This is a genomic window from Bradyrhizobium sp. 62, from assembly GCF_023073035.1.
In the GTDB taxonomy this organism is placed as follows: Bacteria; Pseudomonadota; Alphaproteobacteria; order Rhizobiales; family Xanthobacteraceae; genus Bradyrhizobium.
In genome coordinates this window covers 386901-433623 of record NZ_JADPIT010000010.1, presented here as the reverse complement: position 1 = coordinate 433623, position 46723 = coordinate 386901, and the positions used below count along the sequence as shown (strand labels likewise).

44 protein-coding genes, 1 other RNA gene and 1 pseudogene are annotated in these 46723 nt (G+C 64.3%); 11 read left to right on the top strand and 35 right to left on the bottom strand.

Translation table 11 applies throughout. The features are described 5' to 3' along the window. Positions 1–43: 43 nt before the first annotated feature. The 11 genes and pseudogenes from IVB47_RS06225 to IVB47_RS06175 form a co-directional block, all read right to left on the bottom strand. Entirely contained in the window at positions 44–1696 is a 1653-nt protein-coding gene (locus tag IVB47_RS06225) for an NAD-dependent malic enzyme (protein WP_346730781.1), read from the bottom strand. 321 nt (positions 1697–2017) lie between these two features. Then, positions 2018–3016, bottom strand: a pseudogene (locus IVB47_RS06220) (tripartite tricarboxylate transporter substrate-binding protein). A gap of 98 nt (positions 3017–3114) precedes the next feature. Then, complete coding sequence (locus IVB47_RS06215; protein WP_247460407.1) at positions 3115–5445, bottom strand: mechanosensitive ion channel domain-containing protein; 2331 nt, start codon at positions 5443–5445, stop codon at positions 3115–3117. 976 nt (positions 5446–6421) lie between these two features. Next, positions 6422–7372: a polyphosphate kinase 2 family protein gene (locus tag IVB47_RS06210; RefSeq protein ID WP_247460406.1), complete on the bottom strand. Its 951-nt coding sequence runs from the start codon at positions 7370–7372 to the stop codon at positions 6422–6424. Continuing rightward, on the bottom strand, positions 7332–8351 hold the full coding sequence (locus IVB47_RS06205; RefSeq protein ID WP_247460405.1) for a branched-chain amino acid ABC transporter permease: 1020 nt from the start codon (positions 8349–8351) through the stop codon (positions 7332–7334). Before IVB47_RS06205 ends, IVB47_RS06210 begins: the two co-directional genes overlap by 41 nt. Then, positions 8348–9229 (bottom strand): branched-chain amino acid ABC transporter permease, encoded by an 882-nt coding sequence (locus tag IVB47_RS06200; protein ID WP_007613294.1) that lies wholly within the window; start codon positions 9227–9229, stop codon positions 8348–8350. The genes IVB47_RS06205 and IVB47_RS06200 overlap by 4 nt, the downstream gene beginning before the upstream one ends. 13 nt (positions 9230–9242) lie before the next feature. Next, positions 9243–9947: an ABC transporter ATP-binding protein gene (locus IVB47_RS06195; protein WP_027519516.1), complete on the bottom strand. Its 705-nt coding sequence runs from the start codon at positions 9945–9947 to the stop codon at positions 9243–9245. Next, positions 9947–10717, bottom strand: coding sequence for an ABC transporter ATP-binding protein (locus IVB47_RS06190; protein ID WP_027570816.1), 771 nt, complete (start codon positions 10715–10717; stop codon positions 9947–9949). Before IVB47_RS06190 ends, IVB47_RS06195 begins: the two co-directional genes overlap by 1 nt. Positions 10718–10748: 31 nt before the next feature. Next, entirely contained in the window at positions 10749–12071 is a 1323-nt protein-coding gene (locus IVB47_RS06185; protein WP_247288098.1) for an ABC transporter substrate-binding protein, read from the bottom strand. Between the two features lie 95 nt (positions 12072–12166). Beyond that, positions 12167–12871 (bottom strand): NUDIX hydrolase, encoded by a 705-nt coding sequence (locus IVB47_RS06180; RefSeq protein ID WP_247460403.1) that lies wholly within the window; start codon positions 12869–12871, stop codon positions 12167–12169. Between the two features lie 29 nt (positions 12872–12900). Next, positions 12901–13926 carry an ABC transporter substrate-binding protein gene (locus tag IVB47_RS06175; RefSeq protein ID WP_027570813.1) on the bottom strand — a complete coding sequence of 342 codons (1026 nt, stop codon included), beginning with the start codon at positions 13924–13926 and terminating at the stop codon, positions 12901–12903. A gap of 137 nt (positions 13927–14063) precedes the next feature. Here IVB47_RS06175 and IVB47_RS06170 point away from each other — a divergent pair, with 137 nt between their 5' ends. After that, a complete protein-coding gene (locus IVB47_RS06170; RefSeq protein ID WP_247288096.1) occupies positions 14064–14513 on the top strand; it encodes a cupin domain-containing protein in 450 nt (149 codons plus the stop codon). Positions 14514–14552: 39 nt separating this feature from the next. On the opposite strand, the gene IVB47_RS06165 is transcribed toward IVB47_RS06170, so the two are convergent. Together IVB47_RS06165 and IVB47_RS06160 are read right to left on the bottom strand one after the other, a co-directional pair. After that, entirely contained in the window at positions 14553–15338 is a 786-nt protein-coding gene (locus IVB47_RS06165; RefSeq protein WP_007601005.1) for an ABC transporter permease, read from the bottom strand. Continuing rightward, positions 15338–16156 (bottom strand): ABC transporter ATP-binding protein, encoded by an 819-nt coding sequence (locus IVB47_RS06160; RefSeq protein ID WP_085395022.1) that lies wholly within the window; start codon positions 16154–16156, stop codon positions 15338–15340. The genes IVB47_RS06165 and IVB47_RS06160 overlap by 1 nt, the downstream gene beginning before the upstream one ends. Positions 16157–16288: 132 nt before the next feature. On the opposite strand from IVB47_RS06160, the gene IVB47_RS06155 reads away from it, so the two are divergent. Together IVB47_RS06155 and IVB47_RS06150 are read left to right on the top strand one after the other, a co-directional pair. Further along, entirely contained in the window at positions 16289–17071 is a 783-nt protein-coding gene (locus tag IVB47_RS06155) for an ABC transporter ATP-binding protein (protein ID WP_247402031.1), read from the top strand. Continuing rightward, positions 17068–18627 (top strand): glycine betaine ABC transporter substrate-binding protein, encoded by a 1560-nt coding sequence (locus IVB47_RS06150; protein WP_247460401.1) that lies wholly within the window; start codon positions 17068–17070, stop codon positions 18625–18627. Before IVB47_RS06155 ends, IVB47_RS06150 begins: the two co-directional genes overlap by 4 nt. A 5-nt stretch (positions 18628–18632) precedes the next feature. Here IVB47_RS06150 and IVB47_RS06145 read toward each other — a convergent pair whose 3' ends face one another. From IVB47_RS06145 to miaA, 11 genes are all read right to left on the bottom strand, one after another. Then, complete coding sequence (locus tag IVB47_RS06145; RefSeq protein ID WP_247460399.1) at positions 18633–20345, bottom strand: sulfatase-like hydrolase/transferase; 1713 nt, start codon at positions 20343–20345, stop codon at positions 18633–18635. 232 nt (positions 20346–20577) lie between these two features. Continuing rightward, positions 20578–20868, bottom strand: a complete 291-nt coding sequence (locus tag IVB47_RS06140) for a DUF1330 domain-containing protein (RefSeq protein ID WP_247402024.1) — start codon at positions 20866–20868, stop codon at positions 20578–20580. Between the two features lie 62 nt (positions 20869–20930). After that, positions 20931–21782: an SDR family oxidoreductase gene (locus IVB47_RS06135; RefSeq protein ID WP_247460397.1), complete on the bottom strand. Its 852-nt coding sequence runs from the start codon at positions 21780–21782 to the stop codon at positions 20931–20933. Positions 21783–22257: 475 nt separating this feature from the next. Continuing rightward, positions 22258–23277 carry a ketol-acid reductoisomerase gene (ilvC, locus tag IVB47_RS06130; RefSeq protein WP_007600992.1) on the bottom strand — a complete coding sequence of 340 codons (1020 nt, stop codon included), beginning with the start codon at positions 23275–23277 and terminating at the stop codon, positions 22258–22260. Between the two features lie 147 nt (positions 23278–23424). After that, entirely contained in the window at positions 23425–24027 is a 603-nt protein-coding gene (locus tag IVB47_RS06125; RefSeq protein ID WP_247460395.1) for a LysE family translocator, read from the bottom strand. A 2-nt stretch (positions 24028–24029) separates the two neighbouring features. Then, positions 24030–24923 (bottom strand): EamA family transporter, encoded by an 894-nt coding sequence (locus IVB47_RS06120; protein ID WP_247460393.1) that lies wholly within the window; start codon positions 24921–24923, stop codon positions 24030–24032. A gap of 69 nt (positions 24924–24992) precedes the next feature. Then, on the bottom strand, positions 24993–25682 hold the full coding sequence (locus IVB47_RS06115) for a class I SAM-dependent methyltransferase (protein WP_346283280.1): 690 nt from the start codon (positions 25680–25682) through the stop codon (positions 24993–24995). Positions 25683–25685: 3 nt separating this feature from the next. Beyond that, positions 25686–26228, bottom strand: coding sequence for an acetolactate synthase small subunit (ilvN, locus tag IVB47_RS06110; RefSeq protein ID WP_027519532.1), 543 nt, complete (start codon positions 26226–26228; stop codon positions 25686–25688). Positions 26229–26251: 23 nt separating this feature from the next. Further along, entirely contained in the window at positions 26252–27235 is a 984-nt protein-coding gene (locus tag IVB47_RS06105; protein ID WP_247358809.1) for a threonine dehydratase, read from the bottom strand. Positions 27236–27239: 4 nt separating this feature from the next. Next, on the bottom strand, positions 27240–29015 hold the full coding sequence (locus IVB47_RS06100) for an acetolactate synthase 3 large subunit (RefSeq protein ID WP_027570800.1): 1776 nt from the start codon (positions 29013–29015) through the stop codon (positions 27240–27242). A gap of 330 nt (positions 29016–29345) precedes the next feature. Beyond that, a complete protein-coding gene (gene miaA, locus IVB47_RS06095) occupies positions 29346–30302 on the bottom strand; it encodes a tRNA (adenosine(37)-N6)-dimethylallyltransferase MiaA (RefSeq protein WP_247460391.1) in 957 nt (318 codons plus the stop codon). 11 nt (positions 30303–30313) lie between these two features. Here miaA and serB point away from each other — a divergent pair, with 11 nt between their 5' ends. Further along, positions 30314–31219, top strand: a complete 906-nt coding sequence (serB, locus tag IVB47_RS06090; RefSeq protein WP_027570798.1) for a phosphoserine phosphatase SerB — start codon at positions 30314–30316, stop codon at positions 31217–31219. Positions 31220–31345: 126 nt separating this feature from the next. Here serB and IVB47_RS06085 read toward each other — a convergent pair whose 3' ends face one another. From IVB47_RS06085 to IVB47_RS06035, 11 genes are all read right to left on the bottom strand, one after another. Next, a complete protein-coding gene (locus tag IVB47_RS06085; RefSeq protein ID WP_247460389.1) occupies positions 31346–32845 on the bottom strand; it encodes a Do family serine endopeptidase in 1500 nt (499 codons plus the stop codon). 144 nt (positions 32846–32989) lie between these two features. Further along, positions 32990–33196 carry a DUF2065 domain-containing protein gene (locus tag IVB47_RS06080; protein WP_007600979.1) on the bottom strand — a complete coding sequence of 69 codons (207 nt, stop codon included), beginning with the start codon at positions 33194–33196 and terminating at the stop codon, positions 32990–32992. 71 nt (positions 33197–33267) lie between these two features. Then, a complete protein-coding gene (locus tag IVB47_RS06075) occupies positions 33268–34164 on the bottom strand; it encodes a protease modulator HflC (RefSeq protein ID WP_018454336.1) in 897 nt (298 codons plus the stop codon). Further along, positions 34161–35297: an FtsH protease activity modulator HflK gene (gene hflK / locus IVB47_RS06070; RefSeq protein WP_247460386.1), complete on the bottom strand. Its 1137-nt coding sequence runs from the start codon at positions 35295–35297 to the stop codon at positions 34161–34163. The genes IVB47_RS06075 and hflK overlap by 4 nt, the downstream gene beginning before the upstream one ends. A 154-nt stretch (positions 35298–35451) precedes the next feature. Then, on the bottom strand, positions 35452–35961 hold the full coding sequence (locus IVB47_RS06065) for a dihydrofolate reductase (RefSeq protein WP_247358802.1): 510 nt from the start codon (positions 35959–35961) through the stop codon (positions 35452–35454). Then, the gene (locus IVB47_RS06060; RefSeq protein WP_247402011.1) at positions 35961–36446 is read right to left on the bottom strand and encodes a GNAT family N-acetyltransferase; all 486 of its coding nucleotides are present in this window, start codon (positions 36444–36446) and stop codon (positions 35961–35963) included. The genes IVB47_RS06065 and IVB47_RS06060 overlap by 1 nt, the downstream gene beginning before the upstream one ends. 5 nt (positions 36447–36451) lie before the next feature. Continuing rightward, a complete protein-coding gene (locus IVB47_RS06055; RefSeq protein WP_007613362.1) occupies positions 36452–37246 on the bottom strand; it encodes a thymidylate synthase in 795 nt (264 codons plus the stop codon). A 221-nt stretch (positions 37247–37467) separates the two neighbouring features. Beyond that, positions 37468–39033 (bottom strand): tripartite tricarboxylate transporter permease, encoded by a 1566-nt coding sequence (locus IVB47_RS06050; RefSeq protein WP_007600973.1) that lies wholly within the window; start codon positions 39031–39033, stop codon positions 37468–37470. A 7-nt stretch (positions 39034–39040) separates the two neighbouring features. Then, on the bottom strand, positions 39041–39802 hold the full coding sequence (locus tag IVB47_RS06045; protein WP_027570793.1) for a tripartite tricarboxylate transporter TctB family protein: 762 nt from the start codon (positions 39800–39802) through the stop codon (positions 39041–39043). A 95-nt stretch (positions 39803–39897) separates the two neighbouring features. After that, the gene (locus IVB47_RS06040) at positions 39898–40428 is read right to left on the bottom strand and encodes a chromate transporter (protein ID WP_027519544.1); all 531 of its coding nucleotides are present in this window, start codon (positions 40426–40428) and stop codon (positions 39898–39900) included. Continuing rightward, entirely contained in the window at positions 40425–41042 is a 618-nt protein-coding gene (locus tag IVB47_RS06035; protein ID WP_247460384.1) for a chromate transporter, read from the bottom strand. Before IVB47_RS06035 ends, IVB47_RS06040 begins: the two co-directional genes overlap by 4 nt. An 84-nt stretch (positions 41043–41126) precedes the next feature. Here IVB47_RS06035 and ssrA point away from each other — a divergent pair. The 7 genes from ssrA (at position 41127) to IVB47_RS06000 (ending at position 46709) form a co-directional block, all read left to right on the top strand. Then, positions 41127–41493: a transfer-messenger RNA gene (gene ssrA / locus IVB47_RS06030) on the top strand. Between the two features lie 114 nt (positions 41494–41607). Next, positions 41608–42126 (top strand): ClpXP protease specificity-enhancing factor SspB, encoded by a 519-nt coding sequence (locus IVB47_RS06025; protein ID WP_247460382.1) that lies wholly within the window; start codon positions 41608–41610, stop codon positions 42124–42126. Between the two features lie 87 nt (positions 42127–42213). Then, a complete protein-coding gene (gene fumC / locus IVB47_RS06020; protein ID WP_247460380.1) occupies positions 42214–43686 on the top strand; it encodes a class II fumarate hydratase in 1473 nt (490 codons plus the stop codon). A 276-nt stretch (positions 43687–43962) separates the two neighbouring features. Beyond that, positions 43963–44151, top strand: coding sequence for a DUF4169 family protein (locus IVB47_RS06015; RefSeq protein ID WP_247460378.1), 189 nt, complete (start codon positions 43963–43965; stop codon positions 44149–44151). Next, positions 44148–44402, top strand: coding sequence for a ribbon-helix-helix domain-containing protein (locus IVB47_RS06010; protein WP_007600962.1), 255 nt, complete (start codon positions 44148–44150; stop codon positions 44400–44402). The genes IVB47_RS06015 and IVB47_RS06010 overlap by 4 nt, the downstream gene beginning before the upstream one ends. 139 nt (positions 44403–44541) lie before the next feature. After that, positions 44542–44817: a FeoA family protein gene (locus IVB47_RS06005; RefSeq protein WP_007600961.1), complete on the top strand. Its 276-nt coding sequence runs from the start codon at positions 44542–44544 to the stop codon at positions 44815–44817. Positions 44818–44837: 20 nt separating this feature from the next. After that, complete coding sequence (locus IVB47_RS06000; RefSeq protein ID WP_247460377.1) at positions 44838–46709, top strand: ferrous iron transporter B; 1872 nt, start codon at positions 44838–44840, stop codon at positions 46707–46709. Positions 46710–46723: the final 14 nt, after the last annotated feature.

Here is a 46723-nt window from a genome sequence, read left to right as displayed (position 1 = left end):
TCGTCATGCCCGGGCTTGTCCCGGGCATGACGATGCGGAGGCTTCAGTACTTCGGCTCGTACATCTGGGACTGAACCAATCCCTTCACGTCGTTGGGCGCGGGTCCGTCCGCGAGTCCGCGCTGATAGGCGACATCGGCGACGGCGGCAGCGATGCGGACCGAGACCTCGCGGATGCGCGGCAGCGCCGGGTAGAGGCTGCCTTGCGCAAGATCGTCCTTGCCGACGCAATCGGCCAGCGTATGGGCGGCCGCCATGAACATCTCGTCCGTCACCAGCCGCGAGCGGCTGGCGATGACGCCGAGGCCGACGCCCGGGAAGATGTAGGAGTTGTTGCCCTGGCGCGGCACGAAGGTGCGGCCGTTCAGCTTCACAGGATCATACGGGCTGCCGCAGGCAAACAGCGCGCGGCCCCCGGTGTAGCGGTAGGCGTCCTCCGCCGAACATTCGGCCTTCGAGGTCGGGTTGGAGAGCGCGAACACGATCGGCTGTTCGTTGAGCTCGGCCATCGCCTTGAGCACCTCGGGCGTGAAGGCGCCGCCGACCGCGGCAACGCCGATGATCGCCGTCGGCTTCAGCGTCCTGATCGCGGTGAGGAAGTCGGCGATCGGCGCCTGGTCGGCATGGGCATAACGGAGCTTGTGACCGGACAGGCCTTCACGGCCGCCAACGACCAGGCCGCGGGAATCCACCAGCCAGTTGCGGCGGAGCGCTTCGGCCTCGGAGGCGCCCTCCGCCATCATGGCGGACGTCACGAGATCGGCGATGCCGGTCGCGGCCTCGCCCGCGCCGAGGAACAGGATGCGCTGATCCTTCAGCTTGCCGCCGTTGACGCGCAAGGCCGAGAACAGGCCGGCGAGCGCAACCGCGGCCGTGCCCTGGATGTCGTCGTTGAAGACGCAGGCCTCATCGCGGTATTTGTGCAGCAGCTTGAACGCCGAGTGGTTGGCGAAATCCTCGAACTGGATCAGCACTCCCGGAAAGCTCTTGCGCGCGGCGACCATGAACTCGTCGACGAAGCTGTCATAGGCCTCGCCCGTGAGCCGCCGCTCGCGCAGGCCGAGATAATACGGGTCTTTCAGGAGCTCTTCGTTGTTGGTGCCGACGTCGAGCACGATCGGCAGGCACGTTTCGGGATGCACGCCGGCGCAGGCCGAATAGAGCGAGAGTTTACCGACCGGAATGCCCATGCCGTTGGCGCCGAGATCGCCGAGGCCCAGGATGCGCTCGCCATCGGTGACGACGATCAGCTTGGCCGGATAGGGCCAGTTCTTCAGGATCTCGGCGATCTGGCCGCGATCGCGCGAGGAGATGAACATGCCGCGTGGCCGCTGGAAAATCAGGCCGTATTTCTGGCAGGCGAGCCCGACCGTCGGCGTGTAGATGATCGGCTGGATCTCGTCGATATTGTCGACGACGACGCGGAAGAACAGCGCCTCGTTGCGGTCATGCAACGCATTCAGCGCAACATATTTTTCGAGATCGGTCGGCAGCGTGCGCAGGTTGACGAGCACGCGCTCGACCTGGGTCTCCATCGTCAGCACGCAAGGCGGCAGCAGTCCGCGCAGGCCGAGCGCATCGCGCTCCTGCGCGGTGAAGGCGGTGCCCTTGTTGAGCAGGGGATCGCGCAGCAGCGCCATGCCGTGCACGGAATCGGACGATGTCGAATGGGCGCTGACCCGAGCAGGTCTATTCACGAATTCCCCCAGGGAGTTTCTTATTGAAGGGCGAGCATTGTCGGCCAGCACTCACCTGAGATCAAGGACGCAGAAAACTGCGGCAGGCATTGTGATCCCGCACCGCAGCGAGGTTTTGGTGACAGACCGCTCGTCGTGCGCACGAAAAAGGTTAACGCCGCGAGGCTCTCGCACCTCATGGTGAGGAGCGCGGAACGCGCGTCTCCGGACGATGCTTTGCATCGCCGGGCGAATCATGCAGGCCCTGCTCTCCGCGGCGCATCCTTCGAGACGCCCGCTCCGCGGGCTCCTCAGGATGAGTCAGTGGTATGGGCGACAGCGTTACTCAGCCTTGATGTCGGCGGCCTTCACGATCGGCCACCATTTCTCGGTTTCGGCCTTCTGGAAGGCTCCAAGCGCTGCGGGTGTTTGCTGATCGGGCGGAGGAATCTCCTGTCCCAATTCGCCAAACCGCTGCTTGACGGAAGCGTCGGCAAGCACGGTGACGATGGCCGCGTTGAGCTTCGTGACGATCTCCTTCGGCGTATTTCTCGGCGCCCAGATGCCGTGCCAGTAGGAGATGTAGAGACCGGGCAGCCCCGCCTCGTCGACCGTCGGGATATCGGGCGCGGAGGCGAGCCGCGTCGGCGACGTCACCGCGAACGCCTTGATCGCACCGTTCTTGTAATGCGGCAGCGAGTTCGAGGCCTAATCGAACATGATGTCGATCTGCCCGGCCACGAGGTCGATCATGGCGGGCCCCGCGCCGCGATAGGGCACGAACTGGAAGTCGGTGCCGGTTCTCTCCTTGAAGAAGACACCGGCGACGTGGGCCCCTGTGCCGGCGCCGGCGGTGCCGGCAGTCACCTTGCCCGGATTGGCCTTCAGCCACGCGATCATCTCTTTCAGAGTGTTGGCCTCGAGCGACTTCCGGCCGACGATGAGCTGCGTGCCCATCGCGATCGTCGCGACCGGTTCGAAATCGGCGATCACGTCATAGGGCAGCTTGAAAATCGCGCCGTTGAGCACATGCGTGCCCCAATGGCCGATCGTGATCGTGGTGCCATCAGGCGTTGCGCGCGCGACGCGGGCGCCGGCGATGCTGCCGGAGGCGCCCGCTACGTTTTCGACCACGATCGTCGCGTGCAATTCGGCGGCGATGCGTTCGGACAGGATGCGTGCCAGCGTGTCGGTCGGACCGCCCGCCGCGAACGGCACCACGAGGGTGATCGGCCGCGACGGAAACGGCTGCGCGCTCGCAGGAGCGGTCCACGCCGCACATCCGAACAACGCACAAACGACGATCACATGACCACGCAGTCCAGCCCACCGCCCCTGCATTCCATCCACCCTTTTTTGCTGCCCGCATGTCGTCAGCGGGCTGGGGCGAAGTGAACGCTGCCGGTTCGACCAAGGCAAGCGGTAAGTTTACCGCGCCACTATCCTGCGGCTCGACGCGGCGTCAGATGAGCGGCGTTGTCAGCCGGCGGCGCGATGTGCATCAGGATGGTCTGGGTGGCCGATGCGACCTCGATGCCGTTGTGCTGGAAGCGCTGCTTCATGCGGCGGTTGAATTCGCGTTGCACCGGCCAGCGGCCGGCCTCGGTGCAGCGGATCTGGCCGACGATCGACACCATGGCGCCGTCGACCTTGTCGATGCCCCAGAGCTCGAGATCCCCGCGGATCAGGCTGCGGAATTCCACCTCGCGGCGCATCTCGTCGACGATGTCCTTCAGGATCTGGCCGGCGCGGTCGGTATCCTCCTTGTAGGCGACGTTGACGCTGACGGACGCGTTGCCGGCGCCACGGCTGGCATTGGTGATGGTCGTGACCGCGCTGAACGGCACGATGTGCACGGCACCGTCGCCGGCCCGCAGCCTGATCGTGCGGATCGAGACGTTCTCGACCACGCCCGATAGCCCGGACACGCTGACGCTGTCGCCGACCTGGACGGTGTTCTCCAGCAGCAGGAACAGCCCGGTGATGAGGTCCTGCACCAGCTTCTGCGAGCCGAAGCCGATGGCGATGCCGACGATGCCGGCGCCCGCCAGCAGCGGCGCGACGTTGACGCCGATCTCGCTGAGCGCCGTGAGGCCGACGACGGTCGCGATCACGCACAGCAAGGCCGTGCGCAGCATCGGCTGAAAGGTCCGCAGCCGCGCGGCGCGGGCATAGTGCCCATCGCGCGACAGCGTATTGATCTGGCGGTCCAGCAGCGCGTTGCTGGCTTCCCAGATCGCAGCTGCGATGAACACGGCAAGTCCGATCGTCACCACCGCCGAGATCAGCCGGCTGCCGATCTGGCCGCCATAGAACCAGACGATGGCGTCGACGCCCCAGACTTCGAGCACGGCCACCAGGCCGATGAAGGCGATCACGCCAGATACGATCTTGCGCAGCAGCGGCAGGTAGCGGTTGGCGCGGATCTCGAGGCCCGGAAACCGCTGGAGGATTTCCGGCTTGATGCGGAAGCCGCGGTCGATCAGGCCCAGCGTCAGCATGATGGCGACACGCGTGATCAGCGCCACCGCGATGGTGCCGACGAAATATTGCAGCAGCAACGAATAGCCGTTGCGGATGTTCAGCGCCCACACCGCCCACAGCGCGAGGTCGAGGGCGATGGCAAGATAGTGCCAGCCGCCCGCGATACGGTTGCGCAGTCGCGCCGCGAGCCCCTGCCGGTCGGCCGGCGCGCGGATGGCTTCGGCGACCTGGCGGCGGCATTGCAGGATGATGACGACGATGAAGAGATGCACGACCAGCATCACCATGCGCAAGAGCGCGGCATAGCCGGCGCGATGCAGGCCGAGCAGCAGCGCCACGTTGGCAAAGGCGATGCCGGAGACGCCGACGCCGACGATACGGCGCGCCCAGATCTCGATATAAGCGGCGGTTTCGGCCTTGACCGGAAACAAGCCGAACGGTCCCGCCAGCACACAGACCACACAGATGAGCCCGCGCGAGAACGCATAGGCGTTGACGACGGCGAGGATCACGAGGCGGACGGTGGTGGGCTCGCCGATCTCGGTGCCGAGCAGCGCCGTGGCGACTCCGACAAAGACCAACACGGGTAGCAGCTCGAGCAGGAAGCGTCCCAGCACGAGCGGCAGCCGCAGCATGATTTGCCAGGCCCGCGCCAGGCTGTGGCGGCGCATTTGCAGTTCGGGCGCCGGGGTGACATCGGCGACCGATGACGGCCGATCGGCAATGGGCAACACCTGCACCGGCAGGCGCGCCGTTTGCGGCATGCGCCCTTCCAGGAACGCGACGGGGCGGCGGATCAGACGGAAGATCACCCATTCGGCGCAGAAGGCGCCGCCGAACACCAGCGCGAGCTTCCAACCGATCTCGATCAGGAGATTGTAGGCCGCGGGATCGTTCGCGGTCCGCACGATCCAGTAGTAGAACGCCGGGAAGTGCGTGAGCGTCCTGGCCGTATCGGCGACGTCTCGCGAAATTTCGCCGATCTCCTCGGACACGGTGAGCATGAGCTGCGCACCAAGGCCGTCGGCCGCGAGCGGGATCGGCGATTTTGGCTCGGGCGCGGGCTGCTGTGGACCTGACGCATTCGCGATCACGCGCAGCGTGTCGATCATCTGCGCGCGCTTCTTGTCGTCCTGCAGCGTGTCCAGCGCGCGCTTGGCCTCATCGGGCGACAACGCGGCAGCGCTATTGGCCGCCGGTGCGGGCGGCGCGGCGCGGGTGCTGGAGAGAGATGAGATCGCGATCAAGAGCGCGGCGAGAAGCGCGGAGGCAAGCTTATGCGACACGAGGGATTCCCTGGGAAAAATGAATGCGACGGCGACGTCGGGACCGTCACCGCCGAAGCACATGCATCATGTCGGATCGACGCTATTCGCCCGGGCGCTGTGTCGGAAGTTGGCCAATGAGGCGACATTCTCTTGGCATTTGCCGCGGTGCAGGAAACGGGAACCGCGGTCTCAAGGCGAGGGATGCGTATGCGGCAGCATTTCAATGCAGATGGATGCAGTTAAGCCTCATCCTGAGGAGGCCGCGAAGCGGACGTCTCGAAGGACGAGGCGCTCGCTCGGGGGCCGCCGAGACGTCATCTGCGATCGCCCCGATATGCAATAGCCCTGCGTCATTCCGGGAGTCGGCCCGGAATGACGCGATGAGGAGGAGGAGGAGGAGAGAATCAGGATGTCAAAAGCGCGGCGGCCGCGTCACGGCCATCCGACATAATTCGGTGTGATGCAATCGATGTGCTGCAGAATACAGCGCCGGGCAGGTAGGGGCTATGCCACACTGATGCAGCCCTCTAAACCTTGGCCCGGCGTGCCGTTCGCGGTTTTCTGCCGCTATGCGATAGTCCGAACGAGCTCCATCGCACTTACCGCGGCTGGATCTGCGGAGGTGGTGTCATAGACCTCCCCTTGCTCTTGATGTGGACGTTGCGCGTCGCATGTTTGCGACCGTTGCGATGGTCCTCCCGTGACGCAGGACTGTCAAGCAAGATCAATGGCGCACAAATCACATTTGAGGGTGCGTTCCATCTCACTGCGACGGATTCGCTGCAGCGAAATACGAAAAGTGGGCGAGTTACGAGACTACCCTTCCCGTCAATGTGGAGCGCTTCTGCCACTGGTGGGCGCGCGGGTCCTGAGGAATTTGGGATGATGACATCATGCCCCTGTTTTGCCCGACAGGTCAAACGATTTCGTTAAATCAGCAATGAATCCGCAAGCCTCGCGCTGACCTTCAAGTCATTGATTTCGTTATCCCCGGCTACTTGGCATGGGGTTGTTTTCGCGTTTTTTGTTTCTTGTCCGCCTTCTCCTCTTTCTCCAGCGCCTTGCGCACCTCGTCGAACTCGCCCAGCGAGGCCTTGTCGGCGCGGGGGAAGCGCAGATCGAGCTTTTCGAGCGCCGCGACGATGGCCGACCCGATCACGACGCGCGCGAACCATTTGTGGTCGGCCGGCACGACATACCACGGCGCATGAGGCGTTGCCGTGTGCCGGACGATGTCCTGATAGACCGCCTGGTAGCGCGGCCACAGCGCGCGTTCCTTGATGTCGTCCATGGAGAACTTCCACTGCTTGGACGGATCCTCCAGCCGGTCGAGGAAGCGCTTGCGCTGCTCGTCCTTGGACAGATTGAGGAAGAATTTCAGCACCACGGTGCCGTTGCGCGAGAGATAGCGCTCCCACGCAGAGATGTCCTCGAATCGCTCTTTCCAGATGTTCTTGGTGAGGAGCTTTTGCGGCAGTTTCTCCTTGGCGAGGATCTCCGGATGCACGCGCGTCACCAGGCATTCCTCGTAGTGGGAGCGGTTGAAGATGCCGATATGGCCCCGCTCCGGCAGCGCGACCGCGTGGCGCCAGAGGAAATCGTGGTCGAGTTCCTTGCTGCTCGGCGCCTTGAAGGCACTGACTGCGCAACCCTGCGGATTGATGCCCTCGAAGATCGCCTTGATCGCAGAATCCTTGCCGCCGGCGTCCATCGCCTGGAATACGATCAGCACCGACCAGCGGTCCTGCGCGTAGAGCTTCTCCTGAAACGCGATCAGCCGCTTCTTGTTGGCGTCGAGAATGTCCTGCGCCTTCTCCTTGTCGAGGTCGCCCTTCTCGTCGGTCTTGTGGTCCTTGAGATGAAACTTGCCCGAACCATCGTAGCGGAATGGCGTGATGTAGCGGTCAGGCTCCTGGGCGAGCGATTTGGACGACTTCTTGCTCATGAGCGCGGGGCACCTTGCGTTGCGGCTTCAATCGATCGAGCAAGCTACCAAGGATGCCCTTCGGAAGGAATATGATGAAAAGCACGAGCAGCACGCCGTAGACGAGATTGTCCCAGCCGACCGCCTTGGTACCGAAGCCGATGCGCAGGGTCTCGGCCAGCATAATCGTGATGACGGCGCCGAAGGTCGGGCCGAGCGAGACGAACAGGCCGCCGACGATGGCCGCGAACACCATCTGGAGCGACACCGCGATGCCGCTGACGGTGTCGGGCGTGATGAACATCTGGTACTGGCAGTAGATCGCGCCGGCGAGCGCCGTCATCAGCGCGCTGAGCAGCGTGATCTTCAGCTTCTCCGCGGTGACGTCGACGCCGGCGGCGGCCGCGGCGTCCTCGTCCTCCGAGATCGCCTCCAGCGCATAGCGGGCCATGCTGCGGTCGACCCAGTGCCAGACCACGATGCCGAACAGCCAGACCCCGAGCGCGATCAGGTACCAGGTGATCTTGTCGTCGAATTGCAGCGACCAGAGCTTGTTGCCCGCAGCCCGGTTCGGCGTGTAGCCGAGCGAGCCGCCGGTGTAGTCGCGCGTCGCCGTGATGACCTGGAGCACAATGCCGGAGAGCGCGAGCGTCACCAGCACGAAATAGTGCCCGGTGATGCGGAAGCGAAAACAGGGATAGCCGACGATCAGCGCCAGCGCGCCGGCCGCGACCATGCCGATGGGGATGCCGATCCAGGGCGACCATCCCAGGTGATTCCAGAGTAGCGCGGTGACATAGGCGCCTATTCCCATGAACCCGCCATGGCCGAGCGAGACGAGGCCGAACCGCCCCATCATCGACCAGGACGTATAGGCGAACGACCAGATCAGGATCAGCACCAGGATGTGCAGATGATAGGGATCGCGATAGACGAAAGGCAGCGCGACCAGCGCCGCCAATCCCACCGCCCAGGCAGCAAGCCGTCCCCGCCCCATCATCGGCGCCTCGCGAGCAGGCCCGCGGGCCGGATGAACATCATGACGATGAAGAAGGCGAAGGCGAGCACATAGCCCCATTCGAGATCGGAGAACAGGCCGCCGAGCGAGATGATTTCGGCGAACACGAAGGCAGCGATGAAGCCGCCGATGAAATTGCCGAGGCCCCCGAGCACGCAGATCAGGAACGTGATCGGTCCGAACGACAGGCCGACGAAGGGATGCACGTCATATTGCAGCACAAGGAGGCAGGCGGCGAGCCCGGCCAGCCCCCCGCCGATTGCCGAGGTGATGAGATAGATGCGCTTGGTATCGACGCCCATCAGCGCCATGATCTGCCGGTCCTGAGAGATCGCGCGGATCGCGGTGCCGGTGAAGGTCCGCGTCATGAACAGATAGACCGCGACCATGCCGACCAGCGCAGCTAGGAAGGACAGAAGTCGTGCGTAGCTGAAATTCATGTCGCCGAAGGCGAGCACCGGCAGGCGAATGCCGAGGTTGCGGAAGTCGATGCCGAAGGCGACGGTGGCAAAGCTCTGCAGTACGAACAGCACCCCGCCGGTCGCCAGCAACTGGTTGATCGGCGGCGCGGTGAGGAGCGGCGCGATCACGAGGTAGTGCAGCGCCGCGCCGAGCACCGCGACCAGCAGGATGGTGAGCGGCGCGGCGAGGAAGTAACTGATGCCGTAATACTGCACCAGGAAGTACATGGCGTACATGCCGATCATCACCAACTCGGCATAGCAGATCCAGGTCACGTCGATGACGCCGAAGATCAAATTGAGCCCGAGCGCGAGCAACGCCAGCACGCCGCCGAGCAGGATGCCGTTGATCACGGCCTCCAGCAGGTAGATGTCGAAAATGTCCAAAAATGCTTGCATGCCCGCATGAACCTCACACCCCGAGATAAGCTTCCTTGACCGTGTCGCTCGCCAGCATCTCGGCCGAGGTGCCTGAGGACCTGATCGTGCCCGCCTCGATCAGATAGGCGCGATCGACCACTTTCAGCACCTGCTGCACATTCTGCTCGACGATCAGCACGGTCAGCCCGCTGGCGCGGATCCGCTTCACCAGCTCGAACACCTGTTGCACCACGACCGGCGCGAGCCCCGCCGACGGCTCGTCGAGCAGCAGCAGCTTTGGATTCGACATCAGCGCGCGGCCGATCGCACACATCTGCTGCTCGCCGCCGGACATAGTGCCGGCCATCTGGTGGCGGCGCTCCTTCAGGCGCGGAAACAGCTCGAACACCACGTCCAGCCGCTCGGCATAGTGGCCGCGCGCCTCCTGCATGAAGGCACCCATCTTGAGATTGTCGTCGACCGAGAGCTGCGGAAACAGCCGCCGGTTCTCCGGCACATGCGCGATCCCGAGGCTGACAATCTTGTGCGGCGGCGTGGCCACGACGTCGACGGCTTCCATTCTGATCGAGCCACGCGAGGGACGGATCAGCCCGGAGATGACGCGCATCAGGGTGGTCTTGCCGGCCCCGTTGGGCCCGATGACGCCGACAGCCTCGCCCGCCTTCACGTCGAGATCGACGTCGAACAGTGCCTGGAAGGTGCCATAGCCGGCATTGACGCCGCGGAGCTCAAGCATCACTGAACCCCCGCGCGGCGGCGCGCTGCGGCGGCCGCGGCCTGCGTGGTCTCGGCATCGGTGCCGAGATAGACCTCGATGACACGGGGATCGCCGGCAACGGCACTTGGCAATCCTTCCGAGATCTTCTCGCCGTGATCGAGCACCATGACGCGATCGACGACGCGCATCAGCACGCCCATGATGTGCTCGACCCAGATGATGGTGATGCCGAGTTCGTCACGGATGTTGCGGAGCATGTTGGCCGCCTGCCCCATCTCGGCCTCGTCGAGACCGCCGAGGCTCTCGTCGGCCAGCAGGAGTTTTGGCGCGGTGGCGAGCGCTTTCGCCAGCTCGAGCTTCTTCAGGCCGGCTGCGCCGAGGCCATCCACGCTGGCATGGCGATCGGTCGGCAGGCCGACCATCGCCAGCGATCTTTCGGCCGCCTCCTCGGCCTTGACGCGGCTATGGCGGCCCTGACCGTAGAAGCCGGCGAGCGCGACGTTCTCGAAGATCGTCAGGCGGCGGAATGGCCGCGGGATCTGGAAGGTGCGGCCGATGCCGCTGTTGATGATCCGGTGCGGCGGAAGGCCTGCGATCTCGGAGCCGTCGAACAGGATCGAACCGGACGTCGGCGCCAGCGTGCCCGAGAGCATGTTGAAGATTGTGCTCTTGCCCGAGCCGTTGGGGCCGATCAGGCCGAGGATCTCGCCCTGGCCGACCTTGAACGACACATTGTTGACGGCGGTGAAGCCGCCAAACCGCTTCACCAGCCCGCTGACTTCCAGCACCGTCCCGCTCTCCTCTCTGCGCGCATTTGCGCTACTGGTTGCTGTAGGTGGTGCCCTTCGGCAGCGGCAGCACGGCCTCGCGCTGCGCCTGGCTCTTGGGCCACACCACCGAGGACTTGTCGTCGATGTACTGGATCACGACCGGGAACGAGCGCTCGTTCTGTCCGGCCATCGGCGTGCCCTCGCCGTAAAACTTGACGCCGAAGCCGAGCATGGTGCCGCCCTCGGGAATATCAGTGTCGAGCGCAGCTTTGCGCAGCGCATCTGGATCGACGCCACCGTACTTCTTGATCGCACGCGGCAGCACGTCATTCATGAACACATAAGTGTTGGACGCACCGATGCCGACATGCGCCGAGCGGATGGCGACGCCGGGCCGGATCTTGTCGAATTCCTCGCCGACCATCTTGATCACAGGCGGGAGCTTGGGATCCATGGTCTTCTGGTTGGCAAGCCAGATCGAGATCGGGTCGGTGTTGAAGATGTAGGTGGCATCGGCCCCCATGCCTTCCTTCAGTTTTTCATAGACCCCGTAACCCGCACCATGCCCCATCAGCGCGCCGAATTTCAGCCCCTGCTCGCGCGCCTGACGCAGCAACAGCGTGATATCGGGGTTGTAGCCGGTGTGGAAAATGACGTCGGGCTTGGCGCGCTTCAACTTGGTCACCAGCGCGGAGAGGTCAGGCGCGGTGGCCGAATAGCCTTCCTTCATCACGACGTTGAAGCCCGCCTTTTTCGCGCCGGCCTCGTTGCCCCTGGACACGTCGACGCCATAGGCGCCGTCCTCGTGAATGATCGCGACGCGCAGATCCTTCGGCTCCTTGTCGAACTTCGCCTTGGCGTTCTGCGCGATGAAATCCATCGTCATCATGCCGAACTGGTCGCCGCTCGCTTGCGGGCGGAAGACGTATTTGTAGCCCTTCTCGTTGAACACCGCCGACGAGATGCAGGTCGTCATCCACATGAACTTCTTGAGCTGCTCGACGCGGGCTGCGACCGGCACGCATTGCGCCGAGGAGAAGAAGCCGAGCACCATGTCGACCTTTTCCTGCTCGAGCAGGCGGACGGATTCGTTGATCGCGATGTCGGGCTTGCTTTGCGCATCGGCATAGACCGCTTCGATCTTGTAACCCTCGACGCCGGTCTTGGCGAAATGGTCGAGGACGATCTTTGCGCCGATATAACCGAGTTCAGAGCCGCCGCCGGCGAGAGGCCCGGTCAAATCGAAAACGACGCCGATCTTGATCTTCTTCTCTTTGCCTTGATCCTGGGCCTGGGCGGACAGCGCCAAGCCCGTCGCTGATATCGCGACCAACAGCCCACGTACCAAACGGGCAGCCATGCGCACGCGCATCAAAACCTCCCTGGCCGATTGTGCATTGCATTCTTTTTGCTTTTGTATTTTTGCCCATCACATGGGCTGGGCGCAGCGATGTCAAGCCTCGCGCGTCAGCGCAACGCGAACTGCTGCTCGACGAAGGCCGTGACAAATCGCGGCATGGACGGCGTGAGATCGCTCATTCCGCGCACGAGATGGATAGCCGACAGCTCCGGCTCGGCCTCGCGCGCCAGATTGGCTTCGATCCGCGCACGCGCCACATCACCCGGCATGTCCAGGTTGATAATTTGCAACATCGCAATCGCGGGGCCGGTGACGACGCAGTGCCAGTCCGGTTCGACCCGATAGTCGGCCGCGGTGAGGCCGGTCTCTTCCTCGAGTTCGCGGATCACGCTGCCGGGAATGTCCAGCGTGTCGCCCCTGACGTCGTCGAGATCGGGCGTGCCCGATGGGAAATAGATCCGGCCTGCATTGGCGGTATGCTGCGCCATCTCGCCCATCACGAATGCGCCGTCGGAGCTACGCAGCGCGCCCATGCCAAAACCGTTGAACACGGCCTTGTCGGGAAAGCCCCAGTCGCGCCAGGCGAGGAAGCTCGCGAAATCGGTCTCGAAATAGGTCGCGGCGAGATGGCCGTCGGTAAACAAAGCATCCCGCCCGATCAGGACGCGACCGTTCCAGATCTTTGGCCGCTCGCGCTGCTTCTCGGCGAAATGCGTGGCGATCTCGTCACGCCGCTCCTCCGCGAACGGCCAGACGATCGGCCGGACGGCAAGATCAAGCGTCGTGACCCGATGGATTGTCAGTGACGTCATGACGCTTGGTTACCGAGCCTTCGCGTCAGTTATTTGGCGCTCCCCGTGGTCTTCTTGGCCTGCTCGACATATTTGTTGGTGAAGGTCTTGCTGACGTCGATCTTGGCGTTCGCCACGTCGGGGGAGCCGACGCTGAAAACCGCGAGCACTGCGTCGGCGCCCTTCGGGTCCATCTTGCCGGTTTCGGAGAACATCGGGATCGTGTTCTTCAGCGCCGCGAGATAGAGGTCCTTGTTCTTGCCGACCGTCTCCTCCGGCATCTTCGCCATGATCTCCTCGGGCGAGTGCGAGTGGATCCAGGCGAGCGTGCCCAGGATCGCATTGGTCAGCGCCTGCGTCTCCTTCTCGTGGCCGGCAACCCAGGCAGCGGTCGAGTACAGCGCGCCGCCCGGATATTCGCCCCCGAACGTCTCGAGCGTATCCTTTTGCGTACGGGTGTCCGAGAGGATGCGCAGATCCTTGTGGCTGCCCTGGAGCACGGTCACGGAGGGATCGAGCATTACGGCCGCGTCGATCTGGCCCTGCTCCATGGCGGCGACCGCAGTGGCGCCGAGGCCGACGCCGATCACGGCGGTGCTGGCGGGATCGACGCCATTTTTCTTGAGCATATATTTGAGGAAGAAGTCCGTAGAAGAGCCGGGCGCGCTGACGCCGACCTTCTTGCCGGCGAGGTCCTTGATCGACTTGATCTCGTTGGTGTGCGAGGGCGAAACCACCAGCACGAGGCCGGGATAGCGGTCATAGACGACGAACGCCTGAAGCTCTTGCTTCTTGGCTGCGAGGTTGACGCAATGGTCGAAATAGCCGGAGACCACGTCGGCGCTGCCGCCGAGCACGGCCTTGAGCGCGTCCGAGCCGCCCTTGAGGTCCACGAGTTCGACATTGAGGCCGGCCTTGTCGTATTCGCCAAGCTGTTTTGCCAGCACCGTCGGCAAATAGCACAGGCAGGAGCCGCCGCCGATCGCGATGGTGACCTTGCTTTGCGCCGCGGCAAGACCGGTGGTGAGCGTCAGCGCGATCAACGCGCCCGCGAGCCTGGCTATCGTGTTCTTCATTGGTTTCCTCCGTTCGGCTGGCGGCACCATAGAGCAGCCGGACTGGCTTGAGAAGCAGGACCGAAGGCGCTGGCCATCGGCCTTTCGGCACAATAGCATGCGCCCACAAGAACAATTCTTGATGGGGAGGATCATCCATGAATCGCCTTGCAATCGGACTGTCGATCGCCACCGCTTTTGCCGCCGGATGCGGCGCAACCCACCTGCTTCGGCCGGCGCTGGCCGCGGAGAACATCACGCCGCAGATCATCCACACCGGCGAGATGGAGGGTGACGCGCTCGGGAACGCGAACGCCGTCGGCTTCCGTTCCAAGATGTTCGCGAGCGCCGACGGCGCCACCATCTCGATCCAGGTCGGCAATGTGCCCAAGCACATGCATCCCAACACCAACGAGATCCAGTACATTTTAGAGGGCACCGGCACGATCTGGTTCGGCGACAAGGAAGTCACGGTGAAGCCGGGCGACCTCGTCATCATCCCGAAGGGGACGCCGCATGGCGGTACCAAGCCGATCAGCGGACAGGTCAAGGCGATCGCGATCAAGACGCCGCCGCAGGCCCCCGACGACACCAAACTGCTGGACTGATCGATCCGGGACTCGCGCGGTGCGCGGGCCCCTAGCGGCCTAGCCGCGTCCGTCCACGGTCGGGCGCCACACCAGCAATCTCCGCTCCACCAACGTCACGCCAAAGTCGATCAGGATGACGAAGGCCGACAGCACGAACATGCCGGCGAACACGCCGGCGACGTCGAAGATGCCTTCGGCCTGCTGGATGAGATAGCCGAGCCCCGCCGCCGATCCCAGATATTCGCCGACGACCGCACCGACCACGGCAAAGCCCACTGACGTGTGCAGCGAGGAGAACATCCACGACAGCGCGGAGGGCCAATAGACGTGCTGCATCAGCTGCCGCTCGCTCATGCCGAGCATGCGGCCATTGTCGAGCACGGTGCGGCTGACCTCCTTGACGCCTTGATAGACGTTGAAGAACACGATGAAGAACACCAGCGTCACGCCGAGCGCGACCTTGGACCAGATGCCCAGCCCCAGCCACAGCGCGAAGATCGGCGCCAGCACCACACGCGGCAGTGCGTTGACCATCTTCACGTAGGGATCGAACACCGCGGCGACCAGCGGCTGGCGCGCGAACCAGAAGCCGATCAGCACGCCGCCGGCCGATCCGATCACGAAGGCCAGGATCGATTCCGTCAGCGTGATGCCGAGATGCTTCCAGATCACGCCGGACGAGAACCATTTGACGATCTGGGCGAAGACATCGACCGGGTTGGAGAAGAAGAACGGCGGCAGCAGGATCTTGCCGAACACCGGCACGGTCGACAGCAATTGCCACAGCGCGAGGCAGACGACAGCGACTAGGACTTGCAGCGCAAGCAGCGTCACGCGCGACATCACACCGCCTCCGCCGCTTGCGTGGATTGCGCGTAGCCCTTCATGACCTCGTCCTTGAGCACGCTCCAGATCTCGCGATGAAGCGCATGGAATTCCTTGTCCAGCCGCACTTCGAAAATGTCGCGCGGGCGCGGCAGGCTCACGCGCCAGTCGCCGATGATGCGCGAGGACGGCCCCGCCGACATGATCACGACGCGGTCGGCGAGCGCGATCGCCTCCTCCAGATCGTGGGTGACGAACAGCACGGCCTTGCGGTCGGCGTTCCAGAGGTCGAGCAGCAGGTTGCCCATGACCTGCCGGGTCTGTGCATCCAGCGGCCCGAACGGCTCGTCCATCAGCAGGATCTTTGGATCGCGGATCAGCACCTGCGCCAGCGCCACGCGCTTGCGCTGGCCGCCCGAGAGCATGTGCGGATAGCGGTTGGCGAAGGCACCCAGGCCGACCGAGGTCAGCCATGTCTGCGCCCGCGGCAGCGCCTCGCTGCGCGGCGTGCCGCTGACTTCGAGCCCGATCGCGACGTTGTCCAGCGCGGTCTTCCAGGGGAACAGCGCATCGGCCTGGAACAGATAGCCGGCATCCCGATTCAGCCCGGCGAGCGGCTGGTCGAATATCCTGACGCTCCCGGCAGCCGGCTTCAGCAGCCCGGCCGCGACGTTGAGCAGTGTTGATTTCCCGCAGCCGGTCGGGCCGACGATGGCGACGAACTCGCCCTGCGCCACCGTCAGATGCGCCTTCTCCACCGCCGTATAGACCCGCCCGTCCCCCAGCTGGAACGCGACCTTGGCATCTTCCAGCGCCACTGCCGTAGGCGTTATCATGTGTTCCCTCCGAACTTGGCCCGATGCCTTAGCCGCTCGCGCGGCCAAGTTCAATCAAGCCGCCAAGCGTGGTACGCATGGGCCTCGTCATCCCCTGCCCCACGGGCGGGTTAGCGTAGTGAGCCCCGCCCGATGCCATCCAGGCCGATGATTGGCTATGCCCACGTCACCAAGAGCTTCGGCGCACTCAAGGCCGTGGACGATGTGTCACTCGACATCGCCGAAGGCGAGTTTGTGGCTGTCGTCGGCGGCTCGGGTTCGGGCAAAACGACGCTGCTGCGACTCGCCAACCGCCTGATCGAGGCGGATGGCGGCACGATCACGGTCGAGGGCGACGACGTGCAATCCGTCGATCCGGTCGCGCTGCGGCGCCGCATCGGCTACGTCTTCCAGAGCGGCGGGCTGTTCCCGCATCTAAGCGTCGCGGACAACATCGGAATCACGCCAAAACTGCTCGGCGTCCCGGCGGCGGATATCGCAACGCGGGTCGATGAGTTACTCGAGCTCGTGCAGCTCGACCGGGCCGCGCATCGCGAGCGGTTGCCGGATGCGCTCTCGGGCGGCCAGCGCCAGCGCGTCGGCGTGGCGCGGGCGCTTGCGGCACGGCCCCGCATCGTGCTGATGGACGAGCCCTTCGGCGCGCTCGATCCCCTCACCCGCGATGCGCTCGGCGACGATTTTCGCGAGCTGCACCGCAAGCTCGGCCTGACCACCGTGATGATCACCCACGACATGACGGAAGCGATTTTGCTCGCCGACCGCATCGCGGTGATGCGCAGCGGGAAGCTGCTGGCGCAGGGCACGCCAGTGGAGCTCTCGAAAAGCAGCGACGCCTACGTGCTGGAGCTGTTGCGGACGCCACGACGCCAGGTCGAGCGATTGAACGCGTTGCTGCCACAGAGCGGGGCGGCATGAGCCTTTTCACCGATCCGCGCTGGGGCGAGGCGCTGGGGCATTTGCCCGACTATCTCGGCAACCATGTACGGGTCAGTCTCGCCGCACTTGCGCTCGGCCTGATCGTCAGCCTGCCGCTGGCGATCCTGACGCGCAACCGCCCAACGCCGCGCGCCGTCCTGCTCGCGCTCGCCAGCATCGTGCAGACGGTGCCCGGGCTGGCGCTGCTCGCGCTGTTCTATCCGCTCCTGCTGCTCGCGGCCTCCGTGGCGCTGGCCTGGTTCGGCGTCTCCTTCTCCGCTTTCGGCTTCCTGCCGGCGATGCTGGCGCTGGCGCTCTATTCGATGCTGCCGGTGCTGCGCAATGGCATCACCGGCCTCAACGGCATCGATCCCGCGCTGATCGAGGCTGCCAAAGGCGTCGGAATGACCGCACGGCAGTCGCTGGTGATGGTCGAACTGCCGCTGGCTCTCCCGGTGATGATGGCTGGCATCCGTACCGCCGCCGTGTGGGTAATCGGCACCGCGACGCTGTCGACCCCGATCGGGCAGACCAGCCTCGGCAATTACATCTTTGCCGGGCTCCAGACCCAGAACTGGGTGTTCGTGCTGTTCGGCTGCTTTGCCTCGGCTCTGCTGGCGCTCGCCGTCGATCAGCTGCTCGGCCTGATCGAGAGTGGCCTGCGGTGGCGCAGCCGCGTGCGTGCGGGGCTTGGCGCGGCCGGGATCGCGGCACTGGTGGCCGCAACATTGGTGCCGACGATGGGGCGCTCGCCACAGAGCTATGTCGTCGGCGCCAAGACATTTGCCGAGCAATATGTGCTGTCGGCGCTGATGAAGGACCGGCTCCAGGCGGCCGGTCTTTCCGCCGTCGCACGATCCGGTCTCGGCTCGAGCGTGATCTTCGAGGCATTGAAGGCCGGCGATATCGATCTCTATGTCGATTATTCCGGCACACTCTGGGCCAATCAGCTTCACCGCACGGACATCAAGCCGCGCGCGGAGCTGTTGGCGGAGCTGCAGACGACGCTTGCAAAGGAGAACATCACCCTGCTCGGCGAGCTCGGTTTCGAGAATGCCTATGCGCTGGTGATGCCGAATAAGCGCGCCGAGGCGCTTGGCATCCGCACCATCGCCGATCTCGCCGCGCATGCTTCGACCCTGTCGATCGCGGGCGACTATGAGTTCTTCTCGCGACCCGAATGGGCGGCGCTGCAAAAGGCCTATGGGCTCTCGTTCCGCGCCCAGCGCCAGATGCAGCCGGACTTCATGTATGCGGCGGTCGCCAGCGGCGAGGTCGATGTCATCGCGGGCTACACCAGCGACGGGCTGATCGCAAAATACGATCTCGTTGCGCTCGACGATCCCAGGCACGCGATCCCGCCCTACGACGCCATCCTGCTGCTGGCCCCGAAACGGGCCGGCGACGAGCGGCTGCAGGCCGCGCTGAAACCGCTGCTCGGCAAGATCGACATCGCGACCATGCGCGAAGCCAATTTACGCGCCGCCGGCAATGATGCGAATTCGTCGCCGGATGCAGTGGCGAAATGGCTGTGGGAGAAGGTGGGTGGGCGGTAGGCCGGCTACAGCCCCCGGATCAGCCCCGCATCGATCAGCAGCCGATTCAGCCGGCGCGCCTCGGCGCCGTCCTTGCAGCCGTAGAAGATGCCCTTGCAGCGGAGCATGATCTCCTTCTGCTCGGCGAAGGACGGATCGAGCGGGATGCCCGCGGCTTCCTGGATGACCAGCGGCAGATACGGACCATCGACCGTGTCCATCACGGCCTCGCTCTTCACCGGCTCGAAATTGACGGCGTCGATCGCGTAATAGGTCGCGTAGAGACGTGGGTCGTAGGCGTCGAGCTTCTTGCCGATTGCACCCTCGTCGAGCCCGGGCTCGAGGATACCGGGCGCGAACTCGGGCTGATGGTCGCCATAGCGCACGATTAGGAAAGGCTCGCCGGGAAAATTCCTCTTCAAGCCCGCGAGGAAAACCTTGTACTGCTCGGCGCTCATCGCCTGCCGACGCAGATATTCGTCGATGGACGGCACATTGCCCGGTGCGCGCCAGTTCGGCAGCAGATCCGGGCGGAAGCGCGTCTCCCAGGGGAAATGATTGGCGCCGAGATAGATGAAGGTGAACAGCGGCTTGTTCGGCGATCGCTCACCCATCAGCCGGAGCGCCTTGTCGTAGAAGAAGCTATCCGGCTCGACATCCTTGGCGCCGAGATCCTTGGAGTCGAGGAAGCGTTCGATGCCGGTCGTCACCTGAAAGCTGCGCGCGGCCATGAAGCCGCCATTGGCGGGGTAGAGCGACATCGTGTCGTAGCCGCAGCGGCGCAGCGCCAGCGGCAGGCCGCGCTCGACACGGCCTGTTGCAATGCGCGTCACGAAATAGGCGAAGCGGCCGAACGAGCGCGACGACAACCCCGCGAGCACATTGTATTCGGTGAACCAGCTCGGCCCGCCATTGCTCTCGGCCAGAAACGCGCGCTCCTTGCCGTCCCAGGATTTGAAATGGCTACCGTAGCCGGTCGGCACCTTGATGCCCTGCGCGGCGCGGATGTCGAAGCTCGATTCATCATGGACCATGATGATGTTCGGCCGCCGGCCGGCGGGATGGCAGGCATCGACCAGCGGCATGTTGAGCCGTTCGTTGGTCGAAGCGGCCGACTCCATGAAGCCGTATTGCGCGAAGTCGGAGACCGCGCTGACGCCGGAGCGGAAGAACTTCGAGAGATAGCCGTCGTCGTAATAGCCGCGCCAGGCCTCGTCCGGATGATAGAGCGAATAGCCGACCAGCGCGGCGAGGCAGGCGAGCTTGCAGGCGAGTGCCGGTAGCCTACGGATGCGGAACGGGTCGAGCCACCACAGCGCATACATCAGCGGCAGCGTGACGAGGCCGGCCCCGATCACCGACCAGCGCAAATTCGGGAAGATCGTGAACAGGAACGCGACCGTGTCGCGGTCGATCATCATCAGGTCGATGAAGTTGACCGTCATCTGCACGACGTCGTGCTTCAGCCGCGACAGCAGCACCAGCACCACGACCATGGTCAGCGACAGCGCACCCGAGAGCGCCGGCCGCCGCAGCAGCGCGATCCAGAAGAAATTGAGGATGCCCCAGGCCAGCACGAAGGAGAGCCGTGCGCCGAAATCCGTCTCGGTCTCGTACATCAGGACGAGCGCTGCGAGATGCGGCGCTGCAACCGCGAGCAGCCGCCAGATGCCCAGCGCGGCGACGCTCGCCAGTACGGCGGTTGTGGCAGAAGGACCTGGATTCGGCGCGGACGCCATCGACGACACGCAACTGCTGGTCCGGCACGGTGATGCCGAGCCGGCTGACCGGGCCTGCGGCGTTCGGCGCAGCCGGAAGGCCTGCACCGTGTCATAAAACTGTAATTGAACGGTCACGGACAAGCAACGCGCGTCGCGATCCGACCTTCGCTTAATGTTAGCGGAAGCCGATTGGTCTCCGCATCCAATCCGTCCCCAGGGCAAATCCCGCGGTGCAGAACCGATTTGCCGTCTAGTCGAGGCCCTCGACGCTGACTAGGCGGGCAGAACTGCAAGCGTCCCGGACCGCTTTGAGTCCCTGGTAGCTCGCGCCTGCGTAGAACGCCTCCCAGGCTGCGACGGATGGGAATTCCAGCAGAACGATCCTGCGGGGCTGCCAGTCTCCCTCGTAGACCTTGTGGGCGCCCCCTCGCGCCAGATATCTGGCTCCAGCGGCCTCGAGGGCGGGCTTCACGCCCAACATGAAGCTTTGGTACTGCTGCAAATCCCTGATCTCGACGTCGAAAATCACATAAGCCGGCATCTCAAGACGCTCCCACGATCGGAAATCGATCACCTGTCTGGCATTGGTCTTACCTCGGAGGCTCAGCCCTGCGGCAGCAGCCCGAGCCGCTTGGCGATGATACGGTCGACCACACGCTTGGGCAGCGCGGCCGTCATCAAATGTCGCATCCGGTCCGGCGTGATCTGGTAGCGAACCTTGGGCCTCCCGGCGGTGAGCGCCTCGAAAACGACCTCGGCGATCCGCTCGGCCGGCAGCCCGGTCTTGCCGAGCTTCATCATGAACGCCATGACCTTGTTCAGCGCCGGCAGATAAGGCGAGTTCTGGTAGACCGAGAGATCGATCTGCTCGGCCTTGCTCCAGATCGGCGTCTTCACTGCGCCGGGGGCGACGATGATGACGTCGATGCCGAACAGCATCAACTCGCGGCGCAAGCTCTCCGACAGGCCTTCGATGGCGTGCTTGGAGGTGCTGTAAGGCGCCGACAAGGGATTGCCGTTCTTGCCCGCGACCGAGCTGATCATCACGATCCGGCCCTTCGGCCCCTTCAGTGACGGATCGGCGCCGAGTAGCGGCCCAAAGGCCTGTGTCGCGATGACCGGGCCAATGACGTTGATCTCCATCTGCCGGCGGAAGTCGTCGACCGGCAATTCGAGCACGGGACCGGCGACCGCGACGCCGGCGTTGTTGACGAGACCGGCCAGCGTCTCGCCGCCCAGCGCCTCGCGGACTTTTCGCGCAGCCGCGAGGACCGCCGCCTCGTCGGTGACGTCGAACAGCAGCGGCGTGAAGTTCGCACCGAACTCACCCGTGAGCCGGTCCGCATCGGTCTGCTTGCGGACACTACCGAAAACACGATAGCCGCGCCCGACCAGAAATTTCGCAATGGCCCAGCCAATGCCGGTGGACGCGCCGGTGACGACGACGGATCGCATGGTCTTTCCCCCGAAGAGCTCCCGAGATCATGCAGCGGAAAGGTGCCGCGGCGCAATGCCGTCCACCGCTCAAGGAAACGCCGCCGATGTCAGTTCTTAAGTTCAAGCGAGGTGCGAACGTCGCGACGTGAGATCGATTGCAACGTGAAGATATGGATGAAGAGCCGAATCTTTGACTCTGAAGACGCTCGGCTTTTGAGGATCGCGAGCTTCCGAAAAATTGCGAAAAACAACGCGAGACCAAGAATGTGGTTTAAGCGTCAGTTCTTCGTGCTCAGGGAGCACTTCAGCGCGCGAAGAATTTGAATGAAGCAGCATTGCTTCGCGCGATACGAAAAGAGCGAGACCGCTGGTTGCGATCTCGCTCGAATATAGCCGCGAAAGATTTAAGAATTGGTTTGGCGAACGAAGCTTGTGTTTCGCTCGCGTGTCCGGATGCGGCGTAACCGATACGCCGCATCCGAACGGCCGCGACTTAGTTCTTCGACTTATCGACCAGCGCGCCCTTCTTGATCCAGGGCATCATGTCGCGCAGCTTGGCGCCGACTTCCTCGATCGGGTGTTCGGCGAGCTTGGCGCGGGTCGCCTTGAACGAGGTCTGGTTGACCTTGTTCTCGAGCATCCAGTCGCGGGCGAACTTGCCGGACTGGATGTCGTTCAGAACCCGCTTCATCTCCTTCTTGGTCTCGTCGGTGACGATGCGCGGACCGGTGACGTACTCGCCGTACTCGGCGGTGTTGGAGATCGAGTAGTTCATGTTGGCGATGCCGCCTTCATAGATCAGGTCGACGATCAGCTTCACTTCGTGCAGGCACTCGAAATAGGCCATCTCAGGGGCGTAGCCGGCTTCGACCAGCGTCTCGTAGCCGCCCTTGATCAGCTCGACCAGGCCGCCGCAGAGCACCACCTGCTCGCCGAACAGGTCGGTCTCGCACTCTTCCTTGAAGGTGGTCTCGATGATGCCGGCACGGCCGCCGCCGACGGCGGAGGCATAGGACAGGCCGAGGTCGTGGGCGTTGCCCGAGACATCCTTGGCGATCGCGATCAGGCAGGGCACGCCGCCGCCGCGCTGGTATTCGGAACGAACGGTGTGGCCGGGGCCCTTCGGCGCGATCATGAGAACGTCGAGATCGGCGCGCGGATCGAGCAGGTTGAAGTGGACGTTGAGACCGTGCGCGAAGACGAGCGCTGCGCCCTTCTTCATGTTGTCATGCAGGTGCTCGCGGTAGATGTCGCCCTGGAGCTCGTCCGGGGTCAGCATCATGACGAGGTCGGCCCATTTGGCGGCCTCGGCAACTTCCATCACCTTGAAGCCGGCAGCTTCCGCCTTCTTGGCCGAGGCCGAACCCTTGCGAAGCGCAATCGCCACGTCCTTGACGCCGGAATCCTTCAGGTTCAGCGCATGGGCGTGGCCCTGGCTGCCATAGCCGACGATGACGACCTTCTTGCCCTTGATCAGGTTCAGGTCGGCGTCGCGATCATAATAAACACGCATGGTCGTTTCCTCGTTCAGGGGCCGGAATCGGCCGTTGGTCAGGTCTTGTCAGTCAGGTCTCGGACGGTGAAATTTGCGGATTTCGGGGGCTGTCTAGAGCATTTTCGGCCCCCTGGGAAACCCGTTTCTGCATGGAAAACTGGGGCATCATGCATCCATGACGACGGGATAGAGGGACGCCAGCAGCAGGATGGCCATCAGGATGTTGAAGGCGCGGACCAGCCGCACGGAGGTCAGGACCGGCCGCAGTGCGGTGCCGAAGAAGGCCCAGACCACCGTAGAGACCGTACCCACGAGCAGGCTGATCAAGGTCTGGATCGCGATGTTGAGCGGGAATTGGGCGATCGCCGCATAGGCGGTGATGGTGCCGATCACGATCACCCAGCCTTTGGCGTTGATCCATTGGAACATGGCGGCGCCCAGGAAAGTCATCGGGCCGCGGCCATCCCCCTCGCCCGGCTTGGCCGGGCCCGAGAAAGCGATCACGGCGGCCAGGTAGAGCAAGTAGGCTGCGCCGGCATATTTCAAAATGGTCTGCAGGATCGGATAGGCCAGGAACACGGTGCCGAGCCCGAGGCCGACCGCTGCAATCATGAAGGCGAAGCCGATGACGACGCCAGCGATGTGGGGAATCGTGCGCCGGAAGCCATAAGTCAGCCCCGAGGACAGCAACATGATGTTGTTCGGCCCAGGCGTGAAATACATCACGGCCATGAAGGCGAGGAAGGCATACAGCAGCGACTGGGACATGCTCACCTCACGCGGCCTTCGGCCGCGGTTCTTGGTAACGCCTCGGGGCGTTTCGCCAGCACCATCACCGCGATACCGCCGATCACGGTGAGCATGCCGGCGAGGCGCAGCGGGCCGAACCGCTCCCCGAACACGATGCTGGACGCGGCGGAGCCGACGAACGGCACCAGCAGCGCGAACGGCACCACCTGCGCAGGGGGATAGTCACGCAGCAGCCGGCCCCACAGCCAATAGGCGATGCTGGTGGAGATGCCGCCGATCAACAGCAGGCAAATGAGGCCGGTGAGCGACATGTGGATCAGCGACTGCCAGGTCGGCGTCGGTCCGTTGACGATCAGCGTGAGCGCGAACAGCGGGACCGCGGTGGCCAGGCACAACCAGGCGAACAGATCGAACATCGGCACGCCGCGGGCGCCGCGCAGCAGGATATTGCCGACCGCAAAGCTGACCGGCGCGATCATCAGCACGGCGAAGGCACCGATGCTGAAATCATAGCCGACCGTGCCGCAGATCATCAAAAGACCGATTGCTGCGATGACGATGCCCAGCGTCTGCACCGGCGTCGGCCGCTCACCGAATGCGATCGCGGCAAAGCCGATCGTGAACAGCGCCTGGCTCTGCACGACGACGCTGGTCAGCCCCACCGGCACGCCATGGGCGATGCCATAGGCCTGGCTCAGAAACTGGCCGAGAAAGAGCGTGAAGCTGATCGCGATCAGGAGCGACCAGGCGACCTTCGGCTTGCGAATGAACAGGCACGGCACCGCGGCAATGGTGAAGCGCATCGCCGTCATCAGCTCCGGCGAAAATTCGTCGAGCGCGATCCGGCTCGCCACGAAGGCAAGCCCCCAGATGACCGCCACCAGGATGGCGATGAGGATGTCGGCCGGCTTCATTGTCGTTCCCGGTTCTGCCCTGTCGTGCAGCCCTGTTTGTTGTTCTGGTCGAGCCTTGCTCGCCGGCCTTTAAATGGAAGAATTGGGTTTCCGCAGCAGATAAGTGCCGTGCATCGGGGCGTGATAATCGGCCGAGACCAGCGTGAAGCCGACGTCGGTCAGCATCCGTTCCATGACCCAGCCAAAAGTGGAATATTCGTCGCGCATGTGGGTGACGACGCTTTCACGCGGCACATCGTGATTCTTGATCTCGAAGTCGGCCCATTGATCGACGTCGCGCTCGAGCGCATCGGGCATCGAGGCGTAGACGATGTCGCGCAAATAGAAAGTGGCACCGGGCTTGAGCGCGCGATAGATCCGCGACATCGCCACCGCTTTCCAGAAATCCGGCAGATGGTGCAGCGTGAACTCGCTGACGATCAGGTCATAGGATTCCGGCCGGTAGGCGAAGCTGAGCAGCCCGGCGGACTGCGTGCGCACGGGCGCCTTGCGGTCGCGCGCGTAGATCTCGGCGAGCGCCAGCATCGCGGGCGAGATGTCGATGGCGTCGACCTCGGCGCCCATCAGCGCGGCCTCGGTCGCGAGCACGCCATTGCCGCAACCGATATCGGCGATGCGCCAGCCGCGCTGGACGCCGAGCATTTTCAGCGCGGCGCGCGCGCGTAGATCGGCATCGTCATGACTGTCGTAGATCGAGGCCACTGCAGGCCCGATCCCCATCCGGTTCCGCTCGTTGTAATACCAGTCGCGCGCCAGCATGGCTCACATTCCTTCAGGCCCGCGACCAATCGCGGCAACACCGGTGCGCGACACTTCGACGAGGCCAAGCGGACGCATCAGGTCAATAAACTGGTTGATCTTGTCGGTGTTGCCTGTGATCTCGAACACAAAGCTCTCGGTGGTGGCGTCGATCACGCGGGCGCGAAACGCGTCCGCCAGCCGCAACGCCTCGACGCGATGCTCGCCCTCTCCGCGAACCTTGACCATTGCAAGCTCGCGCTCGATCGAGCGTTTCGTCAGCGTCATGTCGACGACGCGATACACAGGGATCATGCGGTCGAGCTGATGCTTGATCTGCTCGATCACCATCGGCGTGCCCGTCGTGACGATGGTGATGCGCGAGAGATGCTTCTGGCTCTCGGTCTCCGAGACCGTGAGGCTCTCGATGTTGTAGCCGCGCCCCGAGAACAGGCCGATGACGCGCGCGAGCACGCCGGGCTCGTTCTGCACGAGCACCGAAAGCGTGTGCGTCTCGTTCGGGTCGTGGCGTTCCTCGATGAAATAGGCGGATGCGGGCTGGTTCATTGTCGTCCCCTTCATTCTCGTCGTTACGCCGTCGCCCGACGAGCGACCGGCGCTTCCGTGCCGACCCAACCGCGGAACAGATCGAAATCGATATTGCCGCCGGACAGCACGAGACCGACGCGCTTGCCCTGTAGCTTGGTCTTTTCCTGAAGCGCTGCGGCGAGCGCGGCGGCGCCGGCGCCTTCGGCGAGATTGTGCGTGTCGGTCCAGAGCGCACGGATCGCGAGCGCGATCTCATCGTCCGTCACCTGGACGATACGCGAGGCGCCCTTGAGGATGACCGCGAGCGCTTCAGGATCGGGAATCCGCGTCGCCATGCCGTCCGCGAGCGTATTGCTGGTCTCGGTCGTCACGACATGACCGGCCGCGAACGACAGCGCGTAGGACGGCGCCTCGGTCGATTGCACGCCGACGACCTCGGTCTTCAGGCCGAGCAGATCGCGCGCCATGATACAGCCGCAGATCCCCGAGCCCTGCCCGATCGGCACATAGAGGATGTCGAGATCGGGCGCGGCCCGGAGCAATTCAAGCGCATAGGTCGCCACGCCCAGCACCAGGTCCGTATGGAACGACGGCACCATGTGCAGCCCGGCGAACTGCGCGTGGCGCCCGGCTTCCTCGCGTGCGGCCTGAAAGTCCTCGCCATGCTCAACGAGCTCGGCGCCGAACGCCTTCATCGCGCGGTTCTTCTCGACCGAATTGCCGCGCGGCACATAGATCACGGCAGGCACACCATGGCGGCTCGCCGCAAAGGCGAGGCTCTGACCATGATTGCCGCGCGTCGCCGAGATGATGCCCGGAATGTTCGGCCGTTCGCGCTTCAACCGATCGAGATAGACCAACCCGCCGCGCACCTTGAAGGCGCCCGTCGGCGTATGATTCTCGTGCTTGACCACGATCTGCGTGCCGAGCCGCTGGCTGAGCAGCGGCCAGGCGTGCGCCGGCGTCGGCGGCACCGCCTGCCCCACGATCGCATGCGCGCGTTCGAGCTCGTTCAGGTCGAACATCACATCACACCAGCGCCTTGCCGCCGGCGAACGCCTTTGCGGTGGCTTCGTCGTTCGCCTGCTCCGGCAACAGCATCTCGTTGTGCGCCTTGCCGGAGGGGATCATCGGGAAGCAGTTTTCCAGCGACGCGACGCGGCAGTCGAACAGCACCGGACGCTTGACCGAGATCATCTCCTGGATGGCGCCGTCGAGATCGCCGGGCTTGTGCACCTGGATGCCGACGCCGCCATAGGCTTCCGCGAGCTTGACGAAATCCGGCATCGCCTCCGAGTAGGAATGCGACAGGCGGTTGCCATGGAGCAGCTGCTGCCACTGCCGCACCATGCCCATGTACTGGTTGTTCAGGATGAAGATCTTGATCGGCAGCTCGTACTGCACCGCCGTCGACATCTCCTGCATCGTCATCTGCACCGAGGCATCGCCCGCGATGTCGATGACGAGGCTGTCGGGATGGGCAACCTGCACGCCGACCGCGGCCGGCAAGCCGTAGCCCATGGTGCCGAGACCGCCCGAGGTCATCCAGCGATGCGGCTCCTCGAAGCCGTAGAACTGCGCCGCCCACATCTGATGCTGGCCGACCTCGGTGGTGATGTAGGTGTCCTTGCCGCGCGTCGCCTCGAACAGGCTCTGGATCGCGTGCTGCGGCAGGATGACGTCGTTGCTCTTCCTGTAATACAGCGAGTTGCGGGCCCGCCACTGCGCGATCTGCTGCCACCACGCCTTGATGTCGGGCTTCTTCGCCTCCGCCTTGAACACCTGGAGAATGTCGCCGAGAATGTTGCCGCAGTCGCCGATGATCGGCACGTCGACGCGGATGTTCTTGTTGATCGAGGACGGGTCGATGTCGATGTGGATCTTCTTCGAGCCCGGCGAGAACGCGTCAACGCGGCCGGTGATGCGGTCGTCGAAGCGCGCGCCGACGCACAGCATGACGTCGCAATCATGCATGGTCATGTTGGCTTCGTAGGTGCCGTGCATGCCGAGCATGCCGAGCCAGCTCTTGCCCGACGCGGGATATGCGCCGAGGCCCATCAGCGTGGAGGTGATCGGAAAGCCGGTGACCTCGACCAGCTCGCGCAGCAGCCTGGTGGCTTCAGGGCCGGAATTGATCACGCCGCCGCCGCTGTAGATCACGGGGCGCTTGGCGCCCGCGAGTAGCGCAACGGCCTTGCGGATCTGCGTCGCATCGCCCTTCACCCGCGGCGCGTAGGAGCGATGCACGTCGGACTTGCGCGGCGGATGATAGGTGCCGGTCGCGAACTGCACGTCCTTGGGCACGTCGACGAGCACCGGGCCCGGTCGCCCCGTGGTCGCAACGTAGAAGGCCTCGTGCAGCACCTTTGCGAGATCGTTGACGTCGCGCACCAGCCAATTGTGCTTGGTGCAGGGGCGCGTGATGCCGACGGTGTCGCATTCCTGGAACGCGTCGTTGCCGATCAGATGCGTCGGCACCTGGCCGGAGATGCAGACCAGCGGGATCGAGTCCATCAGCGCGTCGGTGAGCGGCGTCACCATGTTGGTGGCGCCGGGACCGGAGGTCACCAGTGCAACGCCGGGCCGGCCGGTCGAACGCGCATAGCCCTCGGCGGCGTGACCCGCACCCTGCTCGTGGCGGACCAGGATGTGCTGGACTTCGCTCTGCTGGAAAATCTCGTCGTAGATCGGGAGCACCGCGCCGCCGGGGTAGCCGAAAATGTCGGTCACGCCATGATCGATGAGCGCGCGGACGATCATCGCGGCGCCGGTCATCTGGTTCGGATCGTGGCTCTTGTCGCTCATTGGCTTGCTCCGGATGCGCTGTTGTCAGCGGCTTCGTTCGTGTCGGGTTTTCGGAAATAAAAAAGGCCCCGAAGAGGGCCCATGCACACCGCCTGTCATGTGGATGGCAGCTAGCCACCCCCGGCGGTGTGCCTGGGTACGACGGCGATAAGGAGTTTGGTAATAATGTTACGCATGGCAGGCGCCCAGCTTCCCAAAGGTTGCGCGAAACATAGCGGCCGGCGCCCCGATGTCAAGGCAATGCAGCCGTTCCCGCGCGATTTTGGCAGTGTAGCGGTGTTCCCGGGGATGGGCGAGAGGTAAATTCGGGAGCGGAGGCACAAAAGCGTGTCAGCCTTGGTCCAGTGCCGCGTTCACGATCGCCGCCAGCCAGCCCCGCGTCTCCCCGGGCTTCACCCACTCGAATTCGGGCAATTGGTGCCGGAACCAGGTGAACTGTCGCTTGGCGTAGTGGCGGGTGTCGGCGCGGCCGATGGTTGCCGCCTGCTCCAGGCTGAGCTCACCGCGCAGATGCCGGATCAGCGCCGGCACACCATGAGCCTTCATCGCCGGCAGCAGCGGATCGAGGTTTCGGGCGGCGAGACGCTCGACCTCCTTCAGCACGCCGGCACCCAACATGGCGTCGAAACGGGCGTCGATGCGCGCATAGAGCTCGTCGCGCTCGGGCGCGAGGAACACCGCGCGAAAACTGTCCCCGGGGAGCAAAGGCGGCTGGCCCTCATGGTGCCAGTCCAGCAGCGAGCGGCCGGTGGCTTCGACCACTTCGAGCGCGCGCGCAATGCGCGTGCGATCACGCAGGTTCAATCGCTCGGCGGCTCGCGGATCGGAGGCTGCGAGTTCCGCATGCAGCGCCTCGACGCCGTTCCGCTCCAGTCGCGCTCGAACGTCCTCGCGCACCTCGGCGGGGATCGGCGGTACCACGGAAAGGCCCGCCGTCAGCGCCTTGAAGTACAGCCCGGTCCCGCCGATGAAGATCGGCAGGCGGCCTTCGGCTTTCGCCACTTCGAGCGCCTTGGCCGCGTCGCCCACCCAGGCGCCAGCCGAAAAATTCACGGCCGCATCGACATGGCCGTACAGGCGATGAGGCGCCCGCGCCTCGTCGCCATCTGTGGGGCGCGCGGTGATGACGCGGAGGTCGCGATAGACCTGCATGGAATCGGCATTGATCACGACCCCGCCCGCAGCGAGCGCAAGCTCGAGCGCCAGCGCCGACTTGCCGCTGGCGGTCGGGCCTGCGATAAGCACCGCCTTGCCAACATGCCTTCTGCCGACTTGCCCCTCGCTCACGAAAACCTCAAATGTCCCTCGTTGCCACGCTGATCTGCAACCCGAATAACCCCGCGCTCGACTCCACCATCGTCGACGGCGCCCGCGCCGTGCTGCCTCAGGCAGCTCCCGCGCACTGGCTGTTCGACGGGGTTGCAGTCGATATCCCCTTCGGCGCCGACAGTAACCTCGAAGGCGACCGTCACGCCATCGAACAGCGGCTCCGCGAGCTTCGCGGCGACCTGCCCATCGACATCGTGGTGCAGCCAGTCGGCTTCCGGCGCAAGAAGCTTTTTCTCGCCGACATGGATTCCACCATGATCGGCCAGGAATGCATCGACGAGCTCGCCGATTTCGTCGGGGTGAAGGCCCATGTGGCAGCCATTACCGAACGCGCAATGCGCGGCGAGGTCGAGTTCGAGCCGGCGCTGCGCGAGCGCGTTGCGCTGCTGAAGGACCTCCCCGCCAGTGCCGTCGACGAGGTGCTGGCCAAGCGCATTACGCTGACGCCGGGTGGTCGCGAACTGGTCGCGACCATGCGCGCCCATGGCGCCTATGCCTGCCTCGTCTCCGGCGGCTTCACGCTGTTCACCAGCGCGGTCGCCACCAGGATCGGCTTCCAGGAGAACCGCGCCAACGAGCTCGTCGTCCGCGACGGCAAGTTCACCGGCGAGGTGAAGGAGCCGATTTTGGGGCGCGCGGCAAAGCTCGCGACGCTGGTGGATCTAATGGAGTCGTTCGATCTCGACGACATCGACTCGCTGGCGGTCGGCGACGGCGCCAATGATCTCGCGATGATCCAGGCGGCGGGGCTGGGCGTGGCGTATCACGCCAAGCCCGCGGTGGCCGCCGCTGCGGCGGCGCGGATCGATCATGGCGATCTCACCGCGCTGCTGTACGCGCAGGGGTATCGACGCGAGGAGTTCGTGGAGGCGTAAGTCTTACCGCACCCCCAACTGCTGTAGGGTGGGCAAAGGCGCATTGGCGCCGTGCCCACCACCCTTGCAGCAGTAGTGGAAAAGTGGTGGGCACGCCTTTGCCCACCCTACGGAACTGCGCCGCGCCTACTGCACGCTCAGCGCGACAAACCGCAGCTCGCCGTCGGCGTTGGAAACCAGCAGCAGCACCGACTTCTTGCCGTCCTTCTTGAGCTGGTCGATCCGCTTCTGGATGTCGGCGCCGCTGGAGACGCTCTCCTGCGCCACCTCGACGATGACGTCGCCGGCGGAGAGGCGCTTCTCGGCGGCATCCGAATTAGCGTCGACATTGGTGACGACCACGCCCTTGACGCTGTCCTTGATCTTGTAGCGCGTACGCAGATCCTTGCTCAGCGCCGCGAGATCGAGGCCGAGCGCCTTCTGTGTCACGGTCTTTTCAGGTGCGGGCTCGTCGGTCTTCACTGCGGCCTGCACCTTGTCGGGATCCTGCAGCCGGCCGAGCATGACCTTCTTGGTCTCCTCCTGACCCTTGCGGATGATGACGACATCGACCTCCTTGCCGACCGCGGTGTCGGCGACCACGCGAGAGAGATCCTTGGGGTCCTTGACGTCCTTGCCGTCGAACTTGACGACGACGTCGCCGGGCTCGATGCCGGCCGGCTTGGCCGGGCCCTTGTCGTCGACGCCGGCAACCAGCGCGCCGCGCGGCGGCTTGATGTTGAGGCTCTCGGCGATCTCGTCGGTGACGCTCTGGATGCGCACGCCCAGCCAGCCGCGGCGCAATTCGCCGAACTGGCGGAGCTGGTCGACGACACCCGCCACCGTCTTCGACGGTACGGCGAAGCCGATGCCGATCGAGCCCCCGGAGGGCGAGATGATCAGCGTGTTGACGCCGATGGCGACGTCATCGAGGTTGAACAGCGGACCGCCGGAATTGCCGCGGTTGATGGAGGCGTCGGTCTGAATGTAGCTGTCGTAGGGACCTGAGGAGATGTCACGGTTCTTCGCCGAGACGATTCCGGCCGTCACGGTGCCGCCGAGGCTGAATGGATTGCCGATCGCGACGACCCAATCGCCGAGGCGCAGCTTGTCGGAATCGCCGAACTTCACCGACACCAGCGGTTTCGACGGCTTGAACTTGAGCACGGCAAGGTCGGTCTTCTTGTCGACTCCGACCAGCTCGGCCTTGATCTTGGTCCCGTCGTTGAGGATGACGTTGATCTCGTCGGCGTCCGCGATGACGTGGTTGTTGGTGACGACGACGCCTGATGTGTCGATGATGAAGCCACTTCCGAGCGAGTTGGTCTTGCGCGGCGCCGGGCTATTCTCGCCGCCCTTGCTGCCGCCGCCGGGACCCTTGCGATTCTTGAAGAAGTCGTCGAAAAACTCCTCGAAGGGCGAACCGGGCGGCAGTTGCGGCATGGCATTGCCGCCGCCCCCGCCCTTGGCTTCGACGGTCTGCGAGGTCGAGATGTTGACGACCGCGTCGATCACCTTCTCGGCGACGTCGGCGATGCCATCCGGTCCGCGCGCATAGGCCGGTGTGCCGAATGCGCTGAAAACGCCAACGGCGAGCGCGGCCAGCCCTAAGCGCAAACGGGTCGGGGCAATGGTGGCAGCGGTCATTGTGATCTCCAGGAAACAAGGATTCGGCGTCAAGACTGCGCTCGAACGGGGGGACGGCGCAAGCGCGGACCTTAACGGGCCTCAAGACCCGGACAATAAGGCGAAAACCGGTACCTCGCCTTCACTTTGGCGTTGGTGCGACGGCTAAATTGGACGTCGCATAACCCAGATCAGGACCAGGCCGGCCACGGCCGAACCGATGCCGACCGCCCGCAGGACATTGTCCGGCGTGGCCATCGCGCTTTTCATGGCCTTGCGCATCCAGGCCGGGCTTGCCGCGAACATCAAGCCTTCCAGCACGAACAGGATGCCCAAACCGATGAGGAAGTCGGTGAACGCAATGGACCTCATCGGATTGGAACCTCCCGTTGTGCTGTTCTTGTCTGAACGAAGGGCGGCCAGACCTGCCGCCCTTGTCTCACTTACGGCTTCGCTGGCGTCGTGGTCGCCGTCTTGCCGGACGGGTTACCAAAGAACCGGAAGAAATCCGAGTCCGGGCGCAGCAGGAAGCGGGTGTCGTTCGCGCGCAGCCCGGTTTCATAGGCCGCCATCGAGCGGTAGAAGGCGAAGAAATCCGCGTCCTGGCCGTAGGCTTCGGCGAACAGACGGTTGCGCTCGGCATCGCCGACGCCGCGCGTCTGCTCGGCCAGCGACCTTGCATCCGCCTCGATCACGGTCGCCTCGCGGTCGGCCTTGGAGCGGATCTCCTGTGCTTTCTGGCCGCCCTGCGCGCGGAACTCGGCGGCTTCGCGCTCGCGTTCCGTCTTCATGCGCTGATAGACCGCCTGGCTGTTCTGCTCCGGCAAATCGGCGCGGCGGATCCGGACGTCGACGACCTGGATGCCGTAGCCGTCGGCCTCGTGGTCGAGCTGATCGCGGATGCGCTGCATCAGCTTCTCGCGGTCGTCGCGGACCACGTTGATGAAGGTGACCTCGCCGAGCACGCGGCGTAGCGCCGCGTTCAAGAGCGTGGTGAGCTGGATGTTGGCGGCCTGGATCGAGCCGATGCTCTGATAGAAGCGAAGCGCGTCCTTGATGCGGTAACGCGCGAAGGCGTCGACCACGAGCCGCTTTTGGTCGGACGCGATCGCTTCCTGCGACGGGTTCTCCAGATCGAGGATGCGCTTGTCGATGTTGATCACCGAATTCCACGGCGCCTTGAAGTGCAGGCCGGGAGCGGTGACGACGTCGACGGGCTTGCCGAACTGCAGCACGATGGTCTGCTCGGTCTGCGCCACCGTGAACAGGGACATGTAGCCCACGATCACGACGAGCAGGAGGCCGAGCAGCGTGACGATGCCTGTGACCGGAGATCTCATCGGTTGCCTCCGGTCGTCTGCTGGCCGGTTGTAGGCGGCCGCTTGGTCGTCAGTTCGCTGAGCGGCAGATAAGGCACCACGCCCTGGCCCGACTGGCCGCCGTCATAGATGAGCTTTTCCGAGCCGCCGAGCACGCGCTCCATCGTCTCCAGATAAATCCGTTCACGCGTCACGTCGGGCGCCTTCTTGTATTCCTCGTAAACCTTCAGGAAGCGCGAGCTCTGGCCCTTGGCCTCGGCGACCGTCTGCTCCCTGTAGCCTTCGGCGGCCTGCATGATCTGCGCCGCACGTCCGCGTGCCTGCGGCACGACCTGGTTGGCATAGGTCTGCGCCTCGTTCTGCAGCTGCTCGAGATTGGCGCGCGCCGCCTGGACGTCGCGGAAGGCGTCGATCACCTGCGCCGGCGGGTCGACCTTCTGCATCTGCACCTGGCTGATCTGAATGCCGGCGCCGTAGCTGTCCAGGGTCTTCTGGATCAGTTCCTGCACGCCCTGTTCGGTGACGTTGCGCGCGCCGGTCAGGATCGGCTGGATCTGCGAGCGGCCGATCACCTCGCGCATCGCGCTCTCGGCGACCGCCTTCACGGTGCCTTCGGGATTCTGGATGTTGAAGAGGAAATCGCCGACGCCGTTGGGCTTGATGCGCCAGAGCACGGTGAAGTCGACGTCGACGATGTTCTCGTCGCCGGTCAACATCAGGCTCTCTTCCGGCACGTCACGAATGGAGCGGCCGCGCCGCGCCGGATCGTCGATCAGCGTCATGCCGATCGAGATGGTGGAAACGCGCAAGGCCTTTGGCAGCAGCACGGTCTCGATCGGATAGGGCAGATGGTAGTTCAGGCCGGGCTCTACGGTGCGGACATGCTTGCCGAAGCGCAGCACGACGCCGAGCTCTTCGGACTGCACCCGGAAGAAGCCCGACAGCAGCCAGAACGCGACGATGAGCAGCACGATCAGCGTGATGCCGATGCCGGAGAAATAGCCACCCGGCATGATCTGCTGGAGCCGATCCTGGCCGCGCCGCAGAAGGTCTTCCAGATCCGGCGGCCTTGGCCCGACCGGTTGCGGGCCGTTGCCCCATGGTCCCTTCGGACCCGAGCCCCATGGGCCACCGCCCTGATTCTTCCACGGCATTCGACGCTCTCCTCGGCAGGGTGAAATTGCCCCCCGCCCGCTTTGTCCGGTCCGGCTTTATAGGGGACAGGCAGGTCCCTTACAACGCAGCCATCGCCGCCCTCCGAGCTAAGCTTGGGGGCAGAAAAGTCAATGTTAACATTGGCAAATGCGGTTAATGGCCCGCCCGCCGACGATATGTCACATAGGAGTAGTCGGCGCTGTCGTGGGGTCCGGCAGGATGACGGATGCGCTCCACCTCATCCCACTCGGCCCTGTCGATGCCGAAATGCGTGTCGCCCTCGGGGCGGGCATGCACTTCCGTGATTTCGAGGCGATCGGCGCGATCGAGCCATTGCCGGAAGATTTCGGCGCCGCCAATCACGGCGATCTCGGTGACCGAACGCCGCAGGGCATCGCCGCGCGCGATGGCGTCTGCCTCATCAGTCGATGTCGTCACGATGGCGCCGGCGGCGCGATAATCCGCATCGCGCGTGACGACGATGTTGGTGCGGCCGGGAAGCGGCCGGGGCAGGGATTCGAAGGTCCTGCGGCCCATGATCACGGGCTTGCCGATCGTGAGCGCCTTGAAGCGCGCCATGTCGGATTTCATTCGCCACGGCATGGCGTTGCCGGCGCCGATGACGCCGTTCTCCGCGATCGCGACGACGAAGACGATCTCCATCAGGACGCGCTCCCGGCAAGCCGCGTCAACGCAGGCCCGGTGACGCGGCACAGCGTCCAGTCGTCCAGCATGACGGCACCGAGGGATTTATAGAAGGCGATCGACGGCGCGTTCCAGTCGAGCACCGCCCATTGCAGCCGGGACCAGCCGTTTTCGACGCATTCCCTGGCAAGGTGCACGAGCAGAGCCTTGCCGAGGCCCCTACCCCGATGCGACGGCCGCACATACAAATCTTCGAGATAGATGCCGTGGCGGCCGCTGAACGTCGAGAAATTCGCAAACCACACCGCGAAGCCGACCGGCTCGCCGTTCCACTCGGCGAGGGCGCAATGGAGTTGCGGTCGCTCGCCGAACAGTGCGTCGGCGATGTCAGCCTCGGTCGCCTCGACCTCGTGCGAAAGCTTTTCGTACTCGGCGAGCTCGCGGATGAAAGCGAGAACCAGCCCGGCTTCGCCGGGACGCACACGGCGGATATTGAGCGACATCGGCGTCAGACCGCGACCGCGGCCTTGATGTGCGGATGCGGGTCGTAGCCGACGAGCTCAAAGTCCTCGTAACGGAAGGAGAAGATGTCCTTCACGTCGGGGTTGATCCGCATCACCGGCAGCGCGCGCGGCGCGCGCGTGAGCTGGAGCTTCGCCTGCTCCAGATGGTTGGAATAGAGATGAGTGTCACCGAATGAATGCACGAAGTCGCCGGGCTTCAAGCCCGTGACCTGCGCCACCATCATGGTGAGCAGCGCGTAGGAGGCGATGTTGAAGGGCACGCCGAGGAACACGTCAGCCGAGCGCTGATAGAGCTGGCACGACAGCTTGCCGTTGGCGACATAGAACTGGAACAGGCAGTGGCACGGCGGCAGCGCCATCTTGTCGACCTCGGCCGGATTCCAGGCCGAGACGATCAGCCGACGCGAGTCCGGATTGCGCTTGATCATGTCGATGACGTTCGCGATCTGATCGATACTGCGTCCGTCCGGCGCGGGCCAGGAGCGCCACTGATGGCCGTAGACGGGGCCAAGATCGCCATTGGCGTCGGCCCACTCGTCCCAGATGGTGACGCCGTTGTCGCGCAGATATTTGATGTTGGTATCGCCCTTCAGGAACCACAACAGCTCATGCACGATCGCCTTCAGCGGCAGGCGCTTGGTGGTCAGCATCGGAAAGCCGGCAGATAGATTGAAGCGCATCTGATGGCCGAACACCGACAGCGTGCCGGTGCCGGTCCGGTCGGTTTTTTCGGCGCCGTCTGAAAGAATCCGCTCGAGCAGGTCCTGATACTGGTGCATGTGCGTGAGCCTTTGGGGAGGCGGCGAATTTAGCGGCCGCCCCCACGCTGCGACAGCGGCGATTCGCCATCCCTGGGCATTATACCCGGAAAAGTGAGCGTTCCCGGTGCAAACGACAAGGGGCGGAACTTAGCGTCCCGCCCCTCGTCTATCAGATTGATCCTGCTGGCCAACTTGCCGGCTTGGGTTCGAGCCACGGCGCGCCGGCAGGCGCGTCGCCCTCAGTTCTCGGATTCTGTGAACACCTCGTCGCGCTTGGCACGCAACGCGGGCAGCACCGTGAGCACCAGGAGGAAGGCCGCGATCGCCAGCAGCACGGCCGACAGCGGACGCGTCAGGAACACGCTCCAATCGCCGCGCGAGATCAGCAGCGCACGGCGCAGATTCTCTTCCATCAGCGGTCCGAGCACCATGCCGAGCAACAGCGGCGCCGGCTCGAAATCGTGCTTGATCAGCCAGTAGCCGACCAGACCGAACACGCCTGCGAGTATGACGTCGACCGGCGCGTTGTTCACCGAGTAGATGCCGATCGCGCAGAAGATCACGATCGAGGGGAACATCAGCCGGTAAGGGACGCGCAACAGCCGCACCCAAATTCCGACCAGCGGCAGGTTGATGATGATCAGCATCAGATTGCCGATCCACATCGAGGCGATCATGCCCCAGACCAGCTCCGGCTGCTTCTGCATCACTTGCGGACCCGGTACGATGCCGTGGATGGTCATCGCGCCCACCATCAGCGCCATCACGGCGTTGGGCGGGATGCCGAGTGTCAGCAGCGGGATGAAGGAGGTCTGCGCCGCGGCATTATTGGCGCTTTCCGGCGCCGCCACGCCCTCGATCGCACCACGGCCGAACCGCGACGGGTTCTTGGCGATCTTCTTCTCGAGCGTGTAGGACGCAAAGGACGCGATGACCGCGCCGCCGCCCGGCAGGATGCCGAGGATCGAGCCGAGCACGGTGCCGCGCAGGATCGCAGGTGCCGAGTCGATCAGGTCTTTCCTGGTCGGCATCAGGCCGGTGATCTTCTGCTGCACGAGGTCGCGGTTCATCTCGGCGCCGGCGTCGAGGTTGCGGATGATCTCGGCGAAACCGAACACGCCCATCGCCACCGTCGCAAAGCCGAGACCATCGGCGAGTTCCGGAATGTTGAACGCCATGCGCGAGGCGCCGGTCTCGATGTCGGAGCCGACCATCGACAGCATCAGGCCGAACACGATCATAGCGATCGCCTTCAGCACCGAGCCCTTGGCCAGCACCACCGCGAAGATCAGGCCGAGCACCATCAGCGAGAAATATTCGGCCGGACCGAACGCCAGCGCGAGCTTGGTCAGCGGCGCGCCGAGCACGGCGATCAGCACGGTCGCGACGCAGCCGGCGAAGAACGAGCCGATCGCCGCGATCGCCAGCGCCGGGCCGGCTCGGCCCTGCTTTGCCATCTGGTGGCCGTCGATGGCGGTCACGACCGACGTCGCCTCACCGGGAATATTGACCAGGATCGAGGTGGTGGAGCCGCCGTACTGGGCGCCGTAATAGATGCCGGCGAGCATGATCAGCGCGCCGACCGGCGGCAATCCGAACGTGATGGGCAGGAGCATCGCCACGGTTGCGACGGTGCCGATACCGGGCAGCACGCCGACCAGCGTGCCAACCAATGCGCCAATCAGGCACATGAGAATGTTGATCGAGATCGGCAGCGACAGACCGTAGAGCCACCAGGGTGACCACCAGGAGATCTGAAACACCACACCGAAACCGAGGCCCAGATTGTGGAAGAGATCGAACATCACACCCTCACTGAACCAGGAAGCGCGGGAACATCGGCATCGGCAGTCCGAGCACGTAGGGGAAGAGCAGCGCGCAGCCGAGCGTCAGGCAGGCGCCGACGATGACCGCTTCGACCCAGCGCGTCTCATGCGTGCCCATCGCCGCGATCAGGAAGCTCGAGAATGCCGTAACCACCACCCCAAGCGGACGAATCGCCAGCGCGAAGAAGACGATCGAGATCATCACGAAGAGCGGCCCGCGCCAGGCATAGTGCGCCATGCTCGGTCCGTCGGTCAGCAGTCCCGTCAACGCAATGCCCGCGCCAAGTGCGACGAGCAGTCCGCCAAACATCCGCGGCGCCGTGCCGGCGCCAAAGGAGAAGCCGCGCATCCCCTGCAAATCGCTGGAGGCCCACAGTGCGAACAGGGCGAGCGCCATCAGCACGATCCCGCCGACATAATCCTGCGCCGACCTGATCGTCATGAAGAACGTGAGAATAGCCACCGCAAAGATCGGATAGGAATAGATCAGCGCCAGCAGCACGTCGGATGACGCCTTCTTAGTGTCACCGCCGACCGCCCCGAGCAACGCGCCGGGCGCCCCCGCGAGCAGCGCCGTAGCGTGGCTGATCACGACAGCGGCCGGGCCGCGTCCGGCGCCCCAGCCAAAGATCGTCCCGAACGACCAGATGAATTCGAAGATCTGCGGCGCTATGGCCAGCAGACAAAAGCTGATCACCACCGAGGTGTTTCGGTTGGCTGTCGCCGAGTGGCCCATCGTATCGGCCATGCATGTCTCCTCCGCGACCCGTAAGCCACGAGCACTGTTGTTCTAATCGGCTGGAAATCGATGCCCCCGCCCGGATCCCTGCCTAGCCATTTTCATTACACAATGCCAGCAAAACCCAACAAGCCCCCGACGAGCAAAATCCAAAGTGGATTGATGCGCGAGACGGATGCGACCACTGCAACCGTCGCGGTCAGAAGCAGCGCAGCAAGCGTGCGATCGGTCGACTCGGCGAGGATCAGGGCGCTCGCCGCCATCAGGCCGATCGAGAGCGGAACCAGTGCAGCCTGGATCAGCCCGGGCCAGCGCGATTGGCTCGGCCGGTTGAGGAGCCGGCTGACATAATAGGCAAGCAGCGCGGTGGGCAGGCACATGGCCAGGGTCGCCGCCAGGGCACCGGGAATGCCGGCGACGGCATAGCCGATTAACGTGACGATAAGGACGTTCGGACCTGGCGAGAGCTGCGCGATCGCATAGGCGTCGGCGAACTGCTTGTCAGTCATCCAGTGATGCACATCGACTGCGATGCGATGCATCTCGGGCACCGCCGCTGCGGCGCCGCCGACTGCGAACAGTGACATCAGACCGAAGGTCGAGATCAGCGCCCAGATCGGGTTCTCCGCGTTCATGCTGCTACCTTCCGCCGCATCAGGAAAATGGCGCTGACGCTGACGGGGATCGCGACCAAAAGCACGACCTGGAGCGGCAGGCGAAGGACGCCGATGGCGAGGAAGACGCCCACCATCAGGATGAGCGCGACGGCGTCCAGCCGCTTGAGCAGCGGCGTCATCATCCGGAAGACCACCGCGATCAAGAGACCAACGGCCGCACAGGAGATGCCCGCGAGAATGCGGCGCAGCACCTCCACATCGCCGAACCGGGCATAGACGATCGCGAGCACCGTCATGATCAGCGTGGGCGGCAACAACAGCCCCGCAAAGGCGGCAATGCCGCCGGCGATCCCGCGCAGCCGCGCGCCGAACACCATCGACAGATTGACGATGTTGGGCCCGGGCAGGAAATGGCAGAGCGCAAACGTCTCGTTGAACTCGTCCGCCGTCATCCAGCGGTGCTGCTCGACGATGGCCTGCCGGGCGAAGACCAAAACCCCGCCGAAGCCCGCCAGCGACATCCGGGCGAAGGCCAGGAACAGCGCGAGCAAGCCCGGCGGAACAGCACTGATGGCTGGACCGTCCGGCTCGCGATCTCGTTTTTGGGCAGCCGGTGCGGAATCCTCGGACATGTCAGGAGCTTAGAACGCCGGCCGGCACGCGGCCAAGCCTGCCGGGAACCTATCCCAAGGGAACCTCGGAATGGTCGCTCGAAACACCTGTTATTTGAAACATTTGCCCCCTATATTGGGAGTGCCGGTTCGCCGGCTATGGAAATAAACGGTCGTCGCAATAAACCATTCGGACCCGGGGGCGGTACCCGGCGCCTCCACCAAAGCCCACCAGTGGGCTGGCCCTGAAAGCGGGCTTTGGCGGGGGCGAAATAGGATCGACGAGGGCGTAAAGGGCGTTCTTTTTCTCGGTATTGTTCCGCCGTTATCGGGCTATGCAATAGTTGCCAACGACAACTTTGCTCCGGTTGCTCAGGCTGCGTAACGCAGTTTGAAAGACCATTCTGAAGTCCTAACGGGTTAAGCTCCGTTAGGCGGGGTTCGGAGGCACCTGGCAACAGAAGCCTCCACTTACCTCTTATTTCCTACCCCGCGGGGACTCCTGTTGACCCGTCAGGCGCGGTACTATTGCGGCTTGGCGAGTCGGGCCGGCAGGGCCCAGCTCCTGGAATGCAACAGGACCACCATGGCGACCGATCATATCCGATACGATGTGCTGGCCCGCGACGCGCTGCGCGGCGTGTTGCGCAAGGTGCTGACCGACGCCGCGTCCCAGGGACTGCCCGGCGAGCATCATTTCTTCATCACCTTCGTGTCGAAGGCCGACGGCGTGAAATTGTCGTCGCGGCTGCTGGCCCAATATCCGGAAGAGATGACGATCATCCTGCAGCACCAGTTCTGGGATCTGACCGTGCTCGAGGACCGCTTCGAGGTCGGCCTGTCCTTTGGCGGCATTCCGGAGCGGCTGATCGTGCCGTTCAGCGCCATCAAGAGCTTCCTCGATCCGTCAGTGAAATTCGGCCTCCAGTTCGACACCTCCGATGTCGCCGACGTTTCGGCCGAGACATTGCCGGCCGCTCCCGCCCCGTCCGCGGTCGCGGTGCCGACGCCTGCCACTGAACCGGCGGAAGGCACTGAGGAGCCGGCGGCTCCGAACCAGGGCGGCGCCGAAGTCGTGCGATTGGATCGTTTCCGCAAGAAATGATCTAGATCGGACTGGCGCCCCTCGCGGGCGGCCAAACTCCCTATATAGAGGCACATGATGAGGCCGCGTGGCATTTCGCGCGGCGGAATGGATGTGCTCATGGCCAAAACTTCCCTCTCGAAGACTTCCCGCTCGAAAACTTCTCGCGCGAAGACCGACCGTTCCTCGCGCCCGCCGACCCGCACCGAGACCGACAGCTTCGGCCCGATCGAGGTCCTCGCCGATCGCTATTGGGGCGCGCAGACCGAACGCTCGCGGCAGAATTTTCGCATCGGCATAGATCGCATGCCGATCTCGCTCGTGCATGCGCTCGGCATCGTCAAGCTCGCCGCAGCGCAGTCCAACCAGGAACTCGGCCTGCTCGACCAGCGCCGCGCCAACGCCATCATCCGCGCCGCACGCGAGGTGATCGAGGGCAAGCTGGACGATCATTTCCCGCTGGTGGTGTGGCAGACCGGCTCGGGCACGCAGAGCAACATGAATCTCAACGAGGTCATCGCCAATCGCGCCAATGAGCTCCTGGGCGGCGAGCTCGGTGCCAAGAAGCCGGTGCATCCCAACGATCACGTCAACATGAGCCAGTCGTCGAATGACTCGTTCCCGACCGCGATGCACATCGCGGCGGCAAGCCGCATCACCGCCGATCTCGTCCCTGCCCTCGGCGAATTGCTGCGCGCGCTGCGCAAGAAGGAGAAGGAGTTCGCAAAGATCGTCAAGATCGGCCGCACCCACACCCAGGACGCGACGCCGCTGACGCTCGGCCAGGAATTTTCCGGCTATGCCGCACAGGTCGAAAGCGGCATCGCCCGGCTCAAGGTCGCGGTGAAGGAGCTCTATCCGCTGGCGCAGGGCGGCACCGCCGTCGGCACCGGCCTCAATTCGAAGCCGCGCTTTGCAAAACTGTTCGCAAAGCACGTTGCCGGGATTACCAAGCTGCCCTTCACCAGCGCCGCCAACAAATTCGAGGCGCTGGCTTCGAACGACGCCTATGTGCTGGCGCACGGCGCCATCAACTCGGTCGCGACAGGCCTGTTCAAGATCGCCAACGACATTCGCCTGCTTGGATCGGGCCCGCGTTCGGGCCTCGGCGAACTGATGCTGCCGGAGAATGAGCCGGGCTCCTCGATCATGCCGGGCAAGGTCAATCCGACGCAGTGCGAGGCGATGACCATGGTGTGCTGCCAGGTGTTCGGCAATCACACCGCGATCACGGTCGCCGGCAGCCAGGGCCATTTCGAGCTCAACGTCTACAAGCCCGTGCTGGCCTACAACATGCTGCACTCGATCCGGCTGATGGCGGACGCCGCGCGCTCCTTCACCGAGCATTGCGTCAGCGGCATCCGCGCCGACGAGAAGCGCATCAAGGAGCTGATGCAGCGTTCGTTGATGCTGGTGACGGCGCTCGCCCCCAAGATCGGCTACGACAACGCGGCCAAGGTGGCCAAGACGGCGCATGCCAACGGCACCACCCTGAAGGAAGAGGCACTGCGGCTCGGCTTCGTCTCGGCGGACGAGTTCGACCGCCTGGTGCGCCCCGAGAAGATGACCAGCCCGGGATAAATTTCGAATTCCGATAGCCATCCGTAATGATACGGAGCCCCAAGCTCCATTAAATGTAGGGCTTAAAGGACGGGATTTGATTACCGTCAATGTCGCGGCGGGATTGCGTGTTACGCAGCCCCTCCGCCCCCACGGGGCGGAATTCATCGTTTGATGGCCCAAGGGTCGATTGACGAGGACAAGCGAATGGCGATCAAGTCTCATTGGGCGCAGTGCGGCGCACAGTTTCTGAATGTTTCATCCTGCCCACGGAGGATCGGATGATGGAGACGCGACATGGGGAACGTCATCAACCTGAATCGTTTCCGGAAGCGCGCCGAGCGGCAAGCCACGGCGAAGCAGGCGGACGCCAACCGAACGAAGTTCGGCCGCACGAAGGCGGAGCGGTCGGCGGAGGAGACGCGCGCGGACCAGGCGAAGGCGCACCTGGACCAGCACCAGATCGATTGCGAGGAGCAGCCATGAAGTCGCCCGTCGTGAAACGGTCGATCGTCGTCGCCGGCCACAAGACCAGCGTCAGCCTGGAAGAGGCGTTCTGGAACGGCATGAAGGAGATCTCGGGCCTGCGCAACATGACGCTGTCCGAGCTGGTCGGCGAGATCGACGGCAACCGCCAGCAGGGCAATCTGTCCTCGGCGATCCGCCTGTTCGTGCTCGACTACTTCAAGAGCCGCGCCATGGCCGCCATCCAGGCGGAAAAGGTCCCGGCCCAGTAGCCATCTTGACGCTGATCTTGGCGCCGATCCCGGCGCCAATCGCCTCCGTCACGAAGCTGGTACTTTAAAATCACTCTAAGGTGCAGTTTCAGCGACCGAGCGCGCTTGACCTCGATGCCCTGCGTTGAAAATACAGGGCATGACCGACATCCATGATACGCGTCCGCAGATGCCGCTGGGCCTGGCCCAGCGCGGCTATACCGGCGTCATCCAGCACCTTTCCCCCAAGGACGCAGGGTCGGCGCTCTCGGACATCGAGCTCGAGAGCCGGCTGATCGAGCTCGGCTTCGTCGAGGGCGCCCGGGTCGAGGTCCTGCACGAGGGGCTGGTCGGGCGCGACCCGATCGCGGTCCGGGTTGACAGCATCACCATCGCGGTCCGCCGTCGCGAAGCCATGGCCATCATCGTCGCCTGAAGCGACCGGACCCCAACTTCATGGAATTGCCCCTACTTCATCTCGCCCTGGTGGGCACGCCAAACAGCGGCAAGACCTCGCTGTTCAATGCGCTGACCGGCAGCCGGCAGAAGGTCGCGAACTATCCCGGCGTCACCGTCGAGCGCAAGGAAGGCTTCTTCGTCACGCCCATGGGCCGCCAGGTCTCCGTGGTCGACCTGCCCGGCACCTATTCCCTGCGCGGTCGCAGCCCGGACGAGGAGATCACCCGCGACTTCGTGCTCGGCAAGGCTTCCGGCGAGATCCTGCCCGACCTCGTGCTGTGCGTGGCCGATTCCACCAATCTGCGCCTGACCATCCGCCTGCTGCTGGAGCTCAAGCGCACCGGCCGTCCGATGATCCTCGTGCTCAACATGTTCGACATCGCGACCCGCCGCGGCATCACTGTCGACGTCGAGCGGCTCGCCAAGGAGCTCGGCGTGCCCGTGGTCACCTCGATCGCGGTGCGCAAGGGCGGCACGGCCGACCTGCTGTCGCTGACCGACGAGATTTCGGCGAAGCTCGCCGCCGAGCCGGGCGAGAACAATTGGCGGGCGCTCAGCGTGGCCGATCTGCGCGCCACCCAGCGCGAAGCCGACCGCATCATCGCCGACTGCGTCAGCCTACCCAGCCGGCCCGACACCTGGACCGCGCGGATCGACGCGATCGTGCTGCATCCCGTCGGCGGCCTGATCGTGCTCGCGGCTATCCTGTTCGTGATGTTCCAGGCGGTGTTCGCCTGGGCGCAGCCGCTGATGGAGCTGCTCAACTCGGGCTTCGACTCCCTCGGCGAGTTCGTGCACGCCACCCTGCCCGCCGGCCTGCTGCAGAGCTTCCTTCAGAACGGCGTGATCTCAGGCGTCGGCAGCGTCATCGTGTTCCTGCCGCAGATCATCATCATCTTCCTGTTCATCCTGCTGCTGGAAGATTTCGGCTACATGGCGCGCGCCGCGTTCCTGATGGACCGCATCATGGGCGGCGCCGGCCTGCACGGCCGCGCCTTCATTCCGCTGCTGTCGAGCTTTGCCTGCGCCATCCCCGGCATCATGGCGACGCGCGTGATCGACAACAAGCGCGACCGGCTGACCACGATCCTGATCGCGCCGCTGATGACCTGCTCGGCACGCATTCCCGTCTACACCCTGATCATCTCCGCCTTCATTCCGGCAAAGGAGGTCTGGGGCTTCATCAACCTTCAGGGCCTGGTGATGTTCGGTCTCTATGCTGTCGGCATCGCCAGCGCGCTTGCCGTCTCGTTCCTCATCAAATTCTTCATGCTGCGCGACTATGCGCCGGCGCCTTTCATGCTGGAGCTTCCGGACTACAAGATGCCGCGGCTGAAATCGATCGCGATCGGCGTCTACACGCGGGCCAAGATGTTCCTGCACCGCGCCGGCACCACGATCTTCTCGATGATGGTGCTGATCTGGTTTCTGGCCTCGTTCCCGCAGCCGCCCGCGGGGGCAACCGAACCGGCGATCGACTTCAGCCTGGCCGCGATCATCGGCAAGGCGCTCGAGCCGCTGCTCGCCCCCGTCGGCTTCAACTGGCAGATCGCGGTCGCGCTGATCCCGGGCATGGCGGCGCGCGAGGTCGCGGTCGCGGCACTCGGCACCGTCTATGCGATCGAAGGCGGCAAGGAAGCGGCCGAGCAGATCGGCCAGGTGCTGGCGACGAAATGGTCGCTCGCGACCGCGCTGTCGATGCTGGCGTGGTACATCTTCGCCCCGCAATGCGCATCCACGCTGGCCGTGATCCGGCGCGAGACCGGAAGCTGGACCTGGATGGCCGTCACCTTCTTCTACATGCTGGTGCTGGCCTATGCCGCGAGCCTCCTGACTTACAACGTCGCGGTCGCGTTCGGAGCGGGCTAGCCACGTCTCGAAAC

Excerpts from the sequence above, each read along its gene's own strand:
- IVB47_RS06210 (WP_247460406.1), bottom strand. The coding sequence starts at position 7,372 with ATGAGCAAGAAGTCGTCCAAATCGCTCGCCCAGGAGCCTGACCGCTAC.
- IVB47_RS06205 (WP_247460405.1), bottom strand. The coding sequence starts at position 8,351 with ATGATGGGGCGGGGACGGCTTGCTGCCTGGGCGGTGGGATTGGCGGCG.
- IVB47_RS06200 (WP_007613294.1), bottom strand. The coding sequence starts at position 9,229 with ATGCAAGCATTTTTGGACATTTTCGACATCTACCTGCTGGAGGCCGTG.
- IVB47_RS06195 (WP_027519516.1), bottom strand. The coding sequence starts at position 9,947 with ATGCTTGAGCTCCGCGGCGTCAATGCCGGCTATGGCACCTTCCAGGCA.
- IVB47_RS06185 (WP_247288098.1), bottom strand. The coding sequence starts at position 12,071 with ATGCGCGTGCGCATGGCTGCCCGTTTGGTACGTGGGCTGTTGGTCGCG.
- IVB47_RS06180 (WP_247460403.1), bottom strand. The coding sequence starts at position 12,871 with ATGACGTCACTGACAATCCATCGGGTCACGACGCTTGATCTTGCCGTC.
- IVB47_RS06175 (WP_027570813.1), bottom strand. The coding sequence starts at position 13,926 with ATGAAGAACACGATAGCCAGGCTCGCGGGCGCGTTGATCGCGCTGACG.
- IVB47_RS06170 (WP_247288096.1), top strand. The coding sequence starts at position 14,064 with ATGAATCGCCTTGCAATCGGACTGTCGATCGCCACCGCTTTTGCCGCC.
- IVB47_RS06165 (WP_007601005.1), bottom strand. The coding sequence starts at position 15,338 with ATGTCGCGCGTGACGCTGCTTGCGCTGCAAGTCCTAGTCGCTGTCGTC.
- IVB47_RS06160 (WP_085395022.1), bottom strand. The coding sequence starts at position 16,156 with ATGATAACGCCTACGGCAGTGGCGCTGGAAGATGCCAAGGTCGCGTTC.
- IVB47_RS06155 (WP_247402031.1), top strand. The coding sequence starts at position 16,289 with ATGCCATCCAGGCCGATGATTGGCTATGCCCACGTCACCAAGAGCTTC.
- IVB47_RS06150 (WP_247460401.1), top strand. The coding sequence starts at position 17,068 with ATGAGCCTTTTCACCGATCCGCGCTGGGGCGAGGCGCTGGGGCATTTG.
- IVB47_RS06145 (WP_247460399.1), bottom strand. The coding sequence starts at position 20,345 with ATGGCGTCCGCGCCGAATCCAGGTCCTTCTGCCACAACCGCCGTACTG.
- IVB47_RS06140 (WP_247402024.1), bottom strand. The coding sequence starts at position 20,868 with ATGCCGGCTTATGTGATTTTCGACGTCGAGATCAGGGATTTGCAGCAG.
- IVB47_RS06135 (WP_247460397.1), bottom strand. The coding sequence starts at position 21,782 with ATGCGATCCGTCGTCGTCACCGGCGCGTCCACCGGCATTGGCTGGGCC.
- ilvC (WP_007600992.1), bottom strand. The coding sequence starts at position 23,277 with ATGCGTGTTTATTATGATCGCGACGCCGACCTGAACCTGATCAAGGGC.
- IVB47_RS06125 (WP_247460395.1), bottom strand. The coding sequence starts at position 24,027 with ATGTCCCAGTCGCTGCTGTATGCCTTCCTCGCCTTCATGGCCGTGATG.
- IVB47_RS06120 (WP_247460393.1), bottom strand. The coding sequence starts at position 24,923 with ATGAAGCCGGCCGACATCCTCATCGCCATCCTGGTGGCGGTCATCTGG.
- IVB47_RS06115 (WP_346283280.1), bottom strand. The coding sequence starts at position 25,682 with ATGCTGGCGCGCGACTGGTATTACAACGAGCGGAACCGGATGGGGATC.
- ilvN (WP_027519532.1), bottom strand. The coding sequence starts at position 26,228 with ATGAACCAGCCCGCATCCGCCTATTTCATCGAGGAACGCCACGACCCG.
- IVB47_RS06105 (WP_247358809.1), bottom strand. The coding sequence starts at position 27,235 with ATGTTCGACCTGAACGAGCTCGAACGCGCGCATGCGATCGTGGGGCAG.
- IVB47_RS06100 (WP_027570800.1), bottom strand. The coding sequence starts at position 29,015 with ATGAGCGACAAGAGCCACGATCCGAACCAGATGACCGGCGCCGCGATG.
- serB (WP_027570798.1), top strand. The coding sequence starts at position 30,314 with ATGTCCCTCGTTGCCACGCTGATCTGCAACCCGAATAACCCCGCGCTC.
- IVB47_RS06085 (WP_247460389.1), bottom strand. The coding sequence starts at position 32,845 with ATGACCGCTGCCACCATTGCCCCGACCCGTTTGCGCTTAGGGCTGGCC.
- IVB47_RS06080 (WP_007600979.1), bottom strand. The coding sequence starts at position 33,196 with ATGAGGTCCATTGCGTTCACCGACTTCCTCATCGGTTTGGGCATCCTG.
- IVB47_RS06075 (WP_018454336.1), bottom strand. The coding sequence starts at position 34,164 with ATGAGATCTCCGGTCACAGGCATCGTCACGCTGCTCGGCCTCCTGCTC.
- hflK (WP_247460386.1), bottom strand. The coding sequence starts at position 35,297 with ATGCCGTGGAAGAATCAGGGCGGTGGCCCATGGGGCTCGGGTCCGAAG.
- IVB47_RS06065 (WP_247358802.1), bottom strand. The coding sequence starts at position 35,961 with ATGGAGATCGTCTTCGTCGTCGCGATCGCGGAGAACGGCGTCATCGGC.
- IVB47_RS06060 (WP_247402011.1), bottom strand. The coding sequence starts at position 36,446 with ATGTCGCTCAATATCCGCCGTGTGCGTCCCGGCGAAGCCGGGCTGGTT.
- IVB47_RS06055 (WP_007613362.1), bottom strand. The coding sequence starts at position 37,246 with ATGCACCAGTATCAGGACCTGCTCGAGCGGATTCTTTCAGACGGCGCC.
- IVB47_RS06050 (WP_007600973.1), bottom strand. The coding sequence starts at position 39,033 with ATGTTCGATCTCTTCCACAATCTGGGCCTCGGTTTCGGTGTGGTGTTT.
- IVB47_RS06045 (WP_027570793.1), bottom strand. The coding sequence starts at position 39,802 with ATGGCCGATACGATGGGCCACTCGGCGACAGCCAACCGAAACACCTCG.
- IVB47_RS06040 (WP_027519544.1), bottom strand. The coding sequence starts at position 40,428 with ATGAACGCGGAGAACCCGATCTGGGCGCTGATCTCGACCTTCGGTCTG.
- IVB47_RS06035 (WP_247460384.1), bottom strand. The coding sequence starts at position 41,042 with ATGTCCGAGGATTCCGCACCGGCTGCCCAAAAACGAGATCGCGAGCCG.
- IVB47_RS06025 (WP_247460382.1), top strand. The coding sequence starts at position 41,608 with ATGGCGACCGATCATATCCGATACGATGTGCTGGCCCGCGACGCGCTG.
- fumC (WP_247460380.1), top strand. The coding sequence starts at position 42,214 with ATGGATGTGCTCATGGCCAAAACTTCCCTCTCGAAGACTTCCCGCTCG.
- IVB47_RS06015 (WP_247460378.1), top strand. The coding sequence starts at position 43,963 with ATGGGGAACGTCATCAACCTGAATCGTTTCCGGAAGCGCGCCGAGCGG.
- IVB47_RS06010 (WP_007600962.1), top strand. The coding sequence starts at position 44,148 with ATGAAGTCGCCCGTCGTGAAACGGTCGATCGTCGTCGCCGGCCACAAG.
- IVB47_RS06005 (WP_007600961.1), top strand. The coding sequence starts at position 44,542 with ATGACCGACATCCATGATACGCGTCCGCAGATGCCGCTGGGCCTGGCC.
- IVB47_RS06000 (WP_247460377.1), top strand. The coding sequence starts at position 44,838 with ATGGAATTGCCCCTACTTCATCTCGCCCTGGTGGGCACGCCAAACAGC.